The sequence below is a fragment of the Brevundimonas sp. NIBR11 genome (assembly GCF_027912535.1).
Classification (GTDB): Bacteria; Pseudomonadota; Alphaproteobacteria; order Caulobacterales; family Caulobacteraceae; genus Brevundimonas.
Genome location: NZ_CP115465.1, coordinates 157,712 through 212,675 on the forward strand (window position 1 = coordinate 157,712; position 54,964 = coordinate 212,675).

Annotated in this window: 56 protein-coding genes (1 of these 56 only partly in view); 30 read left to right on the plus strand and 26 right to left on the minus strand. The window is 68.4% G+C overall.

The genetic code is table 11. From position 1 onward, the window contains the following. From cyoE to O5O43_RS00790, 9 genes are all read left to right on the plus strand, one after another. Positions 1-677, plus strand: the 3' portion of a protein-coding gene (cyoE, locus tag O5O43_RS00750; protein ID WP_271085018.1) for a heme o synthase. Its footprint begins 286 nt before the window's first position; 677 of the gene's 963 nt are visible here — the last part of the coding sequence; its start codon lies off the left edge, out of view; its stop codon occupies positions 675-677. A 4-nt stretch (positions 678-681) separates the two neighbouring features. Continuing rightward, positions 682-906, plus strand: coding sequence for a hypothetical protein (locus O5O43_RS00755; protein WP_271085019.1), 225 nt, complete (start codon positions 682-684; stop codon positions 904-906). Beyond that, positions 906-1,460, plus strand: coding sequence for a cytochrome c oxidase assembly protein (locus O5O43_RS00760; RefSeq protein ID WP_271085020.1), 555 nt, complete (start codon positions 906-908; stop codon positions 1,458-1,460). Before O5O43_RS00755 ends, O5O43_RS00760 begins: the two co-directional genes overlap by 1 nt. 60 nt (positions 1,461-1,520) lie before the next feature. Continuing rightward, on the plus strand, positions 1,521-2,393 hold the full coding sequence (locus O5O43_RS00765; RefSeq protein ID WP_271085021.1) for a cytochrome c oxidase subunit 3: 873 nt from the start codon (positions 1,521-1,523) through the stop codon (positions 2,391-2,393). Positions 2,394-2,503: 110 nt separating this feature from the next. Next, positions 2,504-2,788 carry a DUF983 domain-containing protein gene (locus O5O43_RS00770; protein WP_348637147.1) on the plus strand — a complete coding sequence of 95 codons (285 nt, stop codon included), beginning with the start codon at positions 2,504-2,506 and terminating at the stop codon, positions 2,786-2,788. Beyond that, positions 2,781-3,491: an SURF1 family protein gene (locus O5O43_RS00775; RefSeq protein ID WP_271085022.1), complete on the plus strand. Its 711-nt coding sequence runs from the start codon at positions 2,781-2,783 to the stop codon at positions 3,489-3,491. Before O5O43_RS00770 ends, O5O43_RS00775 begins: the two co-directional genes overlap by 8 nt. A 50-nt stretch (positions 3,492-3,541) precedes the next feature. Continuing rightward, positions 3,542-4,753, plus strand: a complete 1,212-nt coding sequence (locus O5O43_RS00780) for a pitrilysin family protein (protein WP_271085023.1) — start codon at positions 3,542-3,544, stop codon at positions 4,751-4,753. A gap of 24 nt (positions 4,754-4,777) precedes the next feature. Next, positions 4,778-5,365, plus strand: a complete 588-nt coding sequence (locus tag O5O43_RS00785; protein ID WP_271085024.1) for a GNAT family protein — start codon at positions 4,778-4,780, stop codon at positions 5,363-5,365. A gap of 37 nt (positions 5,366-5,402) precedes the next feature. Then, positions 5,403-7,049: a bifunctional diguanylate cyclase/phosphodiesterase gene (locus O5O43_RS00790; RefSeq protein WP_271086358.1), complete on the plus strand. Its 1,647-nt coding sequence runs from the start codon at positions 5,403-5,405 to the stop codon at positions 7,047-7,049. Here the strand turns inward: O5O43_RS00790 and O5O43_RS00795 are convergent. Beyond that, complete coding sequence (locus O5O43_RS00795) at positions 7,046-7,615, minus strand: YqgE/AlgH family protein (RefSeq protein WP_271085025.1); 570 nt, start codon at positions 7,613-7,615, stop codon at positions 7,046-7,048. The genes O5O43_RS00790 and O5O43_RS00795 overlap by 4 nt on opposite strands. Before the next feature lie 136 nt (positions 7,616-7,751). Between O5O43_RS00795 and O5O43_RS00800 the strand changes: the two genes are divergently transcribed. Together O5O43_RS00800 and O5O43_RS00805 are read left to right on the plus strand one after the other, a co-directional pair. After that, positions 7,752-8,237: a peroxiredoxin gene (locus O5O43_RS00800; protein WP_271085026.1), complete on the plus strand. Its 486-nt coding sequence runs from the start codon at positions 7,752-7,754 to the stop codon at positions 8,235-8,237. A 146-nt stretch (positions 8,238-8,383) separates the two neighbouring features. Continuing rightward, the gene (locus O5O43_RS00805) at positions 8,384-8,890 is read left to right on the plus strand and encodes a very short patch repair endonuclease (RefSeq protein WP_271085027.1); all 507 of its coding nucleotides are present in this window, start codon (positions 8,384-8,386) and stop codon (positions 8,888-8,890) included. Here O5O43_RS00805 and O5O43_RS00810 read toward each other — a convergent pair. From O5O43_RS00810 to O5O43_RS00830, 5 genes are all read right to left on the minus strand, one after another. Next, positions 8,782-10,683: an ATP-binding protein gene (locus O5O43_RS00810; RefSeq protein WP_271085028.1), complete on the minus strand. Its 1,902-nt coding sequence runs from the start codon at positions 10,681-10,683 to the stop codon at positions 8,782-8,784. The two genes, O5O43_RS00805 and O5O43_RS00810, sit on opposite strands and share 109 nt — an antisense overlap. Before the next feature lie 71 nt (positions 10,684-10,754). Next, positions 10,755-11,786 (minus strand): quinone-dependent dihydroorotate dehydrogenase, encoded by a 1,032-nt coding sequence (locus tag O5O43_RS00815; RefSeq protein ID WP_271085029.1) that lies wholly within the window; start codon positions 11,784-11,786, stop codon positions 10,755-10,757. After that, positions 11,786-12,103 (minus strand): DUF952 domain-containing protein, encoded by a 318-nt coding sequence (locus O5O43_RS00820; protein WP_271085030.1) that lies wholly within the window; start codon positions 12,101-12,103, stop codon positions 11,786-11,788. Before O5O43_RS00820 ends, O5O43_RS00815 begins: the two co-directional genes overlap by 1 nt. Continuing rightward, positions 12,100-12,612, minus strand: coding sequence for a histidine phosphatase family protein (locus O5O43_RS00825; protein ID WP_271085031.1), 513 nt, complete (start codon positions 12,610-12,612; stop codon positions 12,100-12,102). The genes O5O43_RS00820 and O5O43_RS00825 overlap by 4 nt, the downstream gene beginning before the upstream one ends. 9 nt (positions 12,613-12,621) lie before the next feature. Then, entirely contained in the window at positions 12,622-13,386 is a 765-nt protein-coding gene (locus O5O43_RS00830) for a methyltransferase domain-containing protein (protein WP_271085032.1), read from the minus strand. Positions 13,387-13,445: 59 nt separating this feature from the next. Here O5O43_RS00830 and gloB point away from each other — a divergent pair, with 59 nt between their 5' ends. Continuing rightward, positions 13,446-14,174 carry a hydroxyacylglutathione hydrolase gene (gloB, locus tag O5O43_RS00835; protein WP_271085033.1) on the plus strand — a complete coding sequence of 243 codons (729 nt, stop codon included), beginning with the start codon at positions 13,446-13,448 and terminating at the stop codon, positions 14,172-14,174. A 5-nt stretch (positions 14,175-14,179) separates the two neighbouring features. On the opposite strand, the gene O5O43_RS00840 is transcribed toward gloB, so the two are convergent. The 7 genes from O5O43_RS00840 to fmt form a co-directional block, all read right to left on the minus strand. Then, positions 14,180-14,962 carry a DUF4908 domain-containing protein gene (locus O5O43_RS00840; RefSeq protein WP_271085034.1) on the minus strand — a complete coding sequence of 261 codons (783 nt, stop codon included), beginning with the start codon at positions 14,960-14,962 and terminating at the stop codon, positions 14,180-14,182. 50 nt (positions 14,963-15,012) lie between these two features. Then, positions 15,013-15,738, minus strand: coding sequence for an acetoacetyl-CoA reductase (gene phbB, locus O5O43_RS00845; protein WP_271085035.1), 726 nt, complete (start codon positions 15,736-15,738; stop codon positions 15,013-15,015). A gap of 104 nt (positions 15,739-15,842) precedes the next feature. Next, positions 15,843-16,457 (minus strand): malonic semialdehyde reductase, encoded by a 615-nt coding sequence (locus O5O43_RS00850; RefSeq protein WP_271085036.1) that lies wholly within the window; start codon positions 16,455-16,457, stop codon positions 15,843-15,845. 111 nt (positions 16,458-16,568) lie between these two features. After that, complete coding sequence (locus tag O5O43_RS00855) at positions 16,569-16,946, minus strand: GFA family protein (RefSeq protein WP_271085037.1); 378 nt, start codon at positions 16,944-16,946, stop codon at positions 16,569-16,571. A gap of 18 nt (positions 16,947-16,964) precedes the next feature. After that, positions 16,965-17,714: a DUF72 domain-containing protein gene (locus tag O5O43_RS00860; protein ID WP_271085038.1), complete on the minus strand. Its 750-nt coding sequence runs from the start codon at positions 17,712-17,714 to the stop codon at positions 16,965-16,967. 31 nt (positions 17,715-17,745) lie between these two features. After that, complete coding sequence (gene truA, locus O5O43_RS00865) at positions 17,746-18,501, minus strand: tRNA pseudouridine(38-40) synthase TruA (RefSeq protein WP_271085039.1); 756 nt, start codon at positions 18,499-18,501, stop codon at positions 17,746-17,748. Then, positions 18,501-19,427, minus strand: a complete 927-nt coding sequence (gene fmt / locus O5O43_RS00870; protein WP_271085040.1) for a methionyl-tRNA formyltransferase — start codon at positions 19,425-19,427, stop codon at positions 18,501-18,503. The genes truA and fmt overlap by 1 nt, the downstream gene beginning before the upstream one ends. Before the next feature lie 84 nt (positions 19,428-19,511). On the opposite strand from fmt, the gene O5O43_RS00875 reads away from it, so the two are divergent. Then, entirely contained in the window at positions 19,512-20,207 is a 696-nt protein-coding gene (locus O5O43_RS00875; RefSeq protein ID WP_271085041.1) for a hypothetical protein, read from the plus strand. Here the strand turns inward: O5O43_RS00875 and O5O43_RS00880 are convergent, their stop codons facing one another. The 5 genes from O5O43_RS00880 to O5O43_RS00900 all read right to left on the minus strand — a co-directional run bounded on the left by O5O43_RS00880 (position 20,208) and on the right by O5O43_RS00900 (position 25,691). Further along, a complete protein-coding gene (locus tag O5O43_RS00880; RefSeq protein WP_271085042.1) occupies positions 20,208-20,426 on the minus strand; it encodes a hypothetical protein in 219 nt (72 codons plus the stop codon). It abuts the gene before it with no gap. Further along, positions 20,426-20,998, minus strand: coding sequence for a peptide deformylase (gene def / locus O5O43_RS00885; RefSeq protein ID WP_271085043.1), 573 nt, complete (start codon positions 20,996-20,998; stop codon positions 20,426-20,428). The genes O5O43_RS00880 and def overlap by 1 nt, the downstream gene beginning before the upstream one ends. 31 nt (positions 20,999-21,029) lie before the next feature. Further along, positions 21,030-21,425, minus strand: coding sequence for an acyl-CoA thioesterase (locus tag O5O43_RS00890; RefSeq protein WP_271085044.1), 396 nt, complete (start codon positions 21,423-21,425; stop codon positions 21,030-21,032). A gap of 4 nt (positions 21,426-21,429) precedes the next feature. After that, a complete protein-coding gene (locus O5O43_RS00895; protein ID WP_271085045.1) occupies positions 21,430-23,523 on the minus strand; it encodes a S9 family peptidase in 2,094 nt (697 codons plus the stop codon). Between the two features lie 71 nt (positions 23,524-23,594). Beyond that, a complete protein-coding gene (locus tag O5O43_RS00900; RefSeq protein WP_271085046.1) occupies positions 23,595-25,691 on the minus strand; it encodes a S9 family peptidase in 2,097 nt (698 codons plus the stop codon). Positions 25,692-25,784: 93 nt separating this feature from the next. On the opposite strand from O5O43_RS00900, the gene O5O43_RS00905 reads away from it, so the two are divergent. From O5O43_RS00905 to rplS, 12 genes are all read left to right on the plus strand, one after another. After that, positions 25,785-26,666, plus strand: coding sequence for a 1-acyl-sn-glycerol-3-phosphate acyltransferase (locus tag O5O43_RS00905; RefSeq protein ID WP_271085047.1), 882 nt, complete (start codon positions 25,785-25,787; stop codon positions 26,664-26,666). Next, entirely contained in the window at positions 26,666-27,133 is a 468-nt protein-coding gene (tsaE, locus tag O5O43_RS00910; RefSeq protein WP_271085048.1) for a tRNA (adenosine(37)-N6)-threonylcarbamoyltransferase complex ATPase subunit type 1 TsaE, read from the plus strand. Before O5O43_RS00905 ends, tsaE begins: the two co-directional genes overlap by 1 nt. Further along, entirely contained in the window at positions 27,126-28,223 is a 1,098-nt protein-coding gene (gene amgK / locus O5O43_RS00915; RefSeq protein ID WP_271085049.1) for an N-acetylmuramate/N-acetylglucosamine kinase AmgK, read from the plus strand. Before tsaE ends, amgK begins: the two co-directional genes overlap by 8 nt. Beyond that, entirely contained in the window at positions 28,220-28,930 is a 711-nt protein-coding gene (murU, locus tag O5O43_RS00920; RefSeq protein ID WP_271085050.1) for an N-acetylmuramate alpha-1-phosphate uridylyltransferase MurU, read from the plus strand. The genes amgK and murU overlap by 4 nt, the downstream gene beginning before the upstream one ends. A 49-nt stretch (positions 28,931-28,979) precedes the next feature. Then, on the plus strand, positions 28,980-32,033 hold the full coding sequence (gene addB, locus O5O43_RS00925; protein WP_271085051.1) for a double-strand break repair protein AddB: 3,054 nt from the start codon (positions 28,980-28,982) through the stop codon (positions 32,031-32,033). After that, complete coding sequence (gene addA, locus O5O43_RS00930; RefSeq protein WP_271085052.1) at positions 32,030-35,515, plus strand: double-strand break repair helicase AddA; 3,486 nt, start codon at positions 32,030-32,032, stop codon at positions 35,513-35,515. The genes addB and addA overlap by 4 nt, the downstream gene beginning before the upstream one ends. A gap of 52 nt (positions 35,516-35,567) precedes the next feature. After that, on the plus strand, positions 35,568-36,029 hold the full coding sequence (locus tag O5O43_RS00935) for a hypothetical protein (protein ID WP_271085053.1): 462 nt from the start codon (positions 35,568-35,570) through the stop codon (positions 36,027-36,029). Positions 36,030-36,109: 80 nt separating this feature from the next. Then, positions 36,110-36,787 carry an SDR family oxidoreductase gene (locus O5O43_RS00940; protein WP_271085054.1) on the plus strand — a complete coding sequence of 226 codons (678 nt, stop codon included), beginning with the start codon at positions 36,110-36,112 and terminating at the stop codon, positions 36,785-36,787. A gap of 660 nt (positions 36,788-37,447) precedes the next feature. Then, positions 37,448-37,576, plus strand: a complete 129-nt coding sequence (locus tag O5O43_RS00945) for a hypothetical protein (protein ID WP_271085055.1) — start codon at positions 37,448-37,450, stop codon at positions 37,574-37,576. 94 nt (positions 37,577-37,670) lie between these two features. Continuing rightward, positions 37,671-38,006 carry a thioredoxin gene (gene trxA / locus O5O43_RS00950; protein ID WP_271085056.1) on the plus strand — a complete coding sequence of 112 codons (336 nt, stop codon included), beginning with the start codon at positions 37,671-37,673 and terminating at the stop codon, positions 38,004-38,006. A gap of 31 nt (positions 38,007-38,037) precedes the next feature. After that, positions 38,038-38,763, plus strand: a complete 726-nt coding sequence (gene trmD / locus O5O43_RS00955; RefSeq protein WP_271085057.1) for a tRNA (guanosine(37)-N1)-methyltransferase TrmD — start codon at positions 38,038-38,040, stop codon at positions 38,761-38,763. Positions 38,764-38,767: 4 nt separating this feature from the next. Continuing rightward, a complete protein-coding gene (gene rplS / locus O5O43_RS00960; protein WP_271085058.1) occupies positions 38,768-39,196 on the plus strand; it encodes a 50S ribosomal protein L19 in 429 nt (142 codons plus the stop codon). 59 nt (positions 39,197-39,255) lie between these two features. On the opposite strand, the gene O5O43_RS00965 is transcribed toward rplS, so the two are convergent. The 5 genes from O5O43_RS00965 to kduI all read right to left on the minus strand — a co-directional run bounded on the left by O5O43_RS00965 (position 39,256) and on the right by kduI (position 44,763). Beyond that, complete coding sequence (locus tag O5O43_RS00965; RefSeq protein WP_271085059.1) at positions 39,256-40,410, minus strand: aldose epimerase family protein; 1,155 nt, start codon at positions 40,408-40,410, stop codon at positions 39,256-39,258. Further along, entirely contained in the window at positions 40,410-42,041 is a 1,632-nt protein-coding gene (locus O5O43_RS00970; protein ID WP_271085060.1) for a pectate lyase, read from the minus strand. The genes O5O43_RS00965 and O5O43_RS00970 overlap by 1 nt, the downstream gene beginning before the upstream one ends. A 94-nt stretch (positions 42,042-42,135) precedes the next feature. Continuing rightward, positions 42,136-43,146, minus strand: coding sequence for a sugar kinase (locus tag O5O43_RS00975; protein WP_271085061.1), 1,011 nt, complete (start codon positions 43,144-43,146; stop codon positions 42,136-42,138). A 20-nt stretch (positions 43,147-43,166) separates the two neighbouring features. Continuing rightward, positions 43,167-43,925 carry a 2-dehydro-3-deoxy-D-gluconate 5-dehydrogenase KduD gene (gene kduD / locus O5O43_RS00980; RefSeq protein ID WP_271085062.1) on the minus strand — a complete coding sequence of 253 codons (759 nt, stop codon included), beginning with the start codon at positions 43,923-43,925 and terminating at the stop codon, positions 43,167-43,169. A 7-nt stretch (positions 43,926-43,932) separates the two neighbouring features. Further along, positions 43,933-44,763 carry a 5-dehydro-4-deoxy-D-glucuronate isomerase gene (kduI, locus tag O5O43_RS00985; protein WP_271085063.1) on the minus strand — a complete coding sequence of 277 codons (831 nt, stop codon included), beginning with the start codon at positions 44,761-44,763 and terminating at the stop codon, positions 43,933-43,935. Positions 44,764-44,884: 121 nt separating this feature from the next. On the opposite strand from kduI, the gene O5O43_RS00990 reads away from it, so the two are divergent. Further along, a complete protein-coding gene (locus O5O43_RS00990) occupies positions 44,885-45,544 on the plus strand; it encodes an RpiB/LacA/LacB family sugar-phosphate isomerase (RefSeq protein ID WP_271085064.1) in 660 nt (219 codons plus the stop codon). 44 nt (positions 45,545-45,588) lie between these two features. On the opposite strand, the gene O5O43_RS00995 is transcribed toward O5O43_RS00990, so the two are convergent. Then, positions 45,589-46,611: a LacI family DNA-binding transcriptional regulator gene (locus O5O43_RS00995; RefSeq protein ID WP_271086359.1), complete on the minus strand. Its 1,023-nt coding sequence runs from the start codon at positions 46,609-46,611 to the stop codon at positions 45,589-45,591. A 261-nt stretch (positions 46,612-46,872) separates the two neighbouring features. Here O5O43_RS00995 and O5O43_RS01000 point away from each other — a divergent pair, with 261 nt between their 5' ends. The 4 genes from O5O43_RS01000 (at position 46,873) to scpA (ending at position 52,658) form a co-directional block, all read left to right on the plus strand. Then, entirely contained in the window at positions 46,873-47,685 is an 813-nt protein-coding gene (locus tag O5O43_RS01000; RefSeq protein WP_271085065.1) for a 2-keto-4-pentenoate hydratase, read from the plus strand. Positions 47,686-47,751: 66 nt separating this feature from the next. Then, positions 47,752-49,047 (plus strand): MFS transporter, encoded by a 1,296-nt coding sequence (locus O5O43_RS01005; protein ID WP_271085066.1) that lies wholly within the window; start codon positions 47,752-47,754, stop codon positions 49,045-49,047. Between the two features lie 81 nt (positions 49,048-49,128). Then, positions 49,129-50,517, plus strand: coding sequence for a methylmalonyl-CoA mutase family protein (locus O5O43_RS01010; protein ID WP_271085067.1), 1,389 nt, complete (start codon positions 49,129-49,131; stop codon positions 50,515-50,517). Then, on the plus strand, positions 50,514-52,658 hold the full coding sequence (gene scpA / locus O5O43_RS01015; protein ID WP_271085068.1) for a methylmalonyl-CoA mutase: 2,145 nt from the start codon (positions 50,514-50,516) through the stop codon (positions 52,656-52,658). The genes O5O43_RS01010 and scpA overlap by 4 nt, the downstream gene beginning before the upstream one ends. Positions 52,659-52,661: 3 nt before the next feature. Here scpA and O5O43_RS01020 read toward each other — a convergent pair whose 3' ends face one another. Then, positions 52,662-53,069, minus strand: a complete 408-nt coding sequence (locus tag O5O43_RS01020; RefSeq protein WP_271085069.1) for a DUF6491 family protein — start codon at positions 53,067-53,069, stop codon at positions 52,662-52,664. A gap of 20 nt (positions 53,070-53,089) precedes the next feature. Continuing rightward, positions 53,090-54,910, minus strand: coding sequence for an FAD-dependent 5-carboxymethylaminomethyl-2-thiouridine(34) oxidoreductase MnmC (gene mnmC / locus O5O43_RS01025; RefSeq protein ID WP_271085070.1), 1,821 nt, complete (start codon positions 54,908-54,910; stop codon positions 53,090-53,092). Positions 54,911-54,964: the final 54 nt, after the last annotated feature.

Consider the following 54,964-nt stretch of genomic DNA (forward strand, 5'->3'; position numbering starts at 1 on the left):
CCATCGCCTTCGGCATCGTGCTGTCGGTCTTCTCGGTCATGCTTCTCGGCATGAACACCAACTGGTTCGCGGCCGGGCTGCTGGCCATGACCATCGTCTACTACGCCGTCTTCTACACGATGATGCTGAAGCGCCGGACGCCCCAGAACATCGTCATCGGCGGCGCGGCCGGGGCGTTTCCGCCCGTGATCGGCTGGGCCGCCGCGACCGGATCGGCCCCGTGGCAGGCTTGGCTGCTGTTCGCCATCATCTTCCTGTGGACCCCGCCGCACTCCTGGGCGCTGGCCCTCTATTCGGCCGGCGACTACGCCAAGGCGGGCATTCCGATGATGCCGGTGGCGCGGGGCGCCAAATCGACCCGTCTTCAGATCCTGATCTACAGCCTGATCTTCGTGCCGGTTGCGATCGCGCCGGGCTTCGTGGGGCTTGGCGGGACCATCTATCAGGTGGTGTCAGTCGTCGGCGGCCTGGGCTTCCTGGGCCTGGCCGCACGCCTGTGGCGCTCACGCGCCGGGGATGCGCCGGACAAGGCCGAGGCCGTGGGACGCGAAGCCGCATTGTACGACGTGCGCGCCGAGGCCAAACCGGCCCGCAATCTTTTCGCCTTCTCGATCCTGTATCTGATGGCCCTGTTCGCGGCCCTTCTGGTCGAGAGCTTCGTCGTTTCCGGAGCCTGAGTTCATGCCCGCCCCCCAATACCTAACGCCCGAACAGCTGGCCGCCCGTAACAAGCGCAGCCTGTGGATCGCCCTCGGTCTGGTCGCCTTCATCGTGCTGATCTTCACCACCACCTTCATGCGGATGCAGGCCAATCTGGCGGCGCGAAAGGAGATGGATCGCTCGATGGCCGCCTCCGCGCCCCAGATGCCGACACAGACGCCGCAAATGGCCGAGGCCTCCAACTGATGGCCGCGCCCCGGTCCGCCAAACTCGTCGCCATGATCTGCGCCGGCGTCGTGGTGACCATGACCGGCGCGGCCTTCGCGGCGGTGCCGCTGTATCGAATGTTCTGCCAGGTCACCGGCTTCAACGGCACGACGATGAAGGCCGACAAGGCCTCGGACGTCGTGCTGGATCGAACCGTCAATATCCGTTTCGACACCAATGTCCGGGGTCTGCCCATGGTGTTCAAGGCGGAACAGACGACCCAGCGCGTCCGCATCGGCGAGACGGGCATCGCCTATTTCGACGTCACCAACACCTCTGACAAGCCCATCCTGGCGCGCGCCAGCTACAACGTCGTGCCCGAGCAGACGGGGGCCTATTTCCAGAAGCTGCAGTGCTTCTGCTTCGACGATCAGACGATCGGCGCGGGCGAGACCAAGCAGTTCCCGATGCAGTATTTCGTCGCGCCCGAGATGGTCGACGACCCCGAGGTCGACGGCGTGACCGAGATCACGCTGAGCTACACATTCTATCCCGTGTCGGAAGACAACGCTTCCAGCACTGGCGCGGGCTGAACACCGACGCTATAGCCCGTTCAAACTTCTCTTCTCTCGCCGATTCAGAGACACAGACGCATGGCCCACGCCGCTCCGCATCACGACTACCACCTGGTCGATCCCAGCCCCTACCCGCTGGTGGCGTCCATTGCGACGACCGTCATGATGGTCGGCGCCGTGACCTGGATGAAGGGCCTGTTCGGCCTGCCGGAAGGCACGTCGTGGCTGTTCTTCGCCGGTCTCGCGGGCGTGCTGTACTCGGCCTTCGGCTGGTGGTCGGACGTGATCAAGGAAAGCCGCGCCGGCGACCACACCCCGGTCGTGTCGATCGGCCTTCGCTACGGCATGGTGCTGTTCATCGCCTCTGAAGTGATGTTCTTCGCCGCCTTCTTCTGGATGTTCTTCGAGATGGCGGTCTTCAACGAGGCCCGCGCCCACATCCCGGAAATCTCCAACTGGGCCGACACGGCCGCCGCCTGGTCGACCTGGCCGCCGAAGGGGGTCGAGGTTCTGGACCCGTGGCAACTGCCGCTGCTGAACACCGTCATCCTGCTGCTCTCGGGCACGACCGTGACCTGGGCTCACCACGCCCTCCAGGTGGGCGATCGCAACGGCGCCAAGCTGGGCCTGATCATCACCGTGGCCCTGGGCATCCTGTTCACCTCGGTGCAGGCCTACGAATACCACCACATCATCCACGAGAACCTGTTCTTCAACGAGGAAGCCGCCAACTCGGGCCTGTACGGTTCGATCTTCTTCATGGCCACGGGCTTCCACGGTTTCCACGTCCTCCTGGGCACCATCTTCCTGGCCGTCTGCCTGATGCGCCTGCTGGCAGGCCAGTTCACGCCGGAGAAGCATTTCGGCTTTGAAGCCGCCGCCTGGTACTGGCATTTCGTGGACGTGGTCTGGCTGTTCCTGTTCGCCTTCGTCTATGTGACGTTCGGCTAAGGACGGCGTTGGACCCTCGTCCATCCCAGACTGAAAACAGTACGCCGGCGCGGATCGATCAGGTCCGCGCCGGTTTCGTTTGCCGATGTCCGAACTGCGGCAAGGGGCGATTGTTCGAAGGCTTCCTGAGGGTGGTCGACCGCTGCGCCGTCTGCGGCTTCGACTTCACCCGGCTGAACACCGGCGACGGGGCCGCGATCTTCATCATGCAGATCGCCGGCGGGCTGGTCGTGTTCACCGCCTTGTTCGTCCAGGTCGCCTACAACCCTCCGATCTCGGCGATGCTGGCCGTCGCCATTCCTCTGGCGGGCGCGCTGTCGCTGGGGCTGATGCGGCCGGGCAAGGGGGTGATGATCGCCCTGCAGATGCGCAACGGGACCGCCCGCGATGAGTGAGCCGAAGACCCGTTTTCCGATCCTGCTGACCGTCTTCATCGCGGCCTGTCTCGTGGTCTTGTGCGGGCTGGGGACCTGGCAGATGCAGCGGCTGTCGTGGAAGGAGGGGCTGATCGCCCAGGCCGAGGCGGCTGCGCAACTGCCGCCCGCGCCCCTGATCGAGGTGCTGAACGCCGCCGATCCGGAGTTCCGGAAGGCTTTGGTGGTCTGTCGCGGTCTGCCGACCGCGCCCTTCGTCGAGCTGCAATCCATCCATGACGGCCAGCCCGGCGTGCGGCTGATCTCGGCCTGTAGGCCCGAAGGGATGGGCGAGACCTTCCTGGTCGATCGCGGCTTCCTGGCCGACAGCATATCGTCGCGGCCGCGCGTGCTGGAGACGACCCTGCCGCTGTCGCTGGTGGTGGAGCTGCGTCGGTCGCCGCCCCCGGGCGGGATGACGCCGCCGCCCGAGGGGACGCATTTCTACGGCCGGGACAATGCCGCCATGGCTGCGGCCCTGGGCACGATGGCGCCGGCCGAGTTCACGCTTTTCGCCCTGACCTCGCCCAATCCGGAACTGGGCGCCCTGATCGCGGGCGCGCCGCCGGCGGCGTTTTCGAACAACCATCTGGGCTATGCACTGACCTGGTACGGACTGGCGCTGGCGCTGGTCGGTTTCGATGTGGCCGTCCTGCTTCGCAGGTACAGAAAGACCAAACCCTGACCGCTTCCCTGCACACCCTGTCCAATGGCGTCCGCGTCGTCTGCGATCCCATGCCCGGGTTGAAGACCCTCGCCCTGACCGTGGCGGTCAAGGGCGGGGCGAGATGGGAAACCGAAGCGCGCTCGGGGTGGTCGCATCTTCTCGAACATCTCGTCTTCAAGGGCGCGGGCGAGATGGGGGCGCGCGACATTGTCGAGCGGATCGAGGCCGAGGGCGGGTCGATCAACGCCGCCACCGGATACGAGCGCACCAGTTTCGAGATCCGGGCTCTGGACGGGTCTCTGCCACTGGCTATGCAGATCGTGTCCGACCTCGTCTTCCGCCCCACGCTGGACGCCGCCGAGATCGAGCGCGAGAAGGACGTGGTGGCGCAGGAGATCGCCGAGGCCTTCGACACGCCGGACGACCACGTCTTCGAAATGGCCCAGACCCAGGCGTTCGCGGGCCAGCCACTGGGGCGGCCGATCCTGGGCTCCATCGCCAGCCTGAAGCCCGCCGACCGGGCGACCATGGGCGACTGGCGCGCGCGGCTCTATTCGCCGGACCGGATGGTGGTGGCGGTGTCGGGCGCGGTGGACGAGACCGAGCTTCTGGCCTTGGCCGAGCGCTGTTTCGGATCGGCCGTGGCGGCCCCGGCCGATGCGCCGGAGAAGGCGTCGTTCGTCGGCGGGTCGGCGGCCCTGACGCGGAAGATCGAGCAGGCCAATCTGGTGTTCCAACTGCCGTCGTTGGCGGCCAGCGATCCGGCCATTCCGGCCCTGCGTCTGTTCACCGAGATCCTCGGCGGGGGCATGGCGTCGCGCCTGTTCCAGAGCGCGCGCGAGGAGCGGGGTCTGGCCTATGCCATCGACGCCTATCAGGAGCCTTATGACGATGGCGGGGTTCTGGGAATCTATGCGGGCGCGGCGGCCGACCGATCGGTGGAACTGGCCCAGGTCTGCGCCGACGAGGTCCGCGACCTGACGCTGAAGGGGCCTACGGACGCCGAGCTGTCGCGGGCCAAGGCGGTGTTGAAGGGATCGCTGTGGATGTCGGACGAGAGCCCGGCCAGTCGCGCGGGCCGGATCGCCGCCCAGACCCTGATGTTCGGCGCGCCCGTGCCGTCTGACGACACGGCGGCGCGGATGGAGGCGGCGACGGCGGCGGACCTGAAGGCGGTCGGCGAGCGGGTGCTGGCGTCAGGCAAGGCCTCGACGGCGGTGCTGGGGCCCAAGGCTGCGGCGCCAGCGGGGCGTGCGTTCGTGGAGCGGGTGGCCTCCTAGGGATCGAGAGGCTAGGCTGCGTCCATGGCCCTCCTCGACTGGATGACGGATGCGACCGGGCCCGTGGTCGAGGGGCAGGGCGTCTTGTTGCGGCCGCCGCGCACGGGCGACTATTCCGCCTGGGCCGATCTGCGAGAACGGTCCCGCGAGTATTTGCAGCCGTGGGAGCCGTCCTGGCCCGACGACGATCTGACCAAGGCGGCCTATCGCCGGCGGCTGGGGGTCTATGCGCGTGAGATGGAGCTGGGCCACGCCTGGCCCTTCTTCGTCTTCGATGCGCAAGGTCGGACCCTTATGGGCGCCATCACGCTGTCCAACGTTCGGCGCGGCGTGGCCGAGACCGGGACCCTCGGATACTGGGTCGGCCAGCCGTTCGCGGGGCGGGGCGTGGCCACGGCCGCCGTCAGGGCCATGACCGGGTTCGCCTTCCGCTCGGCGCGGCTGCACCGGCTGGAGGCCTCCTGCCTGCCGACGAACATCCCCTCGCGGCGGGTGCTCGAGAAATCGGGCTTCGTGAAGGAGGGAGAGGCGCGGGCTTATCTCAAAATTAACGGCGCATGGGCAGATCATATCCTGTTCGGCCTTGTGTCGGACGATGTCGCCGTGTCCTGAAGGAACGCCTGAGCCCGTGACCCCGCGACCCCGCACCATGACCTGGGACGCGACCACGGCCATCGAGGCGCTGGCCGCCGCCGATTCCGCCCTGTGGATCTGGACGCCGGGCGAGGATTCCATCCGCTTCACCGGGGCGACCCGGTCGCTGGGCCTGGGCCCGCTGGCGCCGGAGTGTTCGGGCGCCGCCTTCATCGCCCTGGCTCTGCCGCAGGATCGGTCGCTGGCCGAGCGCATCCTCAAACCCGCCGCCGAGGGGACTGAGGTCGCCGTGCGGCTGCGCATGCGCGGGTCAGAGACTTGCTTGTGGCGCGGGGTGTGGCTGGAAGACGGGCTGCGCGCCGCCGGGATGGTGGCGCTGGAGGCCAAGGTCGCCGGCTCCGACAAGGACGTCCTGACCGGTCTGCTGGACCGCAAGAGCTTCCTCGGCCGCGCCGCCGAGACCCTGACCGCGCCCGGCGAGTACGACATGGTCGTCGCCGACGTGGACCGCCTGCGTCGCCTGAACGAGGCCCTCGGTCACGAGCGCACGGACATGGTGATCTCGGCGCTGGGCTCGCGCATGGCGGCCGCCTTCTCGTTCGACGCCAATCCGGCCCGGATCGGCGAGGATGAGTTCGCGGTCGTTCTGCCGCGGGGGGTCGGCAACGCCGCCGACCGCCTGAGGGACGCGCTGGAACAGCCGTTGCGGGTTGCGGGCTTCGACATCTACCCGACCGTCTCGATCGGCTCGGTGACCTTCGAGGGCGGGCCGGACGCGCCGGACGCGGCCGAACTGCTGCGCCGGGTCGAACTGGCCGTGGCCGCCGCCAAGAAGGCCGGGCGCGGCGGGGCCGCCGCCTATGGCCGGGCGATGGAATCGGACAGTCTGTCGCGACTGGCGCTGGAGGCGGATCTTCGGAACGCCTTCGTGCGCGGCGAGATCGAACCCTTCTTCCAGCCGATCGTGAACCTGAACACCGGGGCGGTGGCCGGGTTCGAGGCCCTGGCCCGCTGGCGTCACCCCAAGCGCGGTCTGGTGCCGCCGGACGAGTTCCTGGGCCTGACCGACGAGATGGGCCTGATGAACGATCTGGGCCTGATGATGATGACCCAGTCGGCGCGTCAGCTGGCGGAGTGGCTGCAGCGCCATCCCTCCGCCGGCAAGCTGTTCTGCAGCGTCAACCTGTCGGTCGGCGAGATCGAGCGGCCGAACCTGATCGAGGACGTGGCGCGGGTCATTCAGGAGACGGGCCTGCCGCGCGGCGCGCTGAAGCTGGAGGTCACCGAGGGCGACATCATGCGGGATACGGCGTCGGCCGCCGTGATCCTGCAGAGGCTGAAGGATGTCGGGGCGTCGCTGGCGCTGGACGACTTCGGCACGGGCTTCTCGTCGCTGAGTTACCTAGCGCGCCTACCGTTCGATACGCTGAAGATCGACCGCTATTTCGTTCTGACGATGGACAAGGACGAAGGCTCGGCGAAGATCGTCAAGTCGGTCGTCAACCTGGGTCGCGACCTGAACCTGGAGGTCGTCGCCGAGGGTGTGGAGAACGCCGGGCTGGCGGCGCTGCTGCTGGACGCCAGCTGCCACTACGGCCAGGGCTTCGGCTATGCGCCCGCCCTGCCGGCGCAGGAGGCCGAGGTCTATCTCAACGAAAGCCTGTCGGACGGGGTCGCCCCGCTGAAGGCGCGGTCAGCTTAAGCTCTTCCCGACTGGCCCGACAGCATGGCGGCGTCGACGCCGAGGCCGGCCAGGGCGCGGCTCCATTTGGTGGCGAAATCGGTGTCGAACAGCAGTTCCAGATCGGCGTCGGCGGTGAGCCAGACATTGTCGCCCAGCTCCTCTTCCAACTGGCCGTCGCCCCAGCCGGCGTAGCCGAGAAGCAACGTCGAACGACGCGGACCGGTCGCCGGATCTGTCATGGCCGTCAGGGCCTCGCGCGTGCCGGTCAGGGCAAGGCCGGCGCCGAACGGGGTGGACGTGTCGTCGATCATCCAGTCGTCGGTGTGCAGGACGAAGCCGCGCTCCATCTCCACCGGGCCGCCGACCATGACGGGGCGGCCGCGCGCCTGTTCGGGCGCGTTCAGCGCGAGCTTGGACAGGACGGCCTGCAGGTCGACGCCGGGCGCGGGGCGGTCGATGCGGACGCCCATGGCGTGGTCCGGCTCATGGGCGCAGACCAGAATGACGGCGTGCTCGAAGCGCGGGTCGTCGATGCCGGGCATGGCCACCAGAAGCCGGCCCGTCAGGGATTGGAAGTCGTCCATACGCAGATGATCGGTGCGCGCCGGGGCTTTCGCAAGGCGGCGCCGATCACGATCGCGCTTGGCGGTGGCTCTTGTCGAGCCTATCTGACGCAGGTCGGCGCACGGCGCCCCATTCCAGACCTCTTTGGAGCCTTCCATGACGATCCAGATCGGCGACCGTATCCCCTCGGCCACCCTGTCGCAGGGCACGCCGGAGGGCCCCAGGCCCGTCAACACCGATGAGTTCTTCGCCGGAAAGACCGTCGCCCTGTTCGCCGTCCCCGGCGCCTTCACCCCGACCTGCTCGGCCCGTCACCTGCCGGGCTATGTCGACAACAAGGCTGAGCTGAAGGCCAAGGGCGTGGACGTGATCGCCTGCATCTCGGTCAACGACGCCTTCGTGATGAACGCCTGGGCCGAGAGCCAGGGCCTGACCGGTGACGACGTCGTCATGCTGGCCGACGGCAACGGCGACTTCACCCGCACGATCGGACTGGTGCTGGATGGAAAGGGCTTCGGCCTCGGAGAGCGTTCGCAGCGCTATTCGATGCTGGTCAAGGACGGCGTCGTGACCCAGCTGAACATCGAACAGGGCGGCGAGTTCAAGGTGTCCTCGGCCGAGCACCTGCTGGCTCAGCTTTGATCTGAACACCCGTGCATCCCCGCGAACGCGGGGACCCGGTGCTTTCGTGAGGCGCTAGGCGTGGGATCGCTTTCAGTGTTCGCCGGATCCGTCACATCACCCACAGAACTGGGGCCCCGACTTCGCGGGGATGCACGGTGGGTGATGTGAGCGACGTCTTCACTCCCGAGAAGCGCAGCGCCGTCATGCGTCGGGTCAAGGGGCGGGACACCTCGCCCGAGATCGCCGTGCGCCGCATCTTGCGCGCTGCGGGGATCGGCTATCGGCTGGGCGGGCGAGGCCTGCCCGGCAAGCCGGACATCGTGATGAAGGGGCGGCGGACGGTCGTCTTCGTGCACGGCTGTTTCTGGCACAGGCATGACTGCGCGCGGGGGTCGCGGAAGCCGAAGCAGAACGCCGACTACTGGACCGCCAAGATCGGACGGAACATGGTTCGCGATGCGGATGTGACGGCGCGGCTGACCGCCGACGGCTGGCGCGTGATCACCGTCTGGGAGTGCGATCTGAAGGCGCTGGATGCGGCGGCCCGGTTGGTGGCCGAGGTTCAGGCGGCGACGATTTCGACCGTGTCGTCCTCGGAGGCGTCGCCCGCCAGGACGTGGTCGAGGGCGCCGAGCAGGGCGGGGGGCGTCAAAGGCTTGGAGACGAAATAGGTCATGCCGGCGGCCATGCAGGCGGCGATGTCGTCGGGGGCGGTGTCGGCGGTGACGGCGATGACGGGGACCCCGGCGTTGATCCCGTCCCCAGCGCGAAGGCGACGAGTCGTCTCGCGGCCGTCGAGCTCTGGCATCCGCACGTCCATGAAGATGACGTCGAAGGCCTTGGTCTCGCACTGGGCCAAGGCCAGGAGGCCGTCAGCGGCGGTCGAGATATCGCAGCCTAGCGGGGCCAGGATCAGCTCAACCGCGCGACGATTGATGTCGTGGTCGTCGACGACGAGGACACGCAGGGGACGGTCGTTGTCCTCCTCCATCTCCGGAGCCTCGTCGACCACGGGCTCGGGCGCGACGTCGACGACGGGTTCCGGCGCGGCGGCCGGGCGGACAGGCGCGCGCGGGGCGAGGCTGCGGACGATGTCGCCCCGGCTCTCGTCGTTGAAACCGGATGGCGTGGCGACGATCGTCTCGCCGCGCGGCAAAAGCAGGGACAGGGTGAAGGCTGCGCCCTCGCCCGGACGGCTGCGGGCGGTCAGGCGGCCGCCCATCAGCTCGGCCAGGTCGCGGCTGATGGAGAGCCCCAGGCCAGTGCCGCCGTGGCGGGCGCTGACGCCCTCCGCGGTCTGGTCGAACGGAGTGAACAGGCGGGTCAGCTGCTGGTGCGTCATGCCGGGGCCGGTGTCGGCGACCTCGATCAGGATGGCGTAGCTGGACGGTTCCTCCTCCCAGGCCGTGAGGCGCAGGGTGACCGAGCCTTCGGTCGTGAACTTCATCGCGTTGGAGACGAGGTTGTTCATGACTTGACGCAGTCGCATCGGGTCGCCCTTGACCGAACCGGGTATGCTGGCGGCGCCCTCGACGCGCAGGGTCAGACCCTTGGCGCGGGCCTCGCCCTGCCAGAACATCAGGGTCTGGGCGATCAGGCCGCGCAGGTTGAAGTCGACGCGCTCGACCGTCATCCGGCCGGCGTCCAGCTTGGCGTGATCCAGAAGATCGTCGAGCAGGGCCTTCATCATCACGCCGGCGTCGGTGATCAGGGCGGCCTGGGCCCGGGCGGCGCCGTCCGTCGCGCCCTTCTCGAGCTCGGCGGCGCCGGTCATGATGGCGCTGATGGGTGTTCGCAGGTCGTGGCCCACGGTGGCCAGGAAGGCCGCTCGGCCGGCCATGGCGCGTTCGGCCTCGGCGCGACGGCGGTCGGCGTCGAGACGGGCGGCGCTCTCGGCGTCGGCGGCCTGGTTCATGCGCTGCCAGGTCGACAGGCAGTAGATGCCGAAGACGATGAAGGCGACGGCGGCAGCGGTGACGAAGGAGGTCGGGGCGCCATACCAGCTCATCCAGACCGGGGTCGCAGCCATGTAGAGGAAGTGCGGGGTGAGGGTCGTCGCCAGCACTTCTTTGGAGCGCGGCGAGTTGACGACGCCGTAGATGGCGCCCGAGGCGGCGAGGACGGCGGCGCAGACCCCGCCCATGGGGCCGCCGGTCAGCCACAACGGGATCGACAGGCTGCCGAAGGCGGCTGCGTTGAGGAACAGGACGGCCACGCCGATGGCGGACCGCACCGGGCTCATCCGTTCGAACTTGCCGCTGTTGATCGGGGCGAAGACGATCATCTCCAGCAACTGGATCAGGAAGTAGGTCCCGACCCACAGGCTGGAGAAGGTCCAGCCGAACAGGGGGCTGAAGACCATGGCGGTGGCGGCGCCCATGCCCAGACGCTGGAGCAGGGCCTTGCGACGACGGCGAATGGCCGGCGCGCCGGTCGGCGGCGTATTCGTGGTGGCCTCCGACATTCTGCCCCCGGCAAAGCGCGCGGTCTTCGCCACGCATCGGGAAACAATGGCGCCTCGGCCCTAACGCTCCGTCAACGGGCGGTCGAAATGGCTTCGCTGATGCTGGTGAAACCTTCGGCGCGGACGCGGGCGGCGAGGTCCCGCTTGATCCGGCCGACCAGACCGGGGCCCTCGTAGATCAGGGCGGAATAGATCTGGACGGCGCTGGCGCCCGCGCGGATGCGGTCCCAGGCGTCCTGGCCCGAGGCGATGCCGCCGACGCCGATCAGGGGGAGGCGACCTTCCGACGCAGCCGCCGCATCCTTGAGCGCCGCCAGGGCCTTGCCGCGCAAGGGGGCGCCGGACAGGCCGCCGGTCTCGGCACGATCAGGCGAGGTCAGGGATTCGGGGCGGTCCAGGGTGGTGTTGGAAACGATCAGGGCGTCGATGCGGTGGGCGAGGGCCGCCTCGACGATCATCGCGATCTCCGCCGAAGTCAGGTCGGGGGCGATCTTGAGGAAGACGGGGGCGGGCGTGGCGCGCGCCTCGTCGATGCGGCCCAGGAGGTCGTCCAGGGCGTCGCGGCCCTGGAGCGCGCGCAGGCCCGGCGTGTTGGGCGAGGAGATGTTGATGGTGAAATAGTCGCTCAGGCCCGCGAGGCGGCGCAGCCCCGCCACATAGTCGGCGGCCTTGTCTTCCGTATCCTTGTTGGCCCCCAGATTGGCGCCGACGACGGCCCTGGGGCGGCGGGACAGGTTGTCGGCGAAGGCCTCGAGCCCTGCGTTGTTGAAGCCCATCCGGTTGATGATGGCTCGGTCCTGGGACAGGCGGAACAGGCGGGGCTTGGGATTGCCGGACTGGGGCATGGGGGTGACCGAGCCGCATTCGACGAAGCCGAAGCCGAGGCGGGACAGCCCGTGTAGGGCCTCTCCGTTCTTGTCGAGACCGGCGGCGAGGCCGATGGGGTTGGGGAGGTCGAGACCCGCGACACGGGTGCGCAGGACCGGGCCGTCGGCACCGGCGGCGGGCAGGGGCACGGTTTTCAGGGCCGTGATCGCGAGGCTGTGAGCCGTCTCCGGGTCGAGATTGCGCAGGATCGCCGCGCCCAGGTCCGGGATCGGCATCAGGCGGGAACCGTGAAGGGTCTGGCTTCGGTCACCGCCGACACCGGAAGGTCGCCGTAGATGTGGGGGAAGCGGGCGCCGCCGCGCGATTCCTCCCAGACGACCTTGCCCTCAAGAGCCGCCAGATCGACGGCGAGCAGCATCAGGTTTTGGCGCCCGGCGTAGTGTTTGCGGGCCGTCTCATCCAGCTGTGCGGCGGTCGAGAGATGAATGTAACCGTCGGCGATATCGACGGCGGACCCGGCATAGACGCCCTCGGCCATGGCCTCGCGCCACTCGGCGGCGTCGATGATCTTGTAGGCGGTCGTGTCGGTCATTCTTCCGCGCCGCCGCCGAAGGCCTTGGGCGTCAGGAAGCCGTCGTAGGCGCAGCGTCCGGCGACATCGACCTCGAAGATGGCCGCCGCGCCGGTCGGGAAGCCGCCGGCCATCCGGTCCAGGATCGACGGCGAGGCGGCGCTCTCAGTCAGGTATTCCATGGCCAGAAGCTGGACGCCCGGATTGTGGGCCATGACCAAGAGGCAGCCGGTCTGATCCTCCAGGTCCTCGACCAGGCGGCGGATGGTGTCGGTCGAGGCGTCGTAGAGCCTGGGCTCGACGCGGACCTCCACGTCGCCAAGGGCGTCGTGCATCGTCTCCCAGGTCTGGCGGGTGCGGACGGCGGGCGACACCAGGGCGAGGTCGGGGCGCAGGCCCTTGTCGGCCAGGATCCGGCCCATCAGGGCGGCGTCGTCGTGGCCGCGCTGGGTCAGGGCGCGGTCGCGGTCGAGGCCGCTTTCGGCCATCCGCTCGGTCTTGGCGTGGCGCATCAGGATCAGGCGGTGCATGGCCCGCGCTTAGCCGGGTTCGGCGTCTCTATCCACCCTGTGCGTGACGGGACCGCGCGTCACGGGCTGGGGCTGGAGGCCGGGCGCCCCGGCGCGCACGCGCTGGGCCGAGCCCGAGGGGCGGATTCGGGCGTAGGCCTGCCGCGTGGCTTCCAGCAGGATGACGCCCGCGAACCCCGGCGCGATACGGCGACCGACCTGTTCGAAGCCGTCGGCCAGACCCAAAAGCGGCGTCCACGGCGGGACGTAGAGGGTCTGGGACCAGGCGGTGGGTTCGAGCCCTGCCGCCCGCACCAGCCGTTCCAGCTGGCCTCGTGTGAAAGGGCGGCCGTGGCCGAAGGGGGTGGCCTCCGCGCGCGCCCACATCCCGCCCCGCGCGGCGGCGGCCAGGATGATGCGGCCTGCTGGGGCCAGGGCGCGGACCGCCTCGGTCAGCAGTTGGGCAGGGTCGTCGGATTCCTCCAGCGCATGGACCAGAAGAACGCGATCGAAGGCGCCGGCCGGGAAGGGAAGGCGCTTGTCGTCGACCAGCAGGGTGCGGTTGCGGCCCACGGCGGGCCAGTGTTCGACCCCCTGTCCCGAGGGCATGGCGGCGACGACGCGACGCGCGCCGACGAAGGCCTCCAGCCAAGGCGTGGCGTAGCCGATCCCCAGGACATCACAGCCCGGCGCCTCGCCCCAGGCGTCATCCAGACGCCGGGCCAGGAGCCGACGCACCAGGGCGCCGGTCGGCTCGCCGTAGAAGGTTCGCAAGTCTTCGATGGCGCGACGCATGATGAGACTTATATGGCGAGGAGCCTTACCAAACCAAGACGAGCCCCAAGGACGACCCCATGCCCCTGACCGTTCACCTGTTCCCGGCGCGGAGCGACAACTACGCCTTTCTGGCGCGGGACGAGGCGACGGGCGTGGTCGCGGCCATCGATACGCCGGACGCCCAGGTCATCCTGGACGCGATCCAGTCGCTGGGCTGGGGCAAGCTGGACCGGATCATCAACACCCACTGGCACCCGGATCACACCGAGGGCAACGCGCGGCTGAAGGCCGAGACAGGCTGCGATATCTGGGGTCCGGAAGAGGTCCGCAAGGTCGCGCCGCTGGATCATGTGGTCGAGGAGGGCGACATCGTCATGATCGGCGAGACGGCCCTGCATGTGACGGCGACGCCGGGGCATACGCTGGGCCATGTCGTGTTCCGCTCGCCGAAGGACGCCATCGCCTTCACCGGCGACACCCTGTTTCCGCTAGGCTGCGGACGGCTTTTCGAAGGCACGCCGGAGCAGATGTGGGACAGCCTTAGCCGCCTCCTCGCCTGGCCCGATGAGACAGTGCTGTACGGGGCGCACGAGTATACGGCGTCGAACGCCCGCTTCACTCTCAGCGTCGACGACCGGCCCGAGGTAAAGGCTCATGCGGACGCCATCTTCGCGGCGCGCGAACGCGGCGAGCCGACCGTGCCGACGACGATGAAGATCGAACGCGCCATGAACCCCTTCCTGACGGCCAGTTCGGCGGAGGAGTTCGCCCGGCGTCGAGCGGCGAAAGATGATTTCGCCGGCTGAACGGCCTACTCGCGCGGAGCGACGGCGCGGATGATGCTGGACGACGACGGTCGTCCGGCCTGTCCCTGACGCGGATCGACGACGACGCGCAGGTCGCCGTTGCGCGAGAAGGTCACAGAGCTGCGAGGTCCCTCGACCAGGGTGATGCTGCGCAGACCCGCAACGCGGTCACGGAAGGTGGGGGTGCGCGCCATGCGGATGACGGCCTCGGTCGTCACGATGAGCGCGTCGACCATCAAGGCCTCGGACTGGTCGCCGTCCAGGTTGATGACGATCAGCCGGCCCACCGCCTGGCTGACCAGACTGCCGCGCTGGTTCATCAGGGTGAAGAGGCGAATGGGGCCGAGCGTCGGCAGCTCCAGCGCCGGCGCAGGACCGATGCGGGTGGCCGGCGATCCGTTGGGCGCGCGCGTCGTATAGAGGGTCAGGCCGCCATCCGGGGTGACGCGCAGAATCTGGGCGCCGGCGTCATTGCGGAAAATGACGTCGCCGCGCGGGGCGGGGGTCGTGCGCAGGACCCAGGTCTCTTCCCGCCGCTCGAACCTGAACAGGGGACGGATCCCCCGGCCGTCGAAGATGAACCGCTCGCCGATCTCGGACGCATAGAGGCCGTTGGCCGGCAGGCCGCGCGGAGCCGGGTTGTCGTAGGTCTGATCGGCCTGGGCGTTGCCACGCGCCTGGGCCTGGGCGAGGCCCGGAGCGAGCAGGATCGCCAAAGCGACCAAGGCGAACGCCATCGTCGCCGGGATCGGCGATCGCGCCGTCTCCTGCTTGACCCTTGAACTCATGACCGAAAGCGATGCGCGGGGCGCGCGGCGGATTTTGGGCGACGAGAAGGTCAGCCGACCAAGTATTGACCACCGTTCAGCGACAGTGTGCAGCCTGTGACATATCCGGCACGCTCACCGGACAGCCATGACACCATGTCGGCGATCTCCTCGCCCTTGCCCAGACGGCCCACGGGGATCTGGGCCACGATGCCGGCGAGGACCTTCTCGTCCATCGCGCCGACCATTTCGGTGTCGATATAGCCGGGAGCGATGCAGTTCACCGTCACGCCCTTGCGCGCGTTTTCCAGGGCCAAGGCCTTGGTGAAGCCGATCATGCCGGCCTTGGCGGCGGAATAGTTCGTCTGGCCGATCTGGCCCTTCTGACCGTTGATCGAGGAGATGTTGACGATGCGGCCGAAGCCCCGGTCGCGCATGCCGTTGATGACCTGGCGCGTCATGTTGAAGACCGAGTCCATGTTGACCCGGATGACGTCAGACCACTGGTCCGGACCCATCTTGTGGAAGAAGCCGTCGCGGGTGATGCCGGCGTTGTTGATCAGGACGTCGATGGGACCCAGTTCGGCCTCGACCTCAGCCACGGCGCGCGCGCAATCGTCGAAACTCCCCACGTTCCCCTTCACCACCATGACGCCCAACTCGCGGGCCGTGGCCTCGGCCGCTTCGGTATTGCCGGAGTAACCGGCCGCCACGGCCATGCCGTCTTCCTTGAGGCGCTGAACGATCGCCTTGCCGATACCGCGGGTTCCACCCGTGACGAGAGCCACTCGAGCCATATGCGTTCCTGTTTTCCCTGACGGCCCGGTCTCGCGCCGCGCCTTGTCAGGGAAAACACTAGACTGCGCAGGGTTGCGCGGGAAGCCGCTGTTACCTCGCTTGATCAGACGATGCGGGCGGCTTCGTCGAACGTCAGGCGCGGGCTGCGCGGGAACAGGTTTTCGTCCGAGCCGTAGCCCAGGTTGACGATGAAGTTCGGCTCGATGTCGCCGTCGGGGAAGAACTCGGCCTTGACGCCCGCCGGGTCGAAGCCCGACATCGGACCGACGTCGAGGCCCAGAGCTCTCGCGGCGAGCAGGAAATAGCCGCCCTGCAGCGACGAGTTACGGAAGGCGGCCTCCCGACGACCGGCTTCGTCGCCGAACCAGTCGCGAGCGCCGGGAGCGTGCGGGAACAGGTGCGGCAGCTGGTTGTGAAAATTCATGTCGTAGCCGATGATCACCGTGACCGGGGCCTGGGCGGTCTTGGCCTGGTTTCCCTCGCTCATCAGCGGGACGAGGCGTGCCTTGGCCTCGGGCGAGGTCACGAAGACGAAGCGGGCCGGAGTGGTGTTGACCGCCGTCGGCCCGAACTTGGTCAGGTCGTAGAGCTTGTGCAGCAGCTCGGTCGGCACGGGACGGTCGGTCCAGCCGTTGCGGGTGCGGGCCTCGGTGAAGACCTGGGCCAGGGCGGCATCGCTCAGGGAGACGTCGCGGGCGGAAAGCGAATCGAAAGCCATCTGGGAAAACCCTCAAATCTACAACTGCATCAGCAGCTGTTGCATACAAGGGAGTGCAGGTGCGTCTGTTCAAGATTATTCGCATCAACTGCGGTTACAATTTTGTGAGGCCTACCACAGGTGTTTGCCGTCGATCACTGTCACAGGATGGTCGGCGGCTTCGAAATCGTCGAACAGACGGGCGTTGACGCAGATCTGGCGTTTGCCGGCCTTGAAGTCTTCCTGAGGCACGAAGACCGGGCTGTCGGCGTAGACATCGCAGCCGCAGCGTCCGCAGAAATTGTTCGACACCAGCTTGGAGTTCCAGAAATACGTGGACTCCTCGGCTCGGTCGCCCGGGAAGGTTCGCGTGAATTGGTCCGGGCGGAAATAGGCGTAGAGGTGACCGCGCTTGGAGCAGAAGCTGCAGGTGCAGCGGGTCAGCGTCTCGGGGACGTCGCCGTCGATCTGGAAGGCGATGTCGCCGCAGTGGCAGCGTCCCGTGATCATGACCGCGCTCGCTAAGGGCTATTTGACCTTCTCGATCAGCGCCTGCGCCGCCGCCGGGTTCCGCACCTTCGCTCCGGCGATGAAATAGGCGAAGACGTCGCCGCGCTGGGCCCAATCCCCGGTCTGCTTGGCGATGGCGTTCAGCTCCGCCGCGTTCATGCCGGTCGCCTCGTCCTCGCGGCTGGACATCAGCCGGGCGTAGGTGAAGTCGGCTGTCGGCTGATCGATCTTCGGCCAGGTCGGGCTTTCGTCATCGTCGGCATAGACTATGGCCGCGCCGTATTTGGCGGCGAGATCGTAGAACTGTTGAGTGTCAAAAGTCGGACTGCGGACCTCGAGCGCGTGGCGGAGTTGGACGCCGTCCTTCTCCTTGGGCAACAGCTTCAGGAAGCCCTCGAAATCGACCGGGTCGAACTTCTTGGTGGCCATGAACTGCCAGTTGATCGGCCCGAGCTTGGGTCCCAGCGCCGTCAGGCCCTGATCCAGGAATCGCTCGAGGCTTTTGTTGCCCTCGGACAGGACCTTGCGATTGGTGCAGAAGCGACTGGCCTTGACCGCGAAGACGAAGTCGTCCGGCGTCTCCTCGCGCCACTTCATCCAGGTGTCGATCTTGAAGCCGGAATAATAGGTGCCGTTGATTTCGATCGAGGTCAGCTTGGAGGAGGCATAAGCCAGTTCCTTCTTCTGGCTCAGTTTCTCCGGATAGAAGACCCCGCGCCACGGCTCGAAGGTCCAGCCGCCGATGCCGATGTAGGTTTGTCCGCTCATGCCGGTGTTGTCGCACCGGCGTCGGAAACCGTCAAAGCGGGGATCGGACCTTGTAGTCGACGCCCGTCAGGTACAGCCCATCCGACGGGGCCACAGGCCCGCAGGCGGCCCGATCCTTCGCTTCCAGCGCCGCCTTCACGTCGTCGGAGGTCCAGCGGCCAAGGCCGACCTCGACCAGGGTGCCGGCCATGGAGCGGACCTGGCGGTGCAGGAAGGAGCGGGCCTCGAAGACCAGATGCACCTCCTCGCCGACGCGGGTGACACGCGCCACGTCGAGGGTCTTCGCCGGCGACTTCGACTGGCAAGCCAGGTCGCGGAAGGTGGTGAAGTCGTGATGGCCGATCAGGTGGTTGGCGCCCGCCTGCATGGCCTCGGCGTCGAGGGGCTTGCGCAGGTGCCAAACCTTGCCGCGCTCCAGCGCCGGGCGACCGGGGCGGTTGAGGATGCGGTAAAGGTATTTGCGGCCCGTCGCCGAGAAGCGGGCATGCCAGTCGTCGGGGACGGCCGTGCAGTCGAGGATGGCGACGCCTTCCCTGATCAGGTGGGCGTTCAGAGCGTTCATGACCGTGGCGGCGGGCCAATCCTTGTCGAGGTCGACATGGGCGACCTGGCCGGTGGCGTGAACCCCGCTGTCGGTGCGGCCGGCGGCGGCGATGCGGACGGTCTGTCCGGAGAAGCCGTGGATGGCGGTCTCGATCGCGCCCTGGACCGTCGGCTGGCCATCCTGGGCCTGGAAGCCGTTGTAGGCGCCGCCGTCGTATTCGATGTCCAGACGATAGCGGGGCATCAGCCCAGGATCGTCCCGACGGGCAGGGCGAAACCGTTCAGGAAATCGGCAGGGGATTGCTGGGCCTTGCCCTCGCGCTGGACGCGGAGCAGGCGAACCGCGCCCTCGCCGCAGGCGATCAGGAGGTCGCCGCCCAGCAACTCGCCCGGAGCGCCCGAACCCTCGCTGGACAGGCAGGAAAGAAGCGCTTTGACGCGGACGGGGCCGTCCGGGCCGGGGGCCTCGAACCAGGCGCCGGGGAAGGGCGACAGCCCGCGAATGTGGCAGTCGATCTCGGCGGCCGGGCGGGTCCAGTCGATGCGGGCCTCGGCCGGGGTGATCTTGCGCGCATAGGTGGGTTCGCCGACCTGGGGCGTCTCGACGGCGCCGCCGCGTTCGATGGCCGCGAGGGCCCGAGTCCACAGGGTGGCGCCGACCGTGGACATGCGTTCTGACAGACTGGCGGCGGTGTCGTCTCGCTGGATGTGAAGCCGTTCGGACAGGAGGATGTCGCCTTCGTCCAGCCCTTCCGACATCCGCATGATCTGGACGCCGGTTTCCCGGTCGCCGGCCATTATGGCGCGCTGGATCGGGGCGGCCCCGCGCCAGCGAGGCAGCAGGCTTCCGTGCAGGTTGAAGCAGCCCAAACGCGGAGCCTCCAGCACGGAGGGCTTCAGGATCTGGCCGTAGGCGACGACGCAGGCGGCGTCGAGATCGAGGCTCTGGAAGGTGTCGATGGCGTCCTGGGCCTTCATCGACTGAGGCGTGAAGACTGGCAGACCCATGGCCTCGGCGAAGGCGTGGACCGGCGAAGGCGTCAGCTTCTGGCCGCGTCCCTTGGGGCGGGGCGGCTGCGAATAGACGGCGACGATCTCGTGGCCGGACGCGATGAGCTCGGCCAGGGACGGCACGGCGAATTCGGGGGTACCCATGAAGGCGAGGCGCATGGGCGATCCTCTAGGCTGGCGACGCCGTCAAAGCCAGTCGCCAGCCCATAGAACCGTGGTAGGCAGGATGCGGGAGATATCGATATGCGCAGCCTGTACCTGTGGTTTCTGCTCGCCTTCGGGGTGATGCTGTTCGGCTTCTGGCCGACGACAGTCGGGCCGTTCGGGCCGCCGGACACGATCCGCACGGTGCATGGCGTCTTCGCCTTGGCGTGGATGGGGCTGCTGGTTCTGCAGAGCTGGCTGATCGGCCATGGGCATGGCCGCATCCATCGATACCTTGGGCGGGCGTCGTTGTTGATCGCGCCGGGGCTGGTCATCAGCGCCTTTATGGTGGTGCTGGACAGTCTGCCGACCGGCGGGGCGGCCCATTTCCCGCGTGGGCTTCTGTTGATCCTGGTCTGGATCGACGTCTGGTCGCTGCTGCTGTTCGGCCTGCTTTACGGGCTGGCGCTGGCCCACCGGCGAAGGATGTTCCTGCATGCGCGTTTCATGGCAGGGACCGTGTTCGTCGCACTGATCCCGGCGCTGGGCCGTGCCTACGGGATGAACGTTCCCGCGCTGGGCGGTCTGCTTGGGGCGGTCAACCCAAGCTTCTGGACCGTCGAGGCGGTCCTGCTGTTCCTGATCGTGCGCGACTGGCGCGTGGGGCACAGAGAGGTGTCGCCGTGGTGGCTGACGCTGGGCGGGCTGGCGATGGTCCAGGTCACGATGACTCTGGCTCCGACCTGGCCTTGGTTCATCTCCCTGCTGACGTCGTTGGGCTTGCCGGCCGCCTGATTACTGCCAGCGCGTCGAGACTCCGCCGCCCTCGTCCCACTCGCCGCCGGCGTCCAGCGCATCGTCGAAGACCAGCAGGCGGTCCAGCAGGACGCCCGCGATCACGCCGATGGCGGCGACGCCGACCAAGGTGGCGACCGAGCCGATGCCGATCTTCTCCGAGCGGGTCAGGCGGCGGCGGCCGGAGCGGTCGACGATGCGGTCGCGGAAACGGGACATCAGGCGTCTTCCCTCATGCGCATGGTCTTCTTGACCTTGGTCATCGCCCGGTCGCGGCGCAGGCGCGACAGGTGGTCGATGAACAGAATGCCGTTCAGATGGTCGAGTTCGTGCTGGTAGCAGACGGCGTAGAGGCCCTCGATCTCTTCCTCGATGCGCTCGCCCTCGCGGTTCAGGTAGGCGACGCGCACGCGGGCCGGGCGTTCGACGCTGTCGAAATACTCGGGGATCGAGAGGCAGCCTTCCTCGTAGCAGAACTGCTCGTCCGAGGCCCACAGGACCTCCGGATTGACGAAGAAGCGGGGATTGGGGACGCGGGTCTCTTCACCCTCGGCGGCCGGTTCAGCGCCTTCGGGGAGCGGACCGTCGCCCAGGTCCATGACCACGACACGACGCAGGTCGCCGATCTGAACGGCGGCCAGACCGATGCCGGGCGCGTCGTACATGGTTTCCAGCATGTCGTCCATCAGAGCGCGGACGCTGTCGTCGACGACCTCCACCGGCTTTGACACCTGTTTCAGGATCGCCAGATCGGCGGGGTTGTCGATGGTGAGGATGCGTCGGATGGCCATGGCGGGGAGGTAGGCTCCGAGGCGCGGAGGGTCAAGTTTGGCCGGGCAACGGCCTCGGCCTCCGGTCCTGGTCGATGGCGACGTAGGTGAACACCCCCTCTGTCACCAACGTCACCGACTGCAGCGTGCGCGGACGCTTCCATGCCTCCACCCGAACGCGGATCGAGGTGCGGCCGGTCTTCAGGACCGTGGCATAGAGCGATACCTCGTCGCCGACCGAAACCGGCTGGTGAAAGACCATGGCGTCGACCGCGATCGTGGCGCAGCGGCCGTGCGCGATATCGAAGGCGGGGGTGGAGCCGGCGAGGTCCATCTGGGCCAGCAGCCAACCGCCGAAGATGTCGCCTTCGGGGTTGGTGTCGGCCGGCATGGCGATGACCCGCCCGACGAGCTGGCCGTCGGGCGTGGTCGGCTTGGCGTCGGTCACGAACTCAGTCCTGGGGCTTCAGGTGATCGTCCAGCCAGTGGAAGACCTCGTTGTGCCATTGCAGGCTGTTCTGGGGCTTGAGGACCCAGTGGTTTTCGTCCGGGAAGACGATCAGACGGCTCTCGATCCCGCGACGCTGAAGCGCCGTGAAGGTCGAAAGGCCTTGGGACGTCGGGATGCGGTAGTCGCGGTCGCCCTGAACCACCAGCATCGGGGTGCGCCAGTTCTCGACGTGATGCACCGGGTTGAAGCGCTCGTAGCCTTCCGGATTGTCGTAGACGGTGCCGCCGTATTCCCACTCGGTGAACCAGAGCTCCTCGGTGCCGTAGCCCATGCCGCGCACGTCGAAGACGCCGTCGTGGTTGACCAGGCATTTGAACTCATCGGACCAGTTTCCGGCGATCCAGTTGATCATGTAGCCGCCGTACGAGGCCCCAAGGGCGCAGGCGTTGTCGCCGTCGAGGAAGCTGTATTTCGACTGGGCGGCGGCCCAGCCCTTCTGCAGGTCTTCCAATGGGCGGTCGCCCCAGTGCTGCGAGATCGCATCGGTGAAGCCCTGGCCGTAGCCGGTGGAACCGTGGAAATCGATCATCACGACCGCATAGCCGGCGCCGGCATAGGTCTCCGGGTTCCAGCGATAGGACCAGGAATTGCCGAACGACCCCTGCGGACCGCCGTGGATCAGGAAGGCGACCGGATATTTGCGGCCCTCGACGTAGCCGGCGGGTTTGATGACGTAGCCGTGGACGGTCTCGTTGTTCCAGCCGCGGAAGTCGAATTGCTCGGCCTCGCCGAACAGGCGGTTGTCGAGCTCCGGGTTCACGTCGGTGATCTGGCGCGGCATCTCGCGGCCGCGGAAGGTCTTAACGAACAACTCGGTCGGACGGGTCAGGCTGTCCTGGGCGAAGACGAAGCCGGACGGCGTCTGTTCGACGGCCGAGACATGGCCCTCGCCCGTGATCGGGATCACCGCGCCATTGGCGACGTCGATCGAGAACAGCCGGGTCTGTCCGACGTCGCCGGCGGTGACGTAGAGGGTACGGGCGTCGGCCGACCACTGGAGGCTGTCGGCCGAGCGGTCCCAGTTCGCCGCGACCTCGCGCTTGGCGCCGGTGGCTACGTCCATCAGCACGATCTGCCAACGGTCGGCCTCGAAGCCCGGGCGGGCCATGGCGCGATAGGCCAGGGTGCGGCCGTCCGGAGAGAAGACCGGGCCGGTATCCCAGGCGTCGTTGGCGTCAGTCAGGTTGGTGAAGCCTTCGCCCGTCAGACCGTTGGTCTTGTAGAGGTCGAAGTTGGTGCTCCACGGCTCGGTCTGGCCGGCGAGGCGCGCCGAGAAGACGATGGCCGAACCATCGGGCGTGAAGGTGAACTCATTCTCGTCGCCGAAGGGCTTGGACGGGGTGTCGCCGTCGAAGCCGTGGGTGACCCAGACCGGCTCGCCCGAGCCGTCGGCGTTGACGACGAACAGGTGGTTCTGGGTCCCGTCGTTCCAAGTGTCCCAGTGGCGCACGAACATGCGGTCGTAGACCATGCCGGTCGACTTGCGCTCGCCGGCCTCGGTTCCCCGCGCGACGGAGCAGGCGAGGTCATCGCACGACGGATAGACGGCCAGCGACACCGCGACCTTGGAGGCGTCGGGGCTGAGGCGATAGGCGTTCACGTCCAGCGGCAGGTCGGTCACCTGGGTCGCCGTGGCGCCGGTCGAATCCGTCTTCCAGACCTGGCTCGTGCCCGACCGGCCGGACAGGAAGTAGAGAGCGCCGTCGGAGCCCCACCGCAAGGTGTTGGCGCCGCCGTCCGAGATCGCCAGACGACGCGGCGCGCCCTCGCCGTTTAGGTTCTGGATGAACAGACTGGAGACGCCGCGGTTGGCCTCCATGTCGGTGGCGCGCACGGCGTAGACGACTTTCGTGCCGTCAGGCGAGACGCGCGGGTCCGACAGCCGGTTGGCGTTCAGCATGTCGTTATAGGTGAAGGCGCGCTCGGCGGCCTGTGTCGCCTCTGCCGCTGGCGCGGCGGGCGCCTCGGCGAAAGCGGGGAGGGCCGTCAGGACCGCGAGGGCGGCGACAGCGGAAAGCAGATGAGGGCGGCGCATCGGACGGCTCCTGGGACTTCGACTGCGCTGGCGTAGCACCGGCCGAAGTCCACAGGAAGCCGGTCGTCAGATCAGGGAGCCTCGGCGGTCCACCTCGCGGTCCAGTCGAGGATTTCGCGCTGCCAGTCGACGTAGTTGCGCGGCTTGAGCACCCAGTGGTTCTCGTCCGGCACATGGACGAAGCGGCTGGGGATGCCTTGGCGTTGCAGGGCCGAGAAGGTGGCCAGGCCCTGGTCGATCGGCACCCGGAAATCGCGGGAGCCGTGCAGGATCAGCATGGGCTTGGTCCAGTCGCCCGCGAAGTCGCCGGGGCTGAAGCCGCGATAGAGGTCCATCCGCTCCCACGACGGCCCGCCGAACTCCCAGATGAAGTTGCCCAGATCCATGGCGTTCATCAGCTGGGGCACGTCGAAGACGCCCGCGTGGTTGACCAGGCAGCGCCACGGTCCGTTCCACTTCCCGGCGATCAGATTGACCATATAGCCGCCGTAGGAGGCGCCCAGCGCGCAGGCCCGGTCGCCGTCGATGAAGGGGTTGGCGGCCAGGGCGGCGGCCCAGCCCTTCTGCAGGTCCTCCAGCGGCCGGTCGCCCCAGTGGTTGTTGATCGCATCGGTGAACGCCTGGCCGTAGCCGGGCGAGCCGTGGAAGTTGACCATCACCACGGCGTATCCGGCCGAAGTGTAGATCTGCGGGTTCCAGCGGTAGGACCAGCTCTCGGTCCAGGGCGACTTGGGTCCGCCGTGGATCAGATAGACGGCCGGATAGGTCCGACCTTCGACATAGCCGACGGGTTTGAACACCCAGCCTTGCACGAACTCGTCATTCCAGCCCTCGAACTCGAACCGCTCGGCGCTGGGCAGGTCCAGCGCGGTCATCGTCGCCGCGTTCTGGGTCGTGAGCGTCCGCCACGGACCGTCGCCGGACGCGTAGACATAGAGGTCCGGCGGCAGGGAGAAATCTTCATCCCCCACGACGAGGACGCCGTGTGCCTCGTCCATCATGGTGATCGAGCCCGACCCGCTCAACGCCTCGACGTCGCCGCTCCGCGCATCGATCTGATAGAGCCGCTGGACGCCATTGTCGGCGGTGGTGGTCAGCAGGGACCGTCCGTCCGAACGCCAGCGCAGGTTGCCGGGGCCCCTATCCCAGTCATCGACCAGCACGCGCGCGTTCGCGCCGTCCGCGTCGGCGACCATGACCACGGCCTGGTCGCCGCCGACATTCTCGCGACGCCCCGCCAACCAGGCCAGACGCCGACCGTCGGGCGAGTAGGCGGGCGAACCGTCAGCCGCGTGATTGGCCTCGGTCAGATTGATCGTCGCCCCGCCGTCGATTGAGACGCGGAACAGGTCGGAGTTGTTGGTGAAGGCTTCGCCGGCTCCTTGCGTCTGGGTCGAGTAGACGACGGTGCGCCCGTCCGGCGAGATCGCGAACTCGTCTTCGGTCCCCTGCGGTTGGCTGGGCGTGTCGGCATCGACGCCGGCCATCAGGTCACGTGGCTGGCCGTCGGCGAGGCCCGATCCGTTCAGGGGCTGGACGAACAGATGCTGACGCCGCCCGTCGTTCCAGTGGTCGAACTGGCGTAGCGGCATCCGGTCGTAGCCGGTGACTGTCGAGGGCGAGCGATTATCCGCATCGATCCGGTCCTTGGTGCACTGAAGCGTCTGGCAGTCGATGAAGACCGGCAGGGCCAGGATCAGGTTTTTCCCATCTGGCGACACCTTGAAGGCGACGACATCGACCGGCAGGGTGGTCACCTGAACGGCTGCATTGCCCTGGACGTCCGCGCGCCAGACCTGGTTCGACCCGCCGCGGGCCGACAGGAAATAGATGGCTTGACCGTCGATGGCCCAGCGGCCGCTTGAGGCGCCTCCGGCGGAGATCGCCAGCTTCACCGGCTCCCCGCTCGCGGCCGGAACCATCCACAGGGCGCTAACGCCGCGATTGCCCTCCCAATCGGTCGAGCGGACGGAATAGAGGACGCGGCGGCCATCGGGCGAGACGCGTGGGTCGGAGACCCGGTCCATCATGGCCAAGGCCCGGATTGACAGGCCGCCGGGCAGGGCCGGAACGTCGGCACCGGGAGGCGACGCCTGCTGGGCCGAAGCGGTCATCGGCGCAACCGCCAGCATCAAGGCCGCGGCCGCCGTAGTGATCATCAGCCGCATGGCCGTCTCCCGTTTGCAGAAGACTTAGCATGCAGCCCGCATCCGCCAAGGCGCGCTTGCCTGCCTTCCCTCCAGAGGCGACAAGGGAGATGAATGACCGCTTCGCCGCCCGACACGACCGAACCTGCCGCCGTTCTCGCCGGACGGTCGGATCATGTCGTCGATGTCCTGATCGCCGAACGGGCGCCGCGCCTGACCCGCTCGATCGTCTGGCCCCTTCTGCGTCCGGCTTTTTATGCGCTGTTGGGTTATGGCAAGGCGCGCGAGATGGCCGACGCCATCGCGTCCCTGTCGGGTCAGGCGGCGCTGGACTACGTCTCCAACCTGCTGGACCTGAAGACGTCGAGCCTCAACCTCGACCGGCTGCCGGCGACCGGGCGCTGCATCGTCGTCTGCAACCATCCGACCGGGATCGCCGACGGGATCGCCGTCTATGACGCCGTCCGGAAGCGTCGCAGGGACGCCATCTATTTCGCCAACGCCGACGCCGTCCGCGTCGCGCCGCGTCTGGATGAGGTCATCATCCCGGTCGAATGGGTGGTCGCCAAACGCACCCGCCACAAGACCCGCGTCACCCTGGACGCCGCCCGCGCCGCCTTCGAGGCGGAACGCTGCATCGTCATGTTCCCGGCCGGGCGGATTTCGCGCGTCGGCAAGGACGGCCAGCTGACCGATCCGGAGTGGGCCTCGACGGCGACGTCGCTGGCGCGGAAGTACGGTGCGCCGACCATTCCGATCCATGTCAGCGGCCCCTATTCGACCCTGTTCCACCTGTTTAACCGGGTGTCGCCGGAGCTCCGGGACATCACCCTGTTCCACGAGCTGCTGAACAAGCGGAAGAAGCCGTTCCGCCTCAGCGTCGGCAAGCCCATCCCACCGACCCGGCTCGACATCGATGCGACCCGCGCGACCTATGCCCTGAAGGCCTTCACCGAGCGCGTCCTGCCTAGCCAGCCCGACGCGGACTTCGCCTGATGGAGATCGACCTAAAGGACGCCGAGGCGACGACGACGCTCGGCCGCGCCATCGCGCCGCGCCTCGAACCTGGCGAGGCTGTCCTGCTCTACGGCCCGCTAGGCATGGGCAAGTCGACGCTTGCGCGCGGCCTGATCCGGGCCTTGGCGGGCGAGCACGAGGACGTACCCAGCCCCACCTTCACCCTGGTCCAGTTCTACGAGACTACGCCGCCCATCGCCCATTTCGACCTCTATCGCCTGACCCGCCCCGAAGAGGCGTTCGAGATCGGGCTGGACGAGGCGCTGGACGTTGGCGCAGCCGTGATCGAGTGGCCCGAACGGCTGGGTGACGATCCCGTCCGCGCCCTCGGCCCCGACATCCTCACCATCACCCTGTCCGAGCATGGCGACGGCCGGTCTGCGACCGTTTCCGGCGTAGGCGTGTGGGCAAGAAAGATCACTGAACTCGAAGGCCTGAATGTCTGACGTGACCGACCGCGAAGCCCAGAAGGTCGCCTTTCTGACCGAGGCGGGCCTCGCCGAAGCCGCCCGTGCGCCCCTGCCGGGCGATGCCTCCACGCGCCGGTACGAGCGGCTGACCCCGGTCGGCGGTCCCGGCCTGATGCTGATGGACCAGGTCGCGGCGGCCGAGAGCCCGCCCGCTGATCCCTCATGGTCGCCCGAACGGCGCAAGGCCGAGGGCTGGAACGCCGTCGCCCGCCTGTCCGCCGGCCGGATCGAGGCCTTCGCCGCCGTCGCATCCCACCTGCGGAGCGTGGGTTTGTCCGCGCCCGCCATCGTCGCCCTCGATGCGCCTGCGGGGCTCGCCGTGCTCGAGGATTTCGGCGACGACCTGTTCGCTCGCGTCATCGAGCAAGGGCAGGAGGAGACGCCGCTCTATCTGGCCGCGATCGATGCCCTGGCCGAACTGCACGCAGCGCCGACGCCGCCCGTTCTGACGGGGGCGGCCGGGCCTTGGGTGCTGCAGACTTATGATCAGACCGCGCTTCAGGGCGGAGCCGATCTGTTCGTCGAATGGCTGCCGAAGCTGAAGCCCGAACTTCGTTTCGATGCGGCGGCGATCGCCGATTGGCATGAAGCGTGGGCGCCCATCGTGGCCGAGGGGGAGGCGGGCGCCTCGGTCGTCGCCCATCGTGACTATCACGCCGAGAACCTGATCTGGCTGCCGGAGAGGTCCGGCCCGGCCCGGGTCGGCATGATCGACTTCCAGGACGCGGTGCGCGCCCACCCGTCGTGGGATCTTCATTCCCTGCTTCAGGACGCCCGCCGCGATGTCTCGCCCGCACTCGAGGCGGACGCGCTGGAGCGCTATTTCGAGGTGGCCCGCGTCGAGGATCGCGCCGCCTTCCTGCGGTCCTACGCCGGGCTCGCGGCTCTGAACGAGGCACGCATTCTCGGCATCTTCGCCCGTCTGATCGTGCGCGACGGCAAGCCGCGCTACGCCGCCTTCATGCCGCGCGTCTGGGCGCACCTGAACGCCAACCTGACCAGGCCCGGCCTCGAGGGTGTCGCCCGCTGGTTTGACAGACACATCCCGGCGGAGACGCGCGCATGATCGCTCCCAAGACGGCCATGGTCCTCGCCGCCGGTCTCGGCACGCGCATGCGCCCCCTGACCGACGACCGGCCCAAGGCGCTCGTCGAGGTCGGAGGCCGGGCCCTGATCGACCATGTTCTGGACCGGCTGGCCGAGGCGGGCGTCGAGAAGGCGGTGGTCAATGTCCACTGGTTCGCCGACCGGCTGGAGGCCCATCTGGCCGCGCGTGGACGCGGGCCGGAGATCGCCGTTTCGGACGAGCGGGCCGAACTGCTGGAGACCGGCGGCGGCCTGAAGAAGGCCCATCCCCTGCTCGGCGACGACCCGGTCTTCGTGGCCAATATCGACAGCGTCTGGACCGGCCCGGGCGGGTGGAGTGACGCCCTGGTCCGCCTGTGGGACCCGACGAAGATGGACGCCTGCCTGCTTCTGGCCAGGCGCGAGGGTTCGATCGGCTTCGAGGGCGACGGCGACTTCTTCCTCGCCGAAAGCGGCCAGTTGACCTTCCGGGGCGAGGCCGCGTCGGCGCCGTTCGCCTATATGGGCGTACACATCACCCGACCGGACTACGCCGACGGCGGGCCTGACGGGCCGTTCTCGCTAAGCCCTCTGTGGCGCGCCTCGGCGGCGGCTGGGCGGCTCCACGGCTGTGTGTTGGACGGCGACTGGATGCACGTCGGCGATCCGCGGGCCCGCGACGAGGCCGAGGCGCGGCTGAGCCTATGAAGCGCCCTGCCGCTCGCCGTGCGACGGCTCGCTGCTTGAGGGCGGGCGGATGATCGCCTTCAATCCCTTCCCCGGCGCGGGCGGCGAGGACGATCCCCGCTGGTTCGCCATCCCCGCGCATCGGCCCTTCCTCGAGGATCTCGCCGCGGGGGTGCTCGACTGGCTGGGCGAGCAGGCGCCGGAGAGCTTGTCGGACGCGACGATCCTGCTGCCCAATCGCCGGGCGGCGCGGGCCTTCGCCACCGCCTTGTCGAGCCTGAGCGGCGACCGGCCGGTCCTGCTCCCCCAGGTTCGGCCGCTGGGCGATCTTGAGGAGGACGAGCCGCCGTTCACGCCGGGAGAACTGGGCCTCGACCTGCCGCCGTCCATCGCGCCCCTGACGCGTCGGTTCGAGCTGGCGCGGCTGATCGTCGAGAAGCACGACAGCGACCTGTCGCCCATGCGGGCCCTCGAGATGGCCGACAGCCTCGGCGCCTTCCTCGATTCCTGCAATATCGAGGAGGTCGAGGACCGCGAACGGATCGCCGACCTGGCCGAGACGGACTATGCCGCGCACTGGGAGACCTCGGCGAAATTCCTAGGTCTGACGCTCGAGGCCTGGCCCGCGCGGCTTGAGGCTCTCGGCGTCGTGGACGCCTCATGGCGGCGGACCCGGCTGTTGCGCCTGCTGGCCGAACGCTGGGACCAGCATCCGCCGCAGGGACCCGTCATCGCCGCCGGTTCGACCGGCACGGTCAAGGCGGCCGCCGACGTCCTGATCGCCGTGGCTAAGGCGCCGCTGGGCTGCGTCGTCCTGCCGGGGCTTGATGTAAACCTGGGGGAGACCGCTTGGGACGCCATCGAGGAACAGCATCCGCAGAACGCGTTGAAGCGCCTGCTGCAACGCGCCGGGATCGAGCGCGGCGCGGTCCGTCCGTGGTTCCGTCGCCAGACCGAGCCCGCCGCCGAGGCGCGGGGCCTCGCCCGTCAGCGACTGGTCAACGAGGCTCTGCGCCCCGCCGAGGCGACGGCGGACTGGCGCGCCGAAATCTCGCGGCTGAGGCGTGAGGCGGCGGAGGCCGGGCAGTCAGCGGACCCCATCGCCCTCGGCCTCGAAGGTCTGTCCGTCGTCGCGACCCGGACCGAGGAAGACGCCGCCCCGACCATCGCCCTGATGATGCGTGAGACGTTGGAAACGCCGGGTCGCACCTGCGCGCTCGTGACGCCGGACCTCGTACTGGGCCGTCGTGTGTCCGCCCGGCTCGAACGGTGGGGCGTGGTCGCCGACAGTTCGTCCGGCGCGCCGCTGGACCAGATGCCGGTCGGGGTGCTGGTCGACCTGTGCGCACGGTTTATGGCCGATCCGCTGAAGCCGCAGACGGTGCTGGCCCTGATCAAGGCCGATCTGACGACCCTCCCCGAGGCGACCTCTGACGCCGTGACGGAGCTGGAAAAGGTCGCGTTCCGTGGCCCGCGCACCCGCGACTGGGGCCGGATCGAAAGCCGGCTGACGGCGGCCGGCGCCCCGCGCCGCAACGGCGAACCGCCTTCGGAATGGGCCTTGGCCCGACTGACCGACGCCGCCGCGCTCGCAGGCCGGTTGCAGGCGTTGAGCACGACCGCCCGCGCCGCCTTCACACCGACTGCCCCGCTCGACCTCGCCGCCCGCGCCCTGACGACCCTGATCGAAGCCTTTGCCGGGACCGACGTCTGGGCCGGACCGGACGGGGAGGCGGCCGCGTCCCTGTTGTCGCAACTGATCGAGGGCGGCGCCTCGTTGGGCGCGGTCACGGCCGCCGCGTTCGCCGAACTGGTCGCCGGCCTCCTGCACGACCAGACGGTTCGCACCGGCGGCGCGACCCATCCGTCCCTGCGCATCCTCGGCGCCATCGAGGCGCGGCTGGTGCGGGCCGACCGCATGATCCTGGCCGGGCTGGAGGAGGGCGTCTGGCCGCAGGGCGCGCCGATCGATCCCTTCCTGTCGCGCCCGATGAGGAACACACTGGGCCTGCCCCCGCCCGAGCGTCGCATCGGCCAGACGGCTCAGGACTTCGTCCAGGCCGCCTGCGCCCCCGAGGCGATCCTGATCCATTCCGAACGGCGCGGCGGCCAGCCGTCGGTCCGCTCCCGCTGGCTGTGGCGGCTGGAGATGCTGACACGCGGCGCGGGCGTCGAGATCGCCCGCCCCACCGCCATGCCGACGGCCGCTCGCGCGCTCGACGCCCCCGCCGCGGGCGAGGGCGGTCTGGCGAAACGCCCGGCGCCCAAGCCGCCTGTCGATCGCCGCCCGCGCCAGCTGCCGGTCACCGGCGTCGAACGCTGGGTGCGCGATCCCTATGCGGTCTACGCCCGCTACATCCTGAACCTGAGGCCCATGGATCGGCCGGACCAGTCGGCCGAGGCCCTGCTGCGCGGCCAGGCGATCCACAAGGCGGTCGAGCGGCTGAGCCTGACCTGGCCCGACGTCCTTCCCGACGACTGCGAGGCCGAGATCGTGACCTTGCTGCACGAGGAACTGACCCACCACGGGTTCGAGGATGCGGCCATGGCGCGTGAGCGGCCGCTCGCCCGAAACAGCGCCCGCTGGCTGGCAGGGTTCGAGATGCGCCGTCGCGCGCGCGGCATCGAAATCCGCGTCGAGGAGGAGGTCGCCATGACTTTCGACGCCCCAGCCGGACCCTTCACCGTGACCGCCAAGGCCGACCGGATCGAAGTGTCGTCCACCGGCGCGGCCATCCTCGACTTCAAGACGGGCGCGGCGCCCTCGGCCAAACAGGTCAAGTCCGGCTTCGCCCCGCAGCTGACCCTGACTGGCGCCATCCTGGCCGAGGCGGGGCTCAAGACCTCTGGTCCGGTCGAGCCCGAAGAGCTGACCTATGTCCGCGTCATTGGGCGCAGGGAGGCGGGCAAGTCGGAAGTCCGCGCCGCCGGAGCCGAGGCGTCAGACCTGTCCATGGCGGCGCTTGCCGGGCTGAAGGCGCGCGTCGCGCGGTTCGACGATCCGACGACGCCCTATCTCAGCTGGGTCGCGCCTCAGTTCATGGGCAATTTCGGCGGCAACTACGACCACCTGGCCCGCGTCTGGGAATGGGCGGTCGCCGGCGCCGACGGAGACGCCGAATGAGCGCCGTCGATCCCTCGATGCGCATCCTGCCTGACCCCGCCCAGATCGCGGCGGCGGACCCGCGTCAGTCGGTCTTCGTCACCGCCAACGCCGGGTCGGGCAAGACTTCGACCCTGGTGGACCGGGTGGCCCGTCTGCTGCTGGAAGAGGTCGAGCCGGCCGAAATCCTCTGCGTCACCTACACCAAGGCCGCCGCCGCCGAGATGCAGGCGCGGCTCTATGCCCGGTTGGGCGAGTGGGCGGTCCTGAACAACGCGGAGCTGGAAAATCAGCTCGCCGACCTCAACGGACGGCCGGCCGCCTGTCTGCCTGACGCCGAACTGTCGCGGGCGCGCAAGCTGTTCGCCAAGGCGCTCGACACGCCGGGCGGGCTGAAGATCCAGACGCTTCACGCCTTCTGCGAAAAGCTGCTGCGGCGGTTCCCGCTGGAGGCCGGGGTCACGCCGGGCTTCACCGTCCTGGAGGATCAGGCCGCTGTCGCCCTGTCCCACGCCGCGCGCGAGGACCTGGCGCGCGCGGCCCTGGCCGATGCCGGCGGCCGCATAGGCCGCGCCTACGAGCATTTCGCCGTCGAGCTGGACTTCGCGTCGTTCGAAAGCCTTCTGGCCCGGATTGAACAGGATCGCGTCAAGCTGATCGGCTACACCACCCGCATCGCCGAGGGCTCCGCGCCCGGGCCTCATGCGCTGGTCGGCGCCGATCCCGACAGCGACGTGGCGACCGTACAGTCCGACTTCATGCGCTACCTCGATCGGCGGGAATGGCTGGAGGTCGCCGACCTGATGGCGACGGGCGGATCGGACGACGGCAAGTGCGCCGATCGCATGTATGCCGCCGACTGGACCTTTCCCGGCGTCGCCTCCGTCTTCCTGACCGACGGCAAGCCACGCTCCCGTATCGCGACGTCCAAGGCGCCCGCCGCCGCCCGCGAGTGGATGACAGACCTACAGGCCAAAGTCGGCGCGGCCCTCGGCGAGATCCGCAAGGCCCGCGTGGCCGAGGACACTGTTCACGTCCTGACGCTCGCCCAGGCCCACGGCGCCCTCTACGACCGCGCCAAGGCCCAGCGCGGCGCGCTGGATTTCGGCGATCTGGTCGCCCGCACGGTCGAGCTGCTGACCGTCCGCGCCAACGCCGCCTGGGTCCTCTACAAGTTAGATGGCGGGGTCGAGCATGTCCTGATCGACGAGGCCCAGGACACCGCCCCGGAACAGTGGGACATCCTCCGGGCCCTGACCGAGGGCTTCTTCTCCGGCGCGGGCTCCAAGCGATTCGGGGCCGGCAAGGTCGAGCGCACCGTCTTCGCCGTCGGTGACGAGAAACAGTCGATCTACTCCTTCCAGGGCGCCCGGCCAGAGCGCCTGAACCGCGAGGCGCAGTCGTACGACAGGCTGGTGCGCGGCGCCGGCTTCGCCTTCGAGGGCGTCGAACTGGCCACCTCCTTCCGCTCGACGCCGGAGGTGCTGAAGTTCGTCGACGAGGTCTTCGACAGCCCCGACCGCACCCGCTCCCTCGTCGGCGACCAGGTCGCGGCCATCCCCGAGCACAAGGCGATGCGCGCCGAGGATCACGGCTGCATCGACCTCTGGCCGATCTACGAGGACGAGAAGCCGCCCGAGCGCGACGCCTGGGACGACCCGGTCGATCAGGAGCCGGTTCAGAGCGCGAGGAAGCGCATGGCCGCCGACCTCGCGCGCGAGATCAAACGCCAGGTCGAGACCGGCGTCGCCGTGCAAGACCGCAAGACCCGCGAACTCCGTCCTTCGGGATACGGGGACTTCTTGGTGCTGGTCCGCCGCCGCGACGCCACCTTCGAGGAGATCATCCGCGCCCTGAAGGCGGCAGGCGTGCCCGTCGCCGGCGCCGACCGGCTGAAGCTCTCGTCCCATATCGCCTTCGACGACCTGATCGCCGTGGCCCGCTTCGCCCTCTATCCCGACGACGACCTCAGCCTGGCGGGCGTCCTGCGCAGCCCCCTGTGCGACGTGGACGAGGACGGATTGTTCGAACTGGCCGGCGCGAAACCCAAGCGCGGCAGGCTGTGGGCTGAACTGCGCGAGCGGGCCGGCGAGCGACCGGATTGGATCCGCGCGCGCGACCTGCTGGACTTCGCCATCGGCCAGCGCGGTCGCGCGCCCTTCGCCTTCTTCGCCGCCCTGCTCAACCGTGTGGACGAGACCGGCCGTTCGGGCCGCGCCCGCATCCTGTCGCGTCTGGGGCGTGAGGCCGAGGAGGCCATCGACGAAACTCTCAATCAGGTCCTGGCGGCCGAACAGCGCGGCGGTCTCGATCTGGAGACTGCCCTGTCGATGCTGGAGGCCTCCGACGTCGAGGTGAAGCGCGAGCTGGAAGGCGCGCGCGGCGAGGTTCGCGTCATGACCGTCCACGGCTCCAAGGGGCTTGAAGCCCCGGTGGTGATCCTGCCCGACACCACGGCGCGGGCGAAGGCGCAGGGGCCGACCCTGATGCCGGTCGAGCTGCCGGATGAGCAGGGCGGCGGGGAGGCCTGGGTGATGGCGCCCGGCTCGGACAAGGAGGACTGCGAAGCCTCTGCCGAGGCGCGCACCCAGCGGCAACGGCGGGTGGACGACGAGACCCTGCGGCTTCTCTACGTGGCTCTGACGCGGGCGCGCGACCGGATCATGATCCTGGGGCGCGCCGCCGGAAACTCGAAACAGGGCTATCAGGACGGCAGCTGGTGGGCGGTCCTGACCGAGACCTTCGAACGACTGGGCGGACAGGTGCGGGACATCGGCGATGGCCGCCGACGCTACGGCGCCGATCCGGTGGAGCTGACCCCGGGCCACGCCATCGCCCGGATGGTCGCTGAGGTCCCCGGCTGGGCGCGCGTGTTGCCGCCGGTCGATCCGTCCGCCCGCTACGTCTCCCCGTCCCAGATGGAGAGCGCCAAACGCATCGCGGCCCAGTCGCCTCTGGCCGTGTCCGTGACCGGGGAGGGGGCGGCGCTCGGTCGCTTCCGGCGCGGCGACCTGATCCACCTGCTGCTCGAACGTCTGCCCGAGATGCCTGTCGCCGACCGCCGCGCGGCCGCCGCCCGCCTGCTCGACAAGGAGCGCGACCTGTCGGACGGCCAGCGCGCGGAGATGATCGACGCCGCCTTCCGCGTGCTCGACGACGCCCGCTTCGCCGCGGTCTTCGGAGAGGACTCCCGCGCCGAGATCGCCCTGACCGGCGGCGCCGAGGCGCTCCGGCCCGGCGTGGTCATCAACGGCCGCATCGACCGGCTGGTGGTGACGCCCGACCGCGTCGTGGTCGTCGACTACAAGACCAATCGCCCCGCCCCCGACCGCATCGATGACACCGACCCCGCCTACATCGCCCAGATGGCCACATACGTCGCGGTGCTGAAACGGCTCTATCCGGATCGCCCGGTGGAGGCGGCCCTGGTCTGGACCGATGGGCCGAAGCTGATGCCCGTGCCGCAGGGGCTGATGGATGAGGCGTTGGCGGGGCTGAGGTGAGGGCCGCGTCAGCGGTGCTGGACAAGACGGTCAATGCCTCTGAAAGTCTGGGATGACCAAGTTGGCCTCGCGACTGTCTGCGGCTGTCCTGACCTTGGTGGTCGGTATCGCCTTCGGATCTCGAGAGGCGAGGGCCCAAGACGTCGAGTGCTATGACGCTGAAGTCTCGGCTCGCATCCTTTCTCAGATTCCGACCGAAATTCTGAATTGCGGGGACGATTGCATCATCGTGAGCTGGCCATGGTTCCTGGACATGGACGTGCGTCGCGTTCATTCCGGCGATGTTAAGCGCGGCAGCCTGACTGTTCTCGCCATTTTGCATACGAGCTATCGGCGCGATCTTGGTGTCCGGCGCTGGAAGTTGCGTCGCAATGACCAGGGGGGCTTCAACCTTCTACGAGGCGAGCACATTGCAGCGCGATGCCCAACGGATGCTCCGCCCGCACAGGCCTACATCACGCCGCGCGAAGGCCAGACGCTGGATGACCTGCGCCGAGAGGGTCGGGACCGCTAAGGCAATCTCGGCTGAGCTGGGCGTGAGCAGCTCCGAACGGTTCACCGGAACCCGATCACCTTTCACCCCTTGAGGTCCGCATGAAGAGAGCCATCGTCACCGGCGCCGCGGGCCTGATCGGCCGGGGGATCTGCCAGGCCCTGATCGCCGAGGGCTGGACCGTCGCCGCCTTCGATCTGAAGCCGGGGCCGGAGGGCGCGCGGTCCGTGATCTGCGACGTCGGCGACGAGGCGTCGGTAAAGGCCGCCTTCGCCGAATTGGGCTGGGAGACGCTCGACCTGCTGGTCAACAACGCGGGCATCGCCGACCCGGATCGCGGGCCGATGGTCGATTTAGCGCTCGTCGACTGGCGCAAGGTCACCGACAGCCATCTGACGGGCGCCTTCCTGATGAGCCGGGCGGCCATCCCCCTCCTCGGCGAGGGCGGCGCCATCATCCACATGGTCTCGACCCGGGCCTTCATGTCCGAGCCGGACACCGAGGCCTATGCCGCCTCCAAGGGCGCGCTGGTCGCCCTGACCCATGCGATGGCGATCAGTCTGGGGCCCAAGGTGAGGGTCAACGCCATCGCGCCGGGCTGGATTTCCGACGGAGACGACCTGCGGCCCATCGACCACGAACAGCATCCGGTCGGCCGCGTCGGTCGCCCCGACGACATCGCGGGCGCGGTCCTCTATCTGGCCGGGGCCGGTTTCGTCACTGGCCAGGTCCTGACGGTGGACGGGGGCATGACGCGGAAGATGATCTACGCGGAGTAGGTCAGTTCGCCGGTGCGGGGCGCCGATCTTGCACCCTGGCTCCATGCTGTCCTGTAATGAGTAACCTGTGCCGCTTTCCCTACGCTTTCGCCAGCAGCTGGCCACGCTGGTCCAGTCTCACGACGAGGGCTGCGGGCCGGTCGAACGGGAGGCCATTGAACGGCTGGCGACCGGGCTGCCGGTCACCGCGCTGCAGATCCGGTCCTTTGCGGAACGTCATTACCCCTCGGATATTCGCGGCTTTCTGGATGCTCACGGATATGAGGCCCTCTATCAGCGCGATCTCGATCGCGCCTTGGCGATAGGGGCGGGCGGCGCCCCGCAAACCAACACCGCCGCCGCCTCAAGGCCGAGCATCCATCTTGCCGGAAAAGGGCCGCGCCGCCAGAGCGGTGCTCTTCGCATCATGGTTCTGATGGCTGCCCTGGTCGCGGGCGGCGTCCTTCTGACGAAGTCCTGCCCCGGCTGGAGCAGGCCCCGGATAGACCGAACGAGCCGCCTGCCGTGGTCCTGGCGTCGTCGCCTGTCTCCTCCGCCCCGCCCAGTCCTTGTCTGCAGTCGATGCGTGATGGCGCGGCGGCCTGGTGCGAGAGCGCTTTGACAGGCACGGTCGTCCCTGGCCCCGAGCGCGGATCGGAGCCCTCGGGGTGCGGCGACAGATTGGCGGTCAACGGCGACACGGTCCGACTGGCGCTCGACAGAATTTTCGAGGAGGAGGCGACCTACACCTATCGGCACGACGAGGTCAGCGAACGTTGCGCGGCGGCGGCCAAACTCGCCGCGCCCTGAGAGATCCTGCTCCGTTGATTTCGCCGGGAATCGCCCCACATCTCGACCAACAGTCACTCGGGCGCGCTTGTCGCCGCCCTCAGGAGATACGCAAATGGCCACGGTCAAGGTCACCGACGAGAGCTTCGACGCCGACGTCCTGAAATCGTCCACCCCGGTGCTGGTGGACTTCTGGGCGGAGTGGTGCGGCCCCTGCAAGCAGATCGGTCCGGCGCTGGAGCAGATCTCCGACGAGCTCGGCGGTCAGGTGACGATCGCCAAGGTCAACATCGACGACAGCCCCATGACCCCGTCCAAGCTGGGCGTGAAGGGCATCCCGACCCTTATGCTGTTCAAGGACGGCCAGATGGCCTCGCTGAAGGTCGGCGCCATGCCCAAGGGCAAGATCCTGGAATGGCTGGCGGAGACGGGCATCGCGGCCAAGGCGTGACGTGAGCGGGCCGGGGCGCTAGATCGCGCCCATGCCTTTCACCGCCACCGTTCTGACCATGTTCCCTGAGGCCTTTCCGGGCCCGCTCGGCGTGTCGCTGATCGGGACGGCGTGGCGCGAGAAGGGGCTGTGGAGCCTGGAAACCCTTGACATTCGGGCCTTCAGCGAGGATAGGCGCGGCTTCCTGGACGACACCCCCGCGGGTGGCGGCCCGGGACAGGTATTGAAAGCGGACGTGGTGGCCCGGGCTCTCGACAGCCTTTCCGGCCCGCCCCGGCCGCTTTTGTACATGAGCGCACGCGGTCGACCCCTGACGCAGGCGCGAGTGGAGGAGTGGGCCATGAAGGACGGCATCGTCGTCCTGTGTGGTCGGTTCGAGGGGGTGGACCAGCGGGTGCTCGACGCCCGTGGGTTCGAGGAGGTCTCCGTCGGAGACGCGGTCCTGGCCGGTGGCGAGGCGGCGGCGATGGTGGCGATCGAGGCGTGCGTACGACTGATCCCCGGAGTGCTCGGTGCGGCGGAAAGCCTCTCGTCCGAGAGTTTCGAGGACGGTCTTCTGGAACACCCGCAGTACACGCGACCGCGGACGTTCGAGGGGATCGACATTCCTGAGGTGCTTCTGTCGGGCGATCACAAGAAGATCGCTCAATGGCGCGAGGCGCAGCGGGAAATCACCACGCGGGAGCGACGGCCGGACCTCTGGCAGGCGCATCTCGCCAAATCACAGCTAAAGGGCGCAAAAGCCCGAGGAGAATAAGACCATGGCCAATATCCTTCAGACGCTCGAAGCCGAAGAAAAAGCCCGCCTGATCGCGGTTCGGGATATCCCGGACTTCCAGCCCGGCGACACGCTTCGCGTCATGGTGAAGATCAAGGAAGGCGAGCGCGAGCGCGTTCAGGCCTTCGAAGGCGTCTGCATCGCCCGCGACGGCGGCAGCGTCAACGAGACCTTCACCGTCCGCAAGATCTCGTTCGGCGAAGGCGTCGAGCGCAAATTCCCCATCCTGTCGCCGAACATCGAGTCGATCGAAGTGAAGCGCCGCGGCGTCGTACGTCGCGCCAAGCTGTACTACCTGCGCGACCGTCGCGGTAAGTCGGCCCGTATCGCCGAACGCCAGACCGTTCGCCCCGCCAAGGGCGCCGTGGTCCCGGTCACCGGCTCTGCCGAAAAGGCCGGCGACGAGGCGTAAGCCTTACGCCACTGCTGACTTGAAGAGGGCGCGGCCAGCGATGGCCGCGCCCCTTTTCTTCAACTCGCGGTGAACCGGTACTCGGTCCTCGACCGGAACGTCTCCCCCGGCCTCAGCGCCGTGGACGGAAATTGGGGTCGGTTGGGGCTGTTCTGATAGTGCTGCGTTTCCAGCGCGACGCCACAGTGCGGGTGATAGGCGACTCCGCCGCGCCCGATCATCTCCACCGGATTGGCCGTATAGACATGCAGCGCCGGCTCGGTGGTCCAGACCTCCAGCACTCGTCCGCTGAACCCGTCCGACAACCGCCCTGCCTTGCGCAGCCCCTGGCCCCGCACCGCGAACGAGTGGTCATAGCCCCCGCCGATGCGGAGTTGTTCGTTCGCCTCGAACAGGTTCCGACCGATGGGATTGGCCTCCCGGAAGTCGAATGGCGTCCCCGCGACCGGCGCCAGCTCCCCGGTGACGATCTTGTCCGGCGCATAGGCGGCGAAGGCGTCTGCTTCGATCTGGAGCTCATGGTCCAGGATAAGCCGCTCGGGATCGCCCGACAGGTTGAAATAGGAGTGGTTCGTTGGGTTCAGCACCGTCGCCCGGTCGGTCAGGGCCAGGTAGTCGATGGTCAGCCGGTCGTCGTGCGTCAGCCGGTAGGTGACCGAGATCGTCAGCCGCCCGGGAAAGCCCTGATCGCCGTCCGCGCTGACGAGACTCAAGACCACGCCCGGCCCCTCCTCCGTCAGATCGGCGCGCCCCAGCCAGTTGCGTTTGGCGAACCCGACCGGCCCTCCGTGGGTCGAATGCGGTCCCGTGCCGACGTCGAGCTGAACCTCGCGCCCGTCCAGCTGGAAGCGCCCGTTGGCGATCCGCCCGGCGTAGCGCCCCACGGTTGAACCGAAGTTGCGGCTCCGCTCGACATAATCCGCCAGAGTATCCAGCCCCAGCACCACCTCGGCCATCCGTCCAGCTCGGTCCGGCACCATCAGCGACTGAAGGATGCCGCCCCATGTCATGATCCGAGCCTGCGACCCCCGGTCGTTGGTCAGGGTGAACATCGTGACCGTCTGCCCGTCCGCCAGCGTACCCCAGTCCTTCTGCCCGATCGGCGGCGTCCGCATGAAGGGGATCGACGGCACAGCCACGCGCGGCATCGTTCCGCACCCGGCGAGCGGCGTCGCCGCCAAGCCGGTCAGCAGGGTCCGCCGGTCCAGCCGCATCAGCCCTGCAGCGCCTCGATCAGGTCGCCCAGATTACGCACGAAGGCCTCGGTCGAGATGCACTCCACCGGAAAGTCGGTGTTGTAGGGCGAGGTGTCCCACAGGTCGCCGACGCGCGTCGTTTGGTACTCGCCCCCAGTGACGGCTTCGGGCGAGGGACCGCGATAGGGGTTGGACGTCGTCGTCATCGGCGTAGGCCAGTAGCCGCGCGCGTTCAGCCCTTGGGCCAGCTCCGCCGCCCGTCCGGCCGCAACCGGACGCGGACGCCGCCCCTCGGTCGACATGTCCCACACCCCAACGTCGCGCAGGGTGAAATACTTGGGCAGGGTCCGCGTCCCCGGCCGCGCCTTCAGCGGCGAGGCGGCGATCAGCTCGGCCGGATCCATGGCATCGGCCGCCGCCAGCTCGGCCCGCAAGGCGGCCGTGTCCAGGTTCCGGAACGAGCCGTAGTGGACGATCAGATTGTTGGGGTTCTCGTCGGCGTAGTAGTGGCCGTTGCGGATATTGGACCCGCGCCGGTGGATATAGACCGGGGTGTTCGTGCCCTCGAGGATGAAGGTCGGATGCGTCCGGCCCGGCGCGATCAGGCTCTGGGGCGTCTTGACCTGATCCAGCCAGTCCAGCGCCTCGGGCAGGCGGGCCAGGTATTTGCGATCCCCGGTCAGCTTGTAGAAGCCGATCATGGACCGGATGTTGGTCGCTGTCGTATGGGTGGCGAAGGCGCGCGGCTCGATGGTGCGGGCGGGCGCCGGCTTCAGGGTGTCGGGATAGTGCTGCAGGCCCCACGCCGGTTGCGGCATGGGCTGCTGGGTCGCGATGAAGATGTCCATGCCGCGCGTGATGGCGTCAACCAGACGGCGGTCATTCGATCCCAGCGCCTGATGGCAGTAGAGCAGGAACTCGATGTTCTCGCCCGCCACGTCGTCGTTGAAGGTGATGTAGGGGGTGTAGTCCGGGTTGCCGTGCAGGCCGCCCGCGCCCTCGACGAACGGGAAGCGCTGGGGCCAGCCGCCATTCGGATACTGGGCGTCGAGGACGAACTGGATGGCCTTGTCCAGCGGCGCCCGGTATCTGCGCTCGCGCTTCTCCAGATAGACGCGGAGCAAGAGCTGCGACGCCTCGGCCGTGCCGGCGTCATCGAAGGTGGCGTTGCCGTAGTAGTGCTGGAATTCCTCCAGCCGCCAGGCGTTGCCGCCGACCTCGTCGTACCATTTGCGAAGCGACGCCTCGCCCGCGGTGTCGATGACGTAGTTCCAGCCGCCGCGCGGATGCTGGCCCGCAATCAGGGCGTCTGCGGCGGACTTGGCCGCGTCGTAGAACTGCTCGTCGCCGGTGGCGTGATAGGCGTCGAGGAAGGCGTGACCCACGGTCGCCGTGCCCGGCGGCTGGACCCAGATCATGGTTGGGTTGGCTTCCAGCTCGCCCCAGCGGCGCGAGAAGTCCGGCAGGACGTTCCAGACGTAGCCACCGCCGACCGCGACCTCGTCGGTCATGAAGGCTGTCGCCCGTTTCATGGTGGCGATAATGGCGGCCCGGTCGGGCGCGGCCTGCGCGAAGACGGGCGTGGCGGCGAGCGCGGTCAGTGCGGCGCCTCCGGCCATAAGGGCGCGGCGCGACAGGGTCGGCGACATGAAGAACTCCGGTGTTTCCCAAGACAGACACGCCGGATCTTTCGCCCGGTCGAAGCGATCAAAGCATTTCTGACACCGGTTTCCTAGAGCGAGATCAGCGCTTGATGTCGAAGCCGTCGGCGGCCATGGCGGAGCGCACCTGAGCCTGGTCGAACAGGTTGAAATCGCCGTGCACCGAATGCTTCAGACCGGCCGCCGCGAGGCCGAAGGTCAGGGCCTCGTCGTTGGACCATCCCTTATAGACGCCGAACAGGACGCCCGAGGCGAAGGCATCGCCGCCGCCGACCCGGTCCACCACCCCGGTCAGGGCGATGCCCGGCGCATGGTGCTCGCCGTCGCGGGTGATCATCACGGCCGACAGGGTCTGGTCGTCCACGCTGTCGTTGACGCGCAGGGTGCAGCAAATCCGCTCCAGCGTCGGCCATTGGGCGAAGGCGGCCTTGGCGGCCATGCGACGTCGCTCGGCCGGATCGGCGTGGTCGAACTTCGTCCCGAGCACCAGGGCGAAGTCCCGGTCGTCGGCGAAGGCGAGGCTCGCGCCTGCCAGCATCTTGCCCAGCGTCCCCGGCGGATCGCCCGCCCATTCGGACCACAGCTTGCCGCGGAAGTTGCCGTCGAAGCTGACCTTCACGCCCGCCGCCACGGCGGCCTCGACCGCCTTCACCGCCGCCGCCGACCCGTTCGGTCCGGTCGCGGGCGTCACGCCCGACAGGTGCAGCCACTCCACGCCGACGAGCAGCTTCTTCCAGTCCAGCGCCCCGTCGACATGGTCGACGAAGGCGGAGCCGGCGCGGTCGTAAAGGACTTCCGAGGGGCGACGCACGGCGCCCGGCGTCAGGAAATACAGCCCCATCCGGCCTGGCTTGAAGACGATGCTGCGCGTGTCGACGCCATGCTTCCTGACCTCGTCCCGCGCGGCGTGGCCCAGGGTGTTGTCTGGCAGGACGGTCGCCATCGCCGTCTCGGCGCCGAACCGGGCCAAGGACACGGCGACATTGGCCTCCGCCCCGCCAGGGCGGACGGTCAGGCCCGGGGACTGCATCAGCAGTTCGCCATCGTTGGGCGTGAGACGCAGCAGCATCTCGCCAAAGCAAAGAATGGTCATGCCGCTAGGCTATCCGGGACTTATCGCGCGAGCCAGCCGCCGTCGACCGGAAGCGTGATGCCCTGAACATAGTCCGACGCCGCCGAGGCCAGGAAGACCGCCGCACCGCCGATGTCCGACGGCTGGCCCCAGCGACCGGAGGGGATGCGGCCGAGAATCTCTTTCGAACGCACCGGGTCGTCCTGCAGCGCCTGGGTGTTGTCGGTGGCGAAGTATCCGGGCGCGATGGCGTTGGCGTTGATTCCATGCTTGGCCCACTCGTTGGCCATCAGCTTGGTGAGCCCCGCGACGCCCGACTTGGACGCCGTATAGGACGGCACCCGAATCCCGCCCTGATAGGACAGCATCGAGGCGGTGTTGATGATCTTGCCCCTGCGCCCGCCCGCGATCATGTCGCGCGCTGCGGCCTGCGACAGGAAGAAGACCGACTTCAGGTTGACGTTCATGACGTCGTCCCAGTCCGCTTCGCTGAAGTCCACGGCGTCGTTGCGGCGGATGATGCCCGCGTTGTTGACCAGGATGTCGATAGGCCCCAGGCCGGCGGTCGCCTCCTTAACGATGCGATCGATCGGCTCCATTGAGCCGAGGTCGGCCTGGATCGAGATCGCCTTGACCCCCTTGGCCAGGCACTGGCCCACCGTGTCGTCCGAGGCCCGGCGCGCGACCGAGGCGATGGACGCGCCCGCGTCGGCCAGCGCCAGGGCGATCCCCTGACCGATGCCGGTGTTGCCGCCTGTGACGACGGCGACCTTGCCTTCGAGGCTGAACGGATTGGCCATGATGTCCCTATTTCAGTTCGCTGACGTCCAGGACGTCCATGTCGGTGTAGTCGATATTCTCGCCGCCCATGGCCCAGATGAAGGCGTACGAGGCCGTGCCCGCCCCCATGTGGATCGACCAGGGCGGGCTGACCACGGCCTCGCCGTCGGCCATGACGATATGGCGCATCCTGTCCGGTTCGCCCATGAAATGGAACATACGGTTTGTTCCGAGCTCAAAATAGAAATATGCTTCCGAGCGTCGGTCGTGGGTGTGGGGCGGCATGGTGTTCCAGACGCTGCCCGGTTTGAGGATCGTCAGACCCATGGCCAGCTGGCAGGACTTGACCGCCCCATCGACGATGTATTGCCGGATGGTCCGCTCGTTGGAGGTCTCCAGCGCCCCGCGTTCCATCGACGGAGCCTGGTCCATGGCGATGTACTGGATCGGATGGGCCGCGTGAGCCGGGGTCGAGACCAGATAGAAGCGCGTCGAGCCCGAGAAGCTGACCTCGGCCGACGCCATCGGGATGTAGAGGCCGTCCTTGGGCTTAAGGGTGAAGCTCTGGCCGTCGACGGTGATGACCCCATCAGCCGTGCCGACATTGATCGCCCCCAGTTCCCGCCGTTCCAGATAGGGCTTGCCCGCCGCCGAGGCCGGCTCGGTCTGCGTCGGCAGGCTGACCGCCCCTGCGCCCGGCTCCGCCCCGCCGATCACCATCCGCTCATAGTGAGTGTAGTTCAGCCGCACCTCGCCTGGCGCGAACAGGTCGGTGATCAGGTAGCGGTCGCGCAGATCGTCGTTCGAGGCGCCGACCATCGAATCCGGGTGGGTGGCGTGATAGGTCTTGCGATACATGCGGCGATCCTCCCACCGGCTTTCGTTGGGGCTTGGTAACCGGTGTCAAAACCAGATGCAAATGATCGCGTAACGGGGTAAAGCCCCGCCACAACTTTCAGACCCGCCCGGAGAAAACCCCATGAAAATCGCTCTGATCATCGAGAACAGCCAGGCCGCCAAGAGCGCCATCGTCCACGACGCCCTGAACGCCGTCGCCGGACCGCTGGGCCACGAGGTCTTCCACTACGGCATGTACACGCCCGAGGATAAGGCCTCGCTCACCTACGTCATGAACGGCCTTCTGACCGGCATCCTGCTGAACTCGGGCGCCGCCGACTTCGTCGTCACAGGCTGCGGCACGGGCACGGGCTCGATGCTGGCCGCCAACGCCATGCCGGGCGTCTTCTGCGGCCTGATCATCGACCCGACCGACGCCTTCCTGTTCGGCCAGATCAACGACGGCAACGCCATCGCCATGCCCTACGCCAAGGGTTTCGGCTGGGCCGCCGAGCTGAACCTGCAGGACGTCTATCGCAAGCTCTTTGAGGGCGAGCGCGGCCTCGGCTATCCGAAGGAGCGCGCCGAGATCATGCGCAAGAACCGCGGCGTCCTGAAGGACCTCAAAGCCGTCACCTGCCACGACATGCTGACGGTTCTGAAAAACGTCGATCAGGACCTGCTGAAGGCCGCGATCGCCGGCGAGAAATTCCAGGAATACTTCTTCGCCAACGCCACGGACGCGGGCATCCGCGACTACATTCAGGGCTTGGTCGGCGCGAAGGTCGCCGAACCGGCTTAAGGCTGAGGACAGGGAGGCGGCCTGAATGGGCCGCCTCTTTCGTTTCAGAGCGTCTTCGCCGAATCCCGGACCACCAGCGACGGCCTTACCTCCGGCTGGTTCAGCTTCGCCGGGTCCAGCCCGCGCATCGGCGCCAGGAGCTTCTCCGCCGCCATCCGTCCCATGTCCCGGATCGGCAGCCGTACCGAGGTCAGGTTGGGCCACACCCGCGACGCCATCGGCAGGTCGTCGTAGCCCACGACCGACAGATCGCGCGGGATCTCCAACCCGAGGTCACGCGCCACCTTGAACACCCCCAGCGCCATCTCGTCGTTGCCCGTGAAGATGGCCGTCGGCGGCGGGTCGAGCGCCAGCAGGGTCTTCGCCGCCTCCACCCCCGACTCGAACGTATAGGCCCCGACCGCCACATAGCGATCGTCGAGCGTGATTCCCTTTTCGGCCAGACCCTCGCGGAAGCCGCCGCCGCGCACGGCGCTCGACCGGAACAGGGCGGGCCCCGAGATAAAGCCGATCCGCGAGTGCCCCAAGTCCGCCAGATGCCGCCCGGCCTCCGCTGCGCCCAGATGGTCGTTCGTGACCAGCATCGACCCGGGCTCGTCCAGCGACACCGAGGCGATGCGGACATAGGGGCAGTCCAGCTCGCGCAGGACGGTGATCACTCGCTCATCCTCCGACATCGACGGCGGCAGGATGACGCCGAACAGCTTCTGGCGCTCCACGAAGGCGCGGATGTCGGCGACCAGGGTCTCGGAGGAGCGCACGCAGGGATGCACGACCAACTCCAGACCGGAGCCGCGGAGCGCATCCAGCACCCCCTGCTGCATGTTCACGACATAGTTCGGACTGGGGTTGTCGTAGATCAGCCCGACCAGGAAGGAGCGTCGAAACGCGAGCCCGCGCGCCTGGGCGTCGGGCGTGAAGCCCAGTTCCTCGATCACCTGATTGACCCGAACTCGGGTCTCCTCGCGCACGAAGGGCGACTGGTTGATGACGCGCGAAACCGTTTTCTTGGAGACCGCAGCGATGCGCGCCACGTCGTTGATCGTAGGCCGTTTTCCGGGCTTCATGCCGCCGCGGCCGGATATCGTGTCGTCGTCGGTCAAACTCGACCTCTCCAAGTGAGCCGACCAGCCTTACAACTGCTCAGCCTGCGACGCCATGCCTGCGCCCCGCGATGACACCGATGTCGGCAAGGGCGTTGACACCGGTTTCCTTCCCCTTCAATCATCTCTCCAACCGACAGAAAGATCGGCGTGAGCAAAGCCATTCGGGCAAACGACATCGGGACGGCGCGTGACGGGCATTCAGCATCATTCGGGGCGCGCGGCATGAGCGCGGCGGACGCCCTTTCGCCCAACGACGGCGTTGCGGACGTCGCCGCGCGATTCGTCGAGGCCCGCCTGTCGACGACCGGCATGGCCGACTATCCGGGGCCGATCCCGCTCGACATGGCCACGGCCTATGCGACGCAGGAGATCGCCATCGGCCTGTTCCCCGACGAGATCGTCGGCTGGAAGGTCGGCATGGTGCCCCCGGCGCAGCAACCGGCGCTCGGCATCCATCGCCTGGCCGGCCCGATCTTCAGCCGCAACCTCTGGACCGCCTCGGTCGAGCCGACGCCTCTGCCGGAGATCGAGGGTGGGTTCGCCGCCGTCGAGGCCGAGTTCGTCGCTCGCCTCGGCCCCGTCGATCCGTCGAAACTGGACTGGACGCTGGAAGAGGCGACCGCCGCCGTCGCCGCCCTCCACATCGGCGTCGAACTGGCCGGCAGCCCGCTGACCACCATCAACGACCTCGGCTCGGCCGTTGTGGCCTCCGACTTCGGCAACAACGGCGGCCTGATCCTGGGCGAGGAGATCGAGGACTGGGCTGCGCGCCTGCCGGGCATCGAGGTCGAGACCCGCGTCGACGGCCAGGTCATCGGCTCGGGAATGGCGGACTCTATCCCACGCGGCATTCTGGAATCGGTGCGGTTCCTGCTCGAGAACCTGGCGCGTCGCGGGCGTTCGGCGACAGAGGGGACGCTGGTCTCCACCGGAGCGGTCACCGGGGTCCACCGGGTCCATGCGGGCGCCACGGCGGTCTGCGCCTTTTCCGGCGTCGGCGAAATTCATTGCTCGGTCGTGAGGGCCGGGGCGTAGGTCTAACCGAACCCGTCGCGCCCTTCGGGTGACAAGACGGGTCGGTCATCAGGAGGAACGGGGTCCATGACCGATACGACTGCGGGCTCGACGAAAGAGCCCATCAGCATCAAGGCGCCGTCGCCCGGCAAGTATCGATGGCTGGTGATGTGGCTGCTCTTCGCTGCCATGGTCATCAACTACGTCGACCGTCAGATGATTGGCGTGCTGAAGCCGACCCTGTCGACCGAATTCGGCTGGTCCGAGACGGACTATGCCGACATCGTCTTCTGGTTCCAGGCCACCTATGCCCTGTTCTACGCGATCTGGGGCCGGATCATGGACAGGATCGGCGCCCGCTTCGGCCTCGGCATCGCCTTCGCCATCTGGCAGGTCGGCCACATCATGCATGGCGCGGCGCGGGACCTGTCGCACTTCATCATGGCTCGCATGCTTCTGGGCGTCGGCGAAGCCGGCGGCTTCCCGGGCGGCATCAAGGCGGTCACCGAGTGGTTCCCCAAGAAGGAACGCGCCCTCGCGACCGGCCTCTTCAATGCCGGAACCAACATCGGTGCGATCGTGACGCCCCTGCTGGTCCCTGCTCTGGTGCTCGCCTTCGGTTGGCAGATGGCCTTCCTGATCACCGGCCTTCTGGGCCTGATCTGGCTGCCGATCTGGCTGATCGTCTATCGCAAGCCGCGCGACCAGCCGAAGCTGTCGGCCACGGAACTGGCATATATCGAACAGGATGCGCCCGACCCCGCCGAGAAGGTGGGCTGGCTGAAGCTGCTGACGGTCAAGGAAACCTGGGCCTTCGCGCTCGGTAAATTCCTGATCGACCCGATCTGGTGGATGTTCCTGTTCTGGCTGCCGGACTTCCTCGGCAAGCGCTACGGCCTGGACCTGAAGACCTTCGGTCCTCCGCTGGTCGCCATCTATCTGTTGTCGGACGTGGGTTCCGTCGGGGGCGGCTGGCTGTCCTCGCGGATGATGCACCGGGGCGTCAGCCTGAATGCGGCCCGCAAGATCACCATGCTGATCTGCGCCCTTCTGGCCGTGCCGGTCATGTTCGCGGCCTTCGCCTCGAACGTCTGGATCGCGGTCCTGATCATCGGCGTGGCCACGGCGGCGCACCAGGGCTTCTCGGCCAACCTCTACGCCCTGCCGGGCGACGTCTTCCCGCGCTCCGCGGTGGGGTCTGTCGTCGGCATCGGCGGGATGCTGGGCGGCGTCGGCGGCATGGTCTTCTCCAAATACGTCGGCCAGGTGTTGGAGAAGATCGGTTCCTACACCCCGATCTTCGTGGTTGCCGGCTCGGTCTATCTGATCGCGCTTCTGGTGGTTCACCTGCTGTCGCCGAAATACGCGCCGGCCAAGGTCTGATCCGGCCGCCCGACGGCTGAACTCTGGACGGATGGGGGCGGGAGTCGCATTAAGCGGCTCCCGCCTTTTTTCGGAGTCCGCATGTCCAACGCCTTCCCCATCCCGTCGCCCGCCGACTGGCGCGCCGAGGCGGAGAAGGCCTTGAAGGGCAAGCCGGTCGAAGGTCTGGTCCATCTCGACGCCGACCACCTGACCACCCGCCCCCTTTACGGCCGCGCCAATGCGACCCAGGCCGTCTTCGCTCCGCGCGTCAGTGACGCCGACGGCCGACCCTGGGACCTGCGGACCCAGGTCGAGGGCGACGACCCCGACGTCGTCAACGCCGCCGTCCTGACCGATCTCGGAGGCGGCGCCGCCTCGGTCATCCTGTCGGGCGGGGTTCTCGCCGATTCCGAACCGCTCGGTCGCGCCCTGAACGGCGTGGCGTTGGAACTGGCCCCGGTCGCCCTCGACGCCGGTCTCGATGGTCCCGACGCCGCCAACGCCCTGGCCGTCGCCGCCAAGGGCGCGCCGCGTGCAAAGCTGATGTTCCACATGGATCCGTTGACGGCCTTCGCCGCGACGGGGGGATCGCCCCGGACCATCGAGGAACACCTGAGCCTCGCCGCCAACACAGCCGCCCGCCACGGCGGCGCCTATCCCGATGCGACCTTCTTCCTCGCCACCGGCCGCGCCGCGCATGAGGGCGGTGGATCGGCGGGGCAGGAACTCGGCTTCGCCGCCGCCGCTGCCGTCGCGTACCTGACTGCCGCCTTGGAGGCGGGCCTGCCCATCGACCGCGCGCTGACCGGAACCGTTCTGGGCGTCAGCGTCGACGCCGAATATTTCGACAGCCTGGCCAAGGTCCGCGCCCTGCGCCTCATCTGGCGCTCCATCAGCCAAGCCTTCGCCCACGAAGCCGACGCACGGATCGAGGCCCGATCCTCGCGCCGGATGCTGGCGGCGACCGACCCCTGGCCCAACCTGTTGCGCCTGACCGCCGCCGGGTTCGCCGGCGCCGTAGGCGGCGCCGACGCCGTAGTGCTGGACGGGTTCAGCCGCGCCTCGGGTCGCCCCGACGCCTTCGCCCGCCGTCAGGTCCGCAACACCCAGTTGATCCTGATGGAAGAAGCCCACCTCGGTCGCGTCGCCGACCCTGCGGCCGGCTCCTGGTTCCTCGACCACCGGACGCGGGATCTCGCCGAGGCCGGCTGGGCCGAGTTCCAGCGCATCGAACGCGAGGGCGGCATCGTCGCCTCCCTTCGTGGCGGGGCCCTGCAACAGCGCATCGCCGCTTCCCGCGCGGCCGGCAAGACAAAGCTGTCGGACGGCGCCGTCCATCTGGTCGGGGTGACCAAGTTCGTCGACGCCGACGTCCGTCCCGTCTCGGTCGAGCCGACCCCGGCGCCCGTCTCGGCGACCGGAGGCGATGCGTGCCCGCCCCTGCCGCCGCTCCGCTGGGCCGAAGCCTTCGAGGGAGCCCCGGCATGACCGCGCCCGATTTCACCAAGGCCGCCCTCGACCTGTCGCCGATCGACGGCGTCCTCGACCGTGCGCCCGTTCGCACGCCCGAAGGCATCGAGATTGCCGCATCCTACGACGCCGCCTCCATCGCCGCGCTCGACTTCACTGACGGCCTGCCGGGCTTCGCCCCCTTCGTGCGCGGCCCCTATCCGACCATGTACGCGGGCAATCCCTGGACGGTCCGCCAGTACGCCGGCTTCTCCACGGCCGAAGCCTCTAACGCGTTCTATCGTCGCAACCTCGCGGCCGGTCAGAAGGGGCTGTCCATCGCCTTCGACCTGGCGACGCACCGGGGCTACGATTCCGACCATCCGCGTGTCGCGGGCGATGTCGGCATGGCGGGGGTGGCCATCGACTCCATCCTCGACATGCGGACGCTGTTTGACGGTATTCCGCTGGACCAGATGTCGGTGTCGATGACCATGAACGGCGCCGTCCTGCCGATCCTGGCCCTTTATGTCGTTGCGGCCGAGGAGCAGGGCGTCGCGCACTCGGCCCTGACCGGGACCATCCAGAACGACATCCTGAAGGAGTTCATGGTCCGGAACACCTACATCTATCCGCCGGGCCCCTCGATGCGGATCATCGCCGACATCTTCGCCTGGACGGCCCAGGAGACGCCGAAGTTCAACTCCATCTCCATCAGCGGCTACCATATGCAGGAGGCTGGGGCCTCGGCCGACCTGGAGTTGGCCTACACCCTGTCCGACGGGCTGGAATACATCCGCGCCGGGGTCGCAGCGGGCATGGACGTGGACCGGTTCGCGCCGCGTCTGAGCTTCTTCTGGGCCATCGGCATGGACTATTTCATGGAGGTGGCGAAGCTCCGCGCAGGCCGCCTTCTGTGGGCCGAGGCAGTGCAGGCCGAGTTTGCGCCGAAGGACCCGCGCAGCCTGTCCTTGCGCGCCCACTGCCAGACCTCGGGTTGGTCATTGGCGGCTCAGGACGTCTTCAACAACGTGCCTCGCACCATGGTCGAGGCCATGGCGGCGGCGGGCGGCCAGACCCAGTCGCTGCACACCAACTCGCTCGACGAAGCCCTCGCCCTGCCGACCGACTTCTCGGCCCGGATCGCCCGGAACACCCAGCTGCTTCTGCAGATGGAGACAGGCCTGACCAAGGTCATCGACCCTTGGGGCGGCAGCTTCTACGTCGAGCGTCTGACCCACGAACTGGCGGAACGCGCCCGCGCTCACATGGCCGAAATCCGCGAACTGGGCGGCATGGCCATGGCCATCGAGGCCGGGGTGCCCAAGCTGCGCATCGAGGAATCCGCCGCCCGCACCCAGGCCCGCATCGACACGGGCCAGCAGACGGTCGTCGGGGTCAATCGCTACCTCTCCGACACGCCCGACGACATCCCGGTGCTGAAGGTCGACAACGCGGCCGTCCGCGAGGCCCAGATCGCCAAGCTGCAAAAGCTCCGCGCCGAACGGGACGAGGCCGCGACCCAATCCGCGCTCGACGCCCTGACCGAGGGTGCCAGGGGCGATGAGAACCTGCTCGAACTCTGCGTCCGCGCCGCCCGCGCCCACGCCACGGTCGGCGAAATGTCGGACGCGCTGGAGGCCGCCTTCGGTCGCCACGTCGCCTCTGTGAAGACCGTCTCCGGCGTCTACGCTCGCGAGGCCGGGGCCAATCCGAAGATCTCCCGCGCCCGCGACATGGTCGCCGCCTTCGTCGAGAACGACGGCGGCCCGCCGCGCATCCTGATCGCCAAGCTCGGTCAGGACGGGCACGACCGGGGCCAGAAGGTCGTCGCCACGGCTTACGGCGACCTCGGCCTTGACGCCGTCGCGGGGCCCCTGTTCCAGACGCCGGAAGAGGCGGCGCGCGACGCGGTGGCCAACAACGTCCACGTCGTCGGGGCCTCGTCCCTGGCGGCCGGCCACCTGACGCTGGTGCCCGCCCTGAAGGCCGAGCTTGAGAAGCTGGGTCGCCCCGACATCATGATCACGGTCGGCGGCGTCATCCCGCCCGGCGACGTCCAGACCCTGATCGACATGGGCGCCGCCGCCGTCTATCCGCCCGGCTCGGTCATCGCCGACACGGCCATCGACCTGATCGAGAAGCTGAACGAACGCCTCGGCTACGCCCAGAAGGCCTGACCGTCAGGGCCGACTGCGCGACGGCAGCGCCTCGATCTCGGCGGCGGTCAGCGATCGTACGACCCGGGCGTAGCAGGGCCCCTGGCCGGTCGAGTTCGAAAGGGCGATGCGGGCGCCGTCGCCGACGCAGAGCCTGTCCGCGATGCCGACGGAAGGCGTGATCGCCAGGGTGTTTGCCGTGCCGAGGTCGAAGCAGCCGGCTGAGCTGAGCTCGAACACCGCGCCCCCGAGGGCGCGCACATAGAGTCGCTGCTGCCCTTCGGTCCTGAAGTTCTGAATTCGGGCCGGCTGGAAGCACTGAACCGGCTGGCCATTGACCGAGGTGAAGCGGGGGCTCGGCGCGGGCCCGTCGGTTGGGGCGCAGCCGGCGACGGCCGTGGCGAAAAGGAGGACGGTGATCGATCGGCGCATGGCGGTCTCCTGACTTCCAACTAGACGCCGCAAGCGTCTTCCTGCCTTGCGTCCGGCGCAAGGGCCGCTCGCGAGGGCGTGATCCGCTCGGCGACTGCGGCGGGAAGGGGCGAGGGCTTGCCAGCGATCAGGGCGGCGACGTGCTCGCCCAGCAGGGGGGCCAGGCAGAAGCCGCGCGAGCCCAAGCCGCCGAGCACGAATAACCCCGGCCGGTCGGGCAGGGGGCCGGCGATCGGCAGCCGGTCGCGGGTCGTCGCCCGCGTCGCGGCGCGGGAACGGACGGCCTCACGCGTGATCGTCCCGGTCCGTTGCGGCAGGCGGGCGGCGAGGGCGGCGATGTTACGGTCCGTATCGGCGGGGCGGACCTCCGTGCCGGGGTCTGCCCGATCGTGCGTCGCGCCGAACAGGAACCCGGCTCCGGTCGGCGCGACATAGCCGCCCCAGGCGATCGCGCCCGGCGATGTGGCCGTCTCGACCCATTCCGCCTGCCCGCGCACGGGCGACAAAGACAGGTCCGGCGCCAGGACGGATGTCCCTGCGCCCGCGCAGATCACCACCGCGTCCGCCTCCGCCAGGACGGATCCGGAGGCGTCGAGAACCCGCCAGCCGTCGTCGGTAGGTTCCAGATGCGCGGCCTTCCCGGTTCGCAGGGCGGCCGGATCGATCCAGGCCGACATGATCGCGGCAGGCGCGACGGTGAAGGCGGCCGCCATGGCCAGACCGGGCCCCGAGATCGGCTCGCCGACGATCCTGGAGGCTTCGGCCTCACCGGTCGCGATCACGGCGCCGCCGCTCCAGATCGGCTGGGCGGCGATCCGCTCGAAGCGTCTGGCGTCCCGCTCCGTCCCGGACAGTTGCAGCACGCCGCGGGCGATCACCGCGCCGGGGACCGGGCTGTAGAGGGCGTCGGCTCGCTCAAGCGCCTGGGCGAACAAGGCGGCGATGCTGTCGTCGCCGAGATCGAAACGCGGCGTCACCAAGGCGGCGGGAAAGCCCGATGCGCCCGACCCAGTTGCGGTCGCCTCGATCAGCACGGGCGTCAGGCCCGCCGCCGTCAGGGCGCGCATCGTCGCGGCTCCCGCGACGCCGGCGCCAACCACGGCGACGCAACGAGGCGGCGCCACGACGCCCAGCGCTCCAGTCCCGCGCGCCTCCAGCCGCTCACGCTTGCGCCCGTGGCCGGGGCGCTTGTCGACGGCGAAGCCCCTCTCTGACAGACCGCGCCTCACCACGCCGGCGACCGTGAACGTGGCGACCCGAGCGTCCGGCGCGGAGCGGGCGGCGATCCGGTCGAAGACCGCGTCCGACCACATGTCGGGATTCACCGAAGGCGCAAAGCCGTCCAGGAACCAGGCGTCCGCCCGCCCGGTCCACTGGTCCAGCGCCCAGTCGACTTCGCCCACCGCCAGATCCAGCACGGCGCCGAACTCCGGCAGGTCGATCCGGTGGAAGCCCGGCGTCCCGGAGGGCCAGCGTTCGACCAGGGCTTTCGTCGCCTCCGCGATCTCGGGCCAGGCGGACATTGCCCGGCGCGCCTCCTCGCGGCTCAGCGGATAGCCCTCGATGGAGAAGACGTGCAGCCGGCCGCCCTCGGGTCGATGGCGGCGCCACAGATCCAGCAAGGCCGCAATATTCAACCCGCTGCCGAAGCCGAGCTCGGCGACCGTGAAGTCCCGCCGCCCGGCCCAGGCCTCGGGCAGACCGCATCCGGCCAGGAAGACCGTGCGGCTTTCCGCCAGTCCGTCCTGGGCCGAGAAATAGACGTCGCCGTAACGACCCGAGCGCGGCTCTCCGGCCTCGGTCCAGACCAGTTGCGGGTTACGGTCTTCGGTCTCGCTCATCGCGGCTTCCATACCCGTGACGGTCTACGACGGGCACGAAAAAAGGGACCGTCC

What these genes read in the sequence shown, in the direction of transcription:
- O5O43_RS00815 (WP_271085029.1), bottom strand. Translation starts at nt 11,786, where the DNA reads ATGCCGATCCCGGACCTGGGCGCGGCGATCCTGCGCAATCTCGACCCG.
- O5O43_RS00875 (WP_271085041.1), top strand. Translation starts at nt 19,512, where the DNA reads ATGCGCAGCCTGTACCTGTGGTTTCTGCTCGCCTTCGGGGTGATGCTG.
- murU (WP_271085050.1), top strand. Translation starts at nt 28,220, where the DNA reads ATGATCGCTCCCAAGACGGCCATGGTCCTCGCCGCCGGTCTCGGCACG.
- addA (WP_271085052.1), top strand. Translation starts at nt 32,030, where the DNA reads ATGAGCGCCGTCGATCCCTCGATGCGCATCCTGCCTGACCCCGCCCAG.
- O5O43_RS01020 (WP_271085069.1), bottom strand. Translation starts at nt 53,069, where the DNA reads ATGCGCCGATCGATCACCGTCCTCCTTTTCGCCACGGCCGTCGCCGGC.
- def (WP_271085043.1), bottom strand. Translation starts at nt 20,998, where the DNA reads ATGGCCATCCGACGCATCCTCACCATCGACAACCCCGCCGATCTGGCG.
- O5O43_RS00790 (WP_271086358.1), top strand. Translation starts at nt 5,403, where the DNA reads ATGACCTGGGACGCGACCACGGCCATCGAGGCGCTGGCCGCCGCCGAT.
- truA (WP_271085039.1), bottom strand. Translation starts at nt 18,501, where the DNA reads ATGCCCCGCTATCGTCTGGACATCGAATACGACGGCGGCGCCTACAAC.
- O5O43_RS00840 (WP_271085034.1), bottom strand. Translation starts at nt 14,962, where the DNA reads ATGAGTTCAAGGGTCAAGCAGGAGACGGCGCGATCGCCGATCCCGGCG.
- O5O43_RS00810 (WP_271085028.1), bottom strand. Translation starts at nt 10,683, where the DNA reads ATGTCGGAGGCCACCACGAATACGCCGCCGACCGGCGCGCCGGCCATT.
- tsaE (WP_271085048.1), top strand. Translation starts at nt 26,666, where the DNA reads ATGGAGATCGACCTAAAGGACGCCGAGGCGACGACGACGCTCGGCCGC.
- O5O43_RS00975 (WP_271085061.1), bottom strand. Translation starts at nt 43,146, where the DNA reads ATGACCATTCTTTGCTTTGGCGAGATGCTGCTGCGTCTCACGCCCAAC.
- O5O43_RS00785 (WP_271085024.1), top strand. Translation starts at nt 4,778, where the DNA reads ATGGCCCTCCTCGACTGGATGACGGATGCGACCGGGCCCGTGGTCGAG.
- O5O43_RS00825 (WP_271085031.1), bottom strand. Translation starts at nt 12,612, where the DNA reads ATGCACCGCCTGATCCTGATGCGCCACGCCAAGACCGAGCGGATGGCC.
- O5O43_RS00935 (WP_271085053.1), top strand. Translation starts at nt 35,568, where the DNA reads ATGACCAAGTTGGCCTCGCGACTGTCTGCGGCTGTCCTGACCTTGGTG.
- O5O43_RS00760 (WP_271085020.1), top strand. Translation starts at nt 906, where the DNA reads ATGGCCGCGCCCCGGTCCGCCAAACTCGTCGCCATGATCTGCGCCGGC.
- mnmC (WP_271085070.1), bottom strand. Translation starts at nt 54,910, where the DNA reads ATGAGCGAGACCGAAGACCGTAACCCGCAACTGGTCTGGACCGAGGCC.
- O5O43_RS00970 (WP_271085060.1), bottom strand. Translation starts at nt 42,041, where the DNA reads ATGTCGCCGACCCTGTCGCGCCGCGCCCTTATGGCCGGAGGCGCCGCA.
- O5O43_RS00895 (WP_271085045.1), bottom strand. Translation starts at nt 23,523, where the DNA reads ATGCGCCGCCCTCATCTGCTTTCCGCTGTCGCCGCCCTCGCGGTCCTG.
- O5O43_RS00775 (WP_271085022.1), top strand. Translation starts at nt 2,781, where the DNA reads ATGAGTGAGCCGAAGACCCGTTTTCCGATCCTGCTGACCGTCTTCATC.
- amgK (WP_271085049.1), top strand. Translation starts at nt 27,126, where the DNA reads ATGTCTGACGTGACCGACCGCGAAGCCCAGAAGGTCGCCTTTCTGACC.
- O5O43_RS00830 (WP_271085032.1), bottom strand. Translation starts at nt 13,386, where the DNA reads ATGCGTCGCGCCATCGAAGACTTGCGAACCTTCTACGGCGAGCCGACC.
- O5O43_RS00880 (WP_271085042.1), bottom strand. Translation starts at nt 20,426, where the DNA reads ATGTCCCGTTTCCGCGACCGCATCGTCGACCGCTCCGGCCGCCGCCGC.
- O5O43_RS00820 (WP_271085030.1), bottom strand. Translation starts at nt 12,103, where the DNA reads ATGACCGACACGACCGCCTACAAGATCATCGACGCCGCCGAGTGGCGC.
- O5O43_RS00965 (WP_271085059.1), bottom strand. Translation starts at nt 40,410, where the DNA reads ATGCGGCTGGACCGGCGGACCCTGCTGACCGGCTTGGCGGCGACGCCG.
- O5O43_RS00900 (WP_271085046.1), bottom strand. Translation starts at nt 25,691, where the DNA reads ATGCGGCTGATGATCACTACGGCGGCCGCGGCCTTGATGCTGGCGGTT.
- gloB (WP_271085033.1), top strand. Translation starts at nt 13,446, where the DNA reads ATGCCCCTGACCGTTCACCTGTTCCCGGCGCGGAGCGACAACTACGCC.
- O5O43_RS00755 (WP_271085019.1), top strand. Translation starts at nt 682, where the DNA reads ATGCCCGCCCCCCAATACCTAACGCCCGAACAGCTGGCCGCCCGTAAC.
- phbB (WP_271085035.1), bottom strand. Translation starts at nt 15,738, where the DNA reads ATGGCTCGAGTGGCTCTCGTCACGGGTGGAACCCGCGGTATCGGCAAG.
- O5O43_RS00850 (WP_271085036.1), bottom strand. Translation starts at nt 16,457, where the DNA reads ATGGCTTTCGATTCGCTTTCCGCCCGCGACGTCTCCCTGAGCGATGCC.
- O5O43_RS00780 (WP_271085023.1), top strand. Translation starts at nt 3,542, where the DNA reads ATGCCCGGGTTGAAGACCCTCGCCCTGACCGTGGCGGTCAAGGGCGGG.
- rplS (WP_271085058.1), top strand. Translation starts at nt 38,768, where the DNA reads ATGGCCAATATCCTTCAGACGCTCGAAGCCGAAGAAAAAGCCCGCCTG.
- scpA (WP_271085068.1), top strand. Translation starts at nt 50,514, where the DNA reads ATGACCGCGCCCGATTTCACCAAGGCCGCCCTCGACCTGTCGCCGATC.
- O5O43_RS01005 (WP_271085066.1), top strand. Translation starts at nt 47,752, where the DNA reads ATGACCGATACGACTGCGGGCTCGACGAAAGAGCCCATCAGCATCAAG.
- O5O43_RS00855 (WP_271085037.1), bottom strand. Translation starts at nt 16,946, where the DNA reads ATGATCACGGGACGCTGCCACTGCGGCGACATCGCCTTCCAGATCGAC.
- fmt (WP_271085040.1), bottom strand. Translation starts at nt 19,427, where the DNA reads ATGCGCCTCGCCTTCATGGGTACCCCCGAATTCGCCGTGCCGTCCCTG.
- O5O43_RS00765 (WP_271085021.1), top strand. Translation starts at nt 1,521, where the DNA reads ATGGCCCACGCCGCTCCGCATCACGACTACCACCTGGTCGATCCCAGC.
- O5O43_RS00940 (WP_271085054.1), top strand. Translation starts at nt 36,110, where the DNA reads ATGAAGAGAGCCATCGTCACCGGCGCCGCGGGCCTGATCGGCCGGGGG.
- kduD (WP_271085062.1), bottom strand. Translation starts at nt 43,925, where the DNA reads ATGGCCAATCCGTTCAGCCTCGAAGGCAAGGTCGCCGTCGTCACAGGC.
- O5O43_RS01010 (WP_271085067.1), top strand. Translation starts at nt 49,129, where the DNA reads ATGTCCAACGCCTTCCCCATCCCGTCGCCCGCCGACTGGCGCGCCGAG.
- O5O43_RS00995 (WP_271086359.1), bottom strand. Translation starts at nt 46,611, where the DNA reads ATGAAGCCCGGAAAACGGCCTACGATCAACGACGTGGCGCGCATCGCT.
- O5O43_RS00860 (WP_271085038.1), bottom strand. Translation starts at nt 17,714, where the DNA reads ATGAGCGGACAAACCTACATCGGCATCGGCGGCTGGACCTTCGAGCCG.
- O5O43_RS00800 (WP_271085026.1), top strand. Translation starts at nt 7,752, where the DNA reads ATGACGATCCAGATCGGCGACCGTATCCCCTCGGCCACCCTGTCGCAG.
- kduI (WP_271085063.1), bottom strand. Translation starts at nt 44,763, where the DNA reads ATGTATCGCAAGACCTATCACGCCACCCACCCGGATTCGATGGTCGGC.
- trxA (WP_271085056.1), top strand. Translation starts at nt 37,671, where the DNA reads ATGGCCACGGTCAAGGTCACCGACGAGAGCTTCGACGCCGACGTCCTG.
- O5O43_RS00905 (WP_271085047.1), top strand. Translation starts at nt 25,785, where the DNA reads ATGACCGCTTCGCCGCCCGACACGACCGAACCTGCCGCCGTTCTCGCC.
- O5O43_RS00795 (WP_271085025.1), bottom strand. Translation starts at nt 7,615, where the DNA reads ATGGACGACTTCCAATCCCTGACGGGCCGGCTTCTGGTGGCCATGCCC.
- trmD (WP_271085057.1), top strand. Translation starts at nt 38,038, where the DNA reads ATGCCTTTCACCGCCACCGTTCTGACCATGTTCCCTGAGGCCTTTCCG.
- addB (WP_271085051.1), top strand. Translation starts at nt 28,980, where the DNA reads ATGATCGCCTTCAATCCCTTCCCCGGCGCGGGCGGCGAGGACGATCCC.
- O5O43_RS01000 (WP_271085065.1), top strand. Translation starts at nt 46,873, where the DNA reads ATGAGCGCGGCGGACGCCCTTTCGCCCAACGACGGCGTTGCGGACGTC.
- O5O43_RS00990 (WP_271085064.1), top strand. Translation starts at nt 44,885, where the DNA reads ATGAAAATCGCTCTGATCATCGAGAACAGCCAGGCCGCCAAGAGCGCC.